Origin of the sequence: Streptomyces sp. NPDC050388 (genome assembly GCF_040655635.1) — a bacterium.
GTDB lineage: Bacteria > Actinomycetota > Actinomycetes > Streptomycetales > Streptomycetaceae > Streptomyces.
Window position 1 is genome coordinate 1 of sequence record NZ_JBFAKH010000004.1, and the last position, 57,671, is coordinate 57,671.

The following is a 57,671-nucleotide window of genomic DNA, read 5'->3' on the forward strand; positions in this document are numbered from 1 at the left end:
ACCGTGATCTTCTCGTCGTGCCGCTCACGTCCACTGGGCCGTCGCGCCGTCGTCCTTGCGCGCTTGCGCGGGGCCGCCTCGGCCAACGGGGGCTACGTTTCACGTGAAACGTAGCCCCCTTTCCGCGCTCTCAGCCCTGCTGCTCGACCCACCACTCCTTGAGGGCCGCCACCGCCGCATCATGGCCCATCGGACCGTTCTCCAGGCGAAGCTCCAGCATGTGCTTGTACGCCTGACCGACCGCCGGTCCGGGCTTGACGCCGAGGATTTCCATGATCTGGTTGCCGTCGAGGTCCGGGCGAATGGAATCCAGCTCCTCCTGCTCCTGGAGCTTGGCAATGCGCTCCTCCAGGCCGTCGTACGCACGGGACAGCGCGGCCGCCCTGCGGCGGTTACGCGTCGTACAGTCCGAGCGGGTCAGCTTGTGCAGCCGATCCAGGAGTGGCCCCGCGTCCCGGACGTAGCGACGGACGGCGGAGTCCGTCCATTCTCCCGTGCCGTAGCCGTGGAAACGCAGATGAAGCTCGACCAGGCGCGAAACGTCCTTCACCAGTTCGTTGGAGTACTTGAGGGCCGTCATGCGCTTCTTCGTCATCTTCGCGCCCACCACCTCGTGGTGGTGGAACGAGACCCGGCCGTCGCCCTCGAAACGGCGCGTGCGCGGCTTGCCGATGTCATGCAGCAGAGCCGCAAGGCGCAGTGTCAGGTCGGGGCCGGTGTCCTCCAACGCCATCGCCTGCTCCAGGACGATCAGCGTGTGCTCATAGACGTCCTTGTGCCGGTGGTGCTCATCACTCTCCAGACGCAGGGCCGGCAGTTCAGGCAGCACGTGGTCGGCGAGCCCGGTGTCGACGAGCAGTGTCAGTCCCTTGCGGGGGTGAGCGGACAGGACCAGCTTGTTCAGCTCCTCCCGGACTCGTTCGGCTGAGACGATATCGATGCGTCCGGCCATCTCCCGCAGAGCCGTGACCACCTCGGGAGCCACCTCGAAATCGAGCTGAGCGGCAAAGCGCGCGGCTCGCATCATCCGCAGCGGATCGTCCGAGAAGGACGCCTCAGGGGTGCCCGGTGTGCGCAGCACACGGGCCGCGAGGTCCTCCAGGCCGCCGTGCGGGTCGATGAACTCCTTCGCGGGAAGTGCGAGGGCCATCGCGTTCACCGTGAAGTCACGGCGGACGAGGTCCTCCTCGATGGAGTCTCCGTACGCCACCTCCGGCTTGCGTGACGTGCGGTCGTAGGCCTCCGAGCGGTAGGTCGTCACCTCGATCTGGAAGCTTCGGTCAACGTCTCCGACGCGGACATCCTTCTGGGCTCCGACGGTGCCGAAGGCGATCCCCACCTCCCAGACGGCGTCCGCCCACGGGCGGACGATCTTCAGAACGTCCTGCGGGCGGGCGTCGGTCGTGAAATCGAGGTCATTGCCGAGCCGGCCGAGCAGAGCGTCCCGGACCGAACCGCCGACCAGGGCGAGTGAGAACCCGGCCTCCTGGAAGCGGCGGGCGAGGTCGTCGGCGACAGGGGCGACCCGCAGCAGTTCGTTGACCGCTTGGTCCTGCACCTGGCTCAGGGCACTGGTTTGTTCGTTGGCGTTCGGCACAACAGAAAAGGGTACGTGGCTCGGGCGGCCGGGGGCTCCCCCTGGGGCAGGCGCAGTCACCTCCGGCGAGACCCGCACAAGGCCTGCGCCCGAGGCACGGGACGTGCTCCCCTTATACAGCCACATAGAGGGCAGGGCGGCGCTCCCCCCGATCTTGTGGACCGGTCCGCGGCACTCACCCCCGCCGCTCCTCGTTACCATGCGTGGACGTACATTCCGACGACCACTGACGACGACAAGGGACGGGCGAGCGCGTGGCCGAGGCGGCAGACTTCCAGGGGACGAGTGCCTCACCTGCCCGCCGCTGGCTGCGGCGCACCGGAACCCTGTTCGCCGGAGTACCCCTGCTGGCCGGCCTGCTCCAGTTGCCCGCCGCGTCTCCGGCGGACGCCACCGCGCAGAACACCCGGCAGGCTCCCTCCGGTGCGGGCTCGGTCTCCGTCTCCGTGAACTCGCTCACCCCGAGCGCCCCCACCGAGGGAGACACCGTCACCGTGTCCGGCACGGTGACCAACAAGGGCGGTAAAGCGGTCACCGACGCCCACGTCGGTCTGCGTGTGGGCCCCCTGCTGAACACCCGCTCCGGGATCGAGACCGTCGCCAGGAACAGTGACGACATCCAGGGCACCGTCGGTCCGGAGATCGACGACAAGTACTCCCAGGAGTTCGAACGCCTCACTCCGGGCGTCTCGCAGCCCTTCAGCATCTCCGTGCCGGCGGACGAGCTGAGCCTCGGAAAGAACGGCGTCTACCAGCTGACGGTGGCCCTCTCCGGGCAGACCTCCGCCCAGCCGTGGGAACAGACCCTCGGCGTCCGGCGCACGTTCCTGCCGTGGCAGCCCGAGGAAGCCGACAAAAAGACGAGAACGACGTTTCTGTGGCCGCTGATCTCCACGGTCCACACGACGGCGGAGACCGGTTCGGACGAACAGCAGACCCCGGTCCTCCGCGACGACGACCTGGCCAAGGAGATCTCCCCGGGCGGCCGTCTGGACCGGATGGTGGCACTGGGCAAGGACCTCGATGTCACCTGGGTGATCGATCCGGACCTGCTGGCGTCCGTCGACGCGATGACCGAGAGCTACGAAGTCCGAAGTGAGGGTGACACCACCACGGCAGGCCGTCATCAGGCTGTCGCCAAAAGATGGCTCGCCCAGGTGCAGAGCGCGGTGGCGGACAACGAGGTCGTCGCGTTGCCCTTCGGCGATCCGGATCTCGCCTCCCTCGCCCACAACGGCACGCCGGTCACCGGCTCCCTGAGTCATCTCAAGGAGGCCACGGATGTCGTCGTCAACACGGTGGAGCCGATACTCCACGTGAAACCGACCACCGACTTCGCCTGGCCCGTCAACGGCGCGGTGGACCCCTCCATCGTCAAGGTCGCCACGTCCGCCGGTGCCGACAAGGTGATCGCCCGCAGCGACAGTTTCCGGGAGACCGGGAACCTGCCGTACACGCCTTCGGCCGCACGCCCCATCGGGGGCGGCACCACGGCGGTGGTCGCAGACGCCCGGTTGTCCACCCTGTTCCAGGGCGATATGACCAAGGCCTCCACGTCCACGTCCACGGTGCAGCGGTTCCTCGCACAGAGCCTGACGCTCAGCCTCCAGACCGGTCGGCAGCGCAGCGTCGTCGTGGCCCCGCAGCGCACCCCCTCCGCGAGCCAGGCCCGGACGATGGCCGAGGTGCTGAAGGCCGTCCAGGACGGGAACTGGTCGGAGTCCCAGGACCTCACCGCCGCCGCGAAGGCGAAGCCGGACCCCGCCGCCACCACCGAGGTTCCCTCGGCCTCCTCGTATCCCTCCTCGCTGCGCAAGCAGGAGTTGCCGCAATCGGCGTTCGAGCAGATCGCGAGAACACAGGACAAGCTCGACAAGTTCCAGGTGATCCTCTCCGACCCGTCCCGGGTGGTGACTCCGTTCGGCCGGGCCCTTAACCGGGGGATGTCCGTTTCATGGCGCGGCCGGATCGCCGAGGCGGCCACCTACCGCAGCGGGGTCGAGGCGTACCTCGACGGACTCCTCGACCAGGTGAAGCTGATCGAGAAGTCGGAGACGAAACTGTCCGGCCGCAGTGCCACGATCCCCGTGACCGTCCAGAACAACCTGGTACAGGGCGTCGAGCACCTGACGCTGCGGCTCACCTCGACCAACCCGACCCGCCTCGAGATCGATGGGGCCGCCTACGAGGAGCAGCCGGTCACCGTCTCGGGCGGTCACAGCCAGTCGGTGAAGTTCACCACATCCGCCAACGCCAACGGCCGGGCAACGGTGATCGCCCAGCTGTACACGCAGGACGGCCAGAAGTACGGCGAGCCGGTCACCTTCGACGTCAAGGTCACCGAGATCACCGCCACGGTGATGCTGGTCATCGGCGGCGGTGTCCTGTTGCTCGTCCTTGCCGGCTTCAGGATGTACACCCAGCGCAAGCGTGCCGCGGCCCGCGAGGCCCAGGAGGGGCACACGCTGGACGGGGGCACCGAAGGTCCGCAGAACCCGGACGCCCCCGCGGTACGTCTCACCAAGGAGCCGGAGGACGGTTCGGAAACGGACGCCCCGGAGCAGCCGAGTGACCCGGCGTCGGACACCGCACCGGAAAGCGCAGACCCGTCCGACACGGGTGAGAGAGTGGACCGTTGAGGATGTCGTGGCCGGGTGGGCCAGGGACGATGAGGTGGGGTAACCATGAACGCGCCGTACGACGGTGACCGCGGTCATGCCGCGGGCAACTCGGGCCATCCCGAGTCGGACCCGCCCGAGGGTCCGCCGCCCGGGCACGACCAGGCTCCGCAGCCGTCCGCTGATACGTATCTCCAGGACGCCTACGACCAGGACCCTTACCGCGCGCAGGACATCGCCGCCCAGGACCCGGTCGCGGAGGCCCTGTACGACCGTGCGGCGCACCCCCCGCCCCCGCAGGGCGCGTACCCCCCTCAGCAGCCGCTGTACGGGCAGCCTCCCCGGTCGCCCCACGCACCCGATCCACGGGTATGGGCCCAGGCCCCGGCGCCGGAACCGGACGGTCCGACCCAGTACCTCCCGTACGGGGATGATCCGCGCACGACGCAGTTCGTGGGTGTGGACGACCTGGTCGGCCAGGCCGGAGGCCAGCGCCGTGAGCCGGACGCCTTCGCCCACCTGCTCCGCGATCAGCAGCAGGACGGCTACGCCGAACAGCACGGCGGTGGGCATCCCGGCCACCAGCCGGTGGCCGACCGACAGTCCCCCGGGTCGATTCCGGTACCCGGCCCGGCCTCCGCGGCAGTCGGCCACTACGCGGGAGCCACACCACCGCCTGCCGCCGAGTCGCCCGCGCCAGAACCGGCTCCCGTGCCGCCCGCGAAAAAAAGCGGCCGGGCCGGGGGGCTGCTGAAGTCCAGTGCCGTGATGGCGGCGGGCACGATGGTGTCCCGCCTCACGGGATTCATCCGCTCCGCCTTGATCGTCTCGGCGCTCGGCCTGGGTCTTCTCGGTGACTCGTTCCAGGTCGCGTACCAGTTGCCGACCATGATCTACATCCTCACCGTCGGCGGCGGCCTCAACTCCGTCTTCGTCCCGCAGCTCGTCCGTGCCATGAAGGAGGACGACGACGGCGGCGACGCGTACGCCAACCGGCTGCTGACCCTCGTGATGGTGGCCCTGGTCGTGCTCACCTCCGTGGCATGGCTCGCCGCGCCGCTCCTCGTGCGTGCGCTGTCCAACCCGGTCGCCTCCGACCCCGCGGCCAACGAGGTCGCCATCACCTTCACGCGCTACTTCCTGCCCTCGATCTTCTTCATGGGCGTGCACGTGGTGATGGGGCAGATCCTCAACGCGCGCGAGAGGTTCGGCGCGATGATGTGGACCCCGGTCCTCAACAACATCGTCATCATCGTGACGCTCGGTACGTTCATCTACGTCTACGGCACCGCCGCCGACTCCCAGATGACGGTCACCAGTATCCCGCCGGAAGGTCGGCGCCTCCTCGGCATCGGTGTCCTGCTCGGCCTCGTCGTTCAGGCCCTGGCCATGATCCCGTACCTGCGTGAGACCGGGTTCCGCATCCGTCTGCGCTTCGACTGGAAGGGCCACGGACTGGGCAAGGCGGCGATGCTCGCCAAGTGGACCATCCTGTTCGTGCTCGCCAACCAGGCGGGCGCTCTGGTCGTGACCCAGTTGTCCACGGCGGCCGGCCTGAACTCCGACGTCCAAGGCACCGGCTTCGCCGCCTACGCCAACGCCCAGCTGATCTGGGGCCTTCCGCAAGCCATCATCACCGTCTCCTTGATGGCCGCTCTACTGCCCCGCATCTCCCGCTCGGCGGCGGAGGAGGACAGCGGCGCCGTCCGGGACGACATCTCCCAGGGCCTGCGCACCACAGCCGTCGCGATCGTGCCGATCGCCTTCGGCTTCATCTCGCTCGGCATCCCGATGTGCACGCTGATCTTCGGCTCCTCGGGTATCAGCGAAGCGACCAACATGGGTTACATGCTGATGGCCTTCGGCCTCGGTCTGATCCCCTACTCCGTGCAGTACGTCGTCCTGCGTGCCTTCTACGCCTACGAGGACACCCGGACCCCCTTCTACAACACGGTCATCGTGGCCGCGGTCAACGCGATCGCCTCGGCCGTCTGCTTCTTCGTTCTCCCGGCCCGCTGGGCCGTGGTCGGCATGGCCGCCGCGTACGGCCTTGCCTACGTGACCGGCGTCGGTGTCGCCTGGCGTCGGCTGCGCAAGCGGCTGGGCGGGGATCTGGACGGCGCCCGGGTACTGCGGACGTACGCCCGACTGTGCATCGCCTCGGTTCCGGCCGCACTGCTCAGCGGTGCGGTCTGCTACGGCATCGGGCACAGCCTCGGTCAGGGCGCCGGAGCTTCGTTCGTCGCACTGCTGGCCGGTGGGGCCGTCCTGCTCGGCGTCTTTTTCGTCGCCGCCCGCCGGATGCGCATCGTGGAGGTCAACTCGCTGGTCGGTATGGTCCGCGGACGCCTGGGGCGCTGAGTCACGGGTAACCGCACAACCATCGTCAGCCCTTGTGTGTCGTGCATAGCGGCGGACTGTGGGCACAATTGGTTTTGGCGTCGGACGGCGCGCGAGGGCGGTCGCCGACGCGCAATGGATGGGGAGGCAGGGAACGACGGTGGCGGAACGGAGCACAGCTGCCGTCGACGTGGCAGACAACAGCGGCAAGCAGCCGCTGACCGCGCAGGCGGACCAGTCCACGGCCGACGGGGTGGTCAAGAACCGGGAGCAGGACACGGACAGCGACGCGGCACAGGAGAACACCGGGACCGACGGTTCCGGGACGACGTCGCCACTCGAGCTGCACAGCGGTCACAAGCTCGCCAGACGCTACCGTCTCGAAGAGTGCGTCACCCGTCTGGACGGATTCAGCAGTTGGCGTGCCGTGGACGAGAAGCTCCGCCGCGCCGTCGGTGTGCACATTCTGCCCGCGGACCACTCCCGTGCCCGCTCCGTCCTGGCCTCGGCCCGCGCCTCCGCCCTGCTGGGCGACCCTCGCTTCGTACAGGTCCTGGACGCCGTCGAGGAGAACGACGTCGTCTACGTCGTACACGAATGGCTCCCCGACGCCACCGAGTTGACCACGCTCCTGGCGGCCGGCCCGCTCGAGGTGTACGACGCCTACCAGATGGCCAGTCAGATCTCCTCCGCCATGGCCGCGGCCCACCGCGAAGGACTCGCCCATCTGCGGCTGAACCCCAATGCGGTCCTGCGCACCTCGACGGGCCAGTGGCGCATTCGGGGTCTCGCCGTGAACGCGGCGCTGCGCGGCATCGAATCCGACACCCCGCAGCGCACCGACACCGAATCCATCGGCGCCCTGCTGTACGCGGCGCTCACCCAGCGCTGGCCGTACGAGAGCGACGCATACGGCCTGTCAGGGCTGCCGAAGGACATCGGTCTGATCCCGCCCGACCAGGTGCGGGCCGGCGTCCACCGCGGCCTGTCCGAGCTCGCCATGCGCGCACTGGCCAACGACGGCGCCACCGCCTCCCGCCATGAGTCCCCGTGCACCACGCCGGAGGAACTGGTGAAGGCAATCGGCGAGATGCCCCGCATCCGCCCGCCGGAGCCTGCCTTCACCACCCCGCCGGACTACCAGCGCACGACGTACCAGCAGGGCTCCTACGGACGTCCGGCGCCCCATCCGGGCATCACCCAGCCGGTGCCGGCCCCGCCGCCCCCGCTGCAGAGCCGCACGGGCAAGGCGCTGAAGTGGGCCGTGTCAGCACTGCTGATCGCAGCGCTCGGTCTGGGCAGCTGGCAGCTCGCCGACGCCCTCATCGGCCAGGGCGGCAGCGCGGACGACACCAACAAGACCCAGACGACGGACGAGGACGACAAGAGCAGCAGTGCACCCAAGCCGGCTCACCCCATAGCCATCACGAGTGCTAACGACTTCGACCCCCTGGGTGACGGTTCCGAAAAGCCGTCTGATGTGGCGAAGGTCTATGACGACGCTCCCGGTACGTACTGGCAGACCGACTTCTACCTGAGTTCGGACTTCGGCCGACTCAAGCCCGGGGTCGGCGTCGTCCTGGACCTCGGCAAGGTCCAGGAAGTCGGCAAGGTCACCGTTTCCTTCATGGGGAACACTTCAGTCGAGCTCCGTGCGGCTTCCAGCAACGCAGGAGGGCAACCGACGTCCTTGGACGGATTTGCCAAGGTCGCCCAAGGGTCTGGCAGCAGCGTCACCCTCAAGCCCGAAGAGACGCTCAAGTCCCAGTACTTGCTGGTCTGGCTGACCGAGCTGCCGATACAGCCGGACGACGGGAAATGGCGCGGCAGGGTCGTGGACGTCAAGGTCAGCAGCTGAACTCAGTGGACCGCGCGGTCCGCGGTTACCGAAAACCGCGGACCGCCACTATTCAATCGCCTTCGGCGAACAGTTTCCGAGCGGATTCCACCTTGGCCGTCTGCAGACTCAGAAACCTGTCCCGAACCGCCTTGTTGCCGTTGATCATGCGCGTCTGCATATCGGACTCCACGGCGTTCCAACGCGTGCCCAGGTCAACCTTCCTCTTGCAGGCGATATCACGCTGAGCGACCGCCCTTTCGTGACTCGCAATGCGACCTTCGGCAAATTCTGCGCTGCCCATAGCATCCAGCGGAGAGTCACACACGTACCCCTTGGCCTGCATGCAGGCGGATCACTCCACGAATATTTTCTTCACTCGTGGGTCATTGAGGGATTCTTTGAAACCGTCGAAGTCGATGGTTCGAGCGGCCGCCACGCCCTCGGTATGGTCGTATGGCGTCCTGACAATCCGGTTGGCTTCGCTCCTGCACCCGCCCTGGGGGATTGACTCGCCGTTGTCGGCCCTGGCTGACCGGGGCAGGGCCTTGCCCTGCCCGTTCCCGCCCCCCAGTGCGGCGATCTCGGCGTCCGTAAGTTGATCTTGATTTGCAAGAAATAAAAGAACTCTCGCTTACCGGCCACGGCATGTCTTCGTCGGCACTTTTGGGTGGATCTGCTCGCCATGCGCAATTAGCGCAGTGCAGGGCGGACCTCTCCCTACCCCGTTACATTCCGACCCACTGTGTGCCATTCTGTCGGTCAGGATCACGAGTTGGGTAGCAGTGTCACGGCTGCCTCCCCAAGGACGCGGGGAATTTGTGTGGACAATGAGTCGCGCCGAGCTGATCGCTCAGACGCCGAACTCCTGGCTTCCCATGTCGCGGGAGACAAGGACGCCTTCGGTGAACTCGTGCAGCGTCATCGCGACCGACTCTGGGCGGTGGCCCTGCGGACACTGGGGGATCGTGAGGAGGCCGCTGACGCGGTTCAGGACGCTCTTGTCTCCGCCTATCGGGCCGCCCACACCTTCCGAGGACAGTCGGCCGTCACGACATGGCTGCACCGGATCACGGTGAACGCGTGCTTGGACCGTGCGCGCAAGGCTGCATCCCGGAAGACCTCCCCTGTCGACGACACGGAGCGCCTGGAGCAGCTGCTGGAGCCCCACGAGTCCGCCTCGGCTCCTGCGGAACGCAACGATCTGCACCGCCAGCTCATAGCGGCCATGGGAACTCTCCCACCCGATCAGCGGGCGGCTCTCGTACTGGTGGACATGCAGGGCTACCCCGTCGCGGAGGCCGCCCGCATCCTCGATGTGCCCACCGGCACGGTGAAGAGCCGCTGCGCCCGAGGCAGAGCCAGACTCCTGCCCCTTCTGCAACATCTACGGCCGGACGGGCGCGGTGACAGCAAGAAGCGGGATGAGGAACGGAACCGGCCGCAGGGGGCATCCGTCCCATCCGCAGCGGGACCGCGTCGAGCGGATCCGCCGGATACCGGACCGAGTGACCCAGCGGCAGTGAAGGGCGGAGGTGGGAAAGCGTGACATCGACGACAGGCATGACGGAGCACCCGGACGTCGCGGAGATCTCCGACCTCACCGAGGGGCTCCTGCCGCCCACTCGAACCGCCGCTGTGCGCCGGCACCTGGACGAGTGCGACCTCTGCGCAGACGTCCATGCGTCGCTGGAGGAGATCCTGGAACTGCTTGGCACGATGCCGGGGCCACCGCGTATGCCTGCCGAGGTGGCAAGCCGTATCGACGCCGCGCTCGCCGCGGAAGCGCTGCTGCATGCCAGGGCACCGGACTCCGAGAACGTCGCAGAGCCGGCCGGTGTCTCCCCTTCCCCTTCCGATGAGGACCGCGCGCATGTTTCACGTGAAACATCGACGCCGACGGACCGCCCCACAGGGCGTCCTCGCCCTTCCACGACCGGTCCAGGTCGCAAGGGCCGTATGCAACGTGGCCGCCGTAGGGCCGCTGCACTGGGGACCGTGTTCACCGTTGCGGCTCTGGGGCTCGGCACGCTGTTCGTGATGTCCCAGAACGACGAAACGGGCCCGGGTGGCGTTCAGCAGACGACCTCGGACACATTCTCCGAGGGTGAGCTGGGGAAGCAGGTCTCCGTTCTCCTCGCGCAGAACCAGCGGAAGGGCGATTCCTCTCGCACGCCGCAAACCTTGGAGATGGAGTCGGAGGCCGGAGCCGTCAGTCCCAGGGTCCTCCAGCACCCCACGGTCCCGGCATGCATCCGCGAGGGAATCGGCCGCAATGACGCCGCACTCGCCACAGAGCAGGGCATCTACAAGGGGCGAAAAGCCCTCCTGGTAGTACTTCCCAACCCCTCCGACGACACCCGTGTGACCGCCTACATCGTCGATGCCACCTGCGTCGGCAACCCATCCTCGGCCACCACGGCGAAGGTTCTGTTGAAGAACTCCTACACCCGCGGCTGACAGTCGACGCTTCGTCTCCGTCCTGAGTGGTATCTCGTACGGTGTGCACCTGCCCGCGCCCACCCGAGAACCGCGTCCGTCAGCTCCATCGGTGTGCTCAGGCACAGCGGGAATGCTCGCCCCTTAGGATCCGTTGGGTGAGGTGAGAGTTCCGACAGAAGCTCCCACCGGTCGGATGACACAGACCAGAGACGAGGAAACAAGCCGTGAGCGACGTCCGTAACGTGATCATCATCGGTTCGGGGCCGGCCGGCTACACGGCAGCCCTCTACACCGCCCGTGCGTCGCTGAAGCCCCTGGTGTTCGAGGGTGCCGTCACCGCCGGTGGTGCGCTGATGAACACCACCGATGTCGAGAACTTCCCCGGCTTCCAGGACGGCATCATGGGCCCCGAGCTCATGGACAACATGCGCGCCCAGGCAGAGCGCTTCGGGGCGGAGCTCATTCCGGACGACGTGGTCGCCGTCGACCTGACCGGAGAGATCAAGACTGTCACGGACACCGCAGGAACGGTCCACAAGGCGAAGGCGGTCATCGTCGCCACCGGCTCACAGCATCGCAAGCTCGGCCTGCCGAACGAGGATGCCTTCACCGGCCGTGGTGTCTCCTGGTGTGCCACGTGTGATGGCTTCTTCTTCAAGGACCAGGACATCGCCGTCATCGGCGGCGGCGACACCGCGATGGAGGAGGCCACCTTCCTCTCACGGTTCGCCAAGTCCGTCACGGTCGTCCACCGCCGCGACACCCTGAGGGCCTCGAAGGCGATGCAGGAGCGTGCCATCGCCGACCCGAAGATCTCGTTCGTCTGGGACAGCGAGGTTGCAGAGGTCCAGGGTGACCAGAAGCTCTCGGGTCTGAAGCTGCGGAACGTCAAGACCGGCGAACTCTCGGACCTGGCGGTGACCGGCCTGTTCATCGCGATCGGGCACGATCCTCGCACGGAGCTCTTCAAGAGCCAGCTGGAGCTGGACGAAGAGGGCTACCTGAAGGTCGATGCGCCTTCGACGCGTACAAACCTCACCGGAGTGTTCGGTGCCGGTGACGTGGTCGACCACACCTACCGCCAGGCGATCACCGCGGCCGGTACGGGCTGTGCCGCCGCCCTCGACGCCGAGAGGTTCCTTGCTGCTCTCGCGGACGGGGAGCAGGCCGAGCCCGAGAAGACCTCTGTCTGACCTCCACCCTCACCACGTACCAACCAGTTAAGGAGCCCGCCGTGGCCGGCACCCTGAAGAATGTGACTGACGACTCCTTCGACCAGGACGTCCTCAAGAGTGACAAGCCCGTCCTGGTGGACTTCTGGGCCGCCTGGTGCGGTCCGTGCCGCCAGATCGCCCCTTCCCTCGAAGCGATTGCCGCGGAGTACGGGGACAAGATCGAGGTCGTCAAGCTGAACATCGACGAGAACCCGGGTACGGCCGCCAAGTACGGCGTCATGTCCATCCCGACCCTGAACGTCTACCAGGGTGGCGAGGTCGCCAAGACCATCGTCGGTGCCAAGCCGAAGGCCGCCATCGTCCGCGACCTCGAGGACTTCATCAGCGAATGAGCGTCGACCGCCTCGTCAGCGGCACGTGTTTCACGTGAAACATGAATGGGCCGACCCATCTGGGTCGGCCCATTCGCATGACGCACACCAGCACGTGGCACATCAGAGGGGGCGCAACACCGGCTCCTTCTGGACGGCTCCGAGCAACCGGTCCAACGCCATCTCGACATCGTCCTTCCACGACAGTGTTGTCCTCAGCTCCAGTCTGAGCCGGGGGTACGCGGGATGTTGACGAACCGTCTTGAACCCCACCGCCAAGAGGTGATCAGCGGGCAGAACACAGGCTGGCTCTTTCCAACGCGCGTCGCCGAAGGCTTCGATCGCCTTGACCCCGCGACGCAGTAGGTCCTTCGCCACCGTCTGCACCATCACCCTCCCCAAGCCTTGCCCCTGGTAGCCCGGCACGATAAACCCGGTCATCAGCTGCACGGCATCAGACGACACAGGGCTCGTGGGAAACGCCATGGCACGCGGCACATAAGCAGGCGGGGCGTAGAGAACGAAACCCACGGGGAGGTCATCGACATAGACGACCCTTCCGCACGACCCCCAGTCCAGCAGCACAGCCGAGATCCACGACTCCTTCTCGACCGCTGCCGTTCCCGCTGTTACTGCTGCCTCACCACTGACGGGGTCGAGCTCCCAGAAGACACACGAGCGACAGCTCCGGGGAAGGTCTTGAAGGTTGTCCAGCGTGAGCGGTACGAGCCGACGCCCCATGAAGCCTGTCCCTCGCTTCCTCCGCCTGCTGCCTCACAGGCGGCTGCCAAAGCGTGCCGCTCCTTGAGCAGGCTGCCGATGAACCCTCCGAAGACGGCAATCGCCAGCCCCGCTCCTACCCGTCCGGTGCGGCTCATCATTCGCATGGCCCTGCCTTGCGCTCAAAGATTCAGGTACTGGCGGCGGACACACCCTGTCTCACCGCATCGTATCCATGAAGCGATTCCGTTGATACCGCCAGAAAGCAAAGGGCGGATCGTTTCCGGGACGTACCGGACACGATCCGCCCACGGGCGACTGTTCGACTGGCCGAGCCGAAGCTTCAGGAATCTTCCACGGAGTCGTCGTCCACAAGACTCTTCTGCAGAACCGGCCCCTCATCAGGAGCAAGGGTGCCAAGAATGCGCTCGAGGTCCTCCATGGAAGCGAACTCGACGGTGATCTTCCCCTTCTTCTGGCCCAGGTCGACCTTCACCCGCGTCTCGAAACGATCCGAAAGACGGGTGGCCAGATCGGACAGCGCCGGAGACACCAGGGCACCCGCCCTCGGCCCCTTGGAGCGCGGCGACTTCTGCGGCCCGGACCCCATCAGGGTCACGATCTCCTCGACAGCCCGCACCGAGAGCCCCTCGGCCACGATCCGATGGGCCAGCCGGTCCTGCTCCTCGGAGTCCTCCACGGAGAGCAAGGCCCGCGCGTGCCCGGCGGAGAGCACTCCGGCAGCCACCCGGCTCTGAACCCTCGGCGAGAGCTTCAGCAGACGCAGGGTGTTGGAAACCTGCGGGCGGGAACGACCGATGCGGTCAGCCAGCTGATCATGCGTGCAGTTGAAGTCCTTCAGCAGCTGGTCGTAGGCGGCTGCCTCTTCCAGCGGATTCAGCTGGGCCCGGTGCAGATTCTCCAGAAGGGCGTCCAGGAGGAGCTTCTCGTCCTCCGTGGCCCGCACGATCGCCGGGATGGCTTCGAGCCCCGCGATACGGCACGCCCGCCAGCGGCGCTCACCCATGATGAGCTCGTAGTGCGCGGGCCCGACCTGCCGTACGACGACAGGCTGGAGAAGACCGACCTCCTTGATGGACGTGACAAGTTCTGCCAGCGCATCCTCGTCGAAGACTCCGCGCGGCTGACGCGGATTCGGCTTGATGGATTCGAGGGGAATCTCCGCGAAGTGCGCTCCCAGGGGAGGCGTGGGCATCTCCACCGCGCCATGCGTCGACGACTCCTCTGTTTCACGTGGAACAGAAGGAAGTCCGGCCAGTTTGGCCACGGCCACCCCGCGCTCGTTCGACAGCACTGGAGGCGCGGCGGAAGCTGCGCCTCCCGTCACGGTCGGGGAGACCGTCTTCTCTGCCGGGGCAGCAGGGATAAGTGCGCCAAGACCACGGCCCAGCCCCCTCCGTCGCTCACTCACTGGACGCCCTCCACCATGCTCGGATCGTTCTGCTGTGCACCGATGTGTGCGTTCGACGCGTCATAGCTGACGCCAACGCCCCTCAGCGCGATCTCGCGTGCCGCCTCAAGGTAGGAGAGGGCACCGCTCGATCCAGGATCGTAGGTCAGCACCGTCTGCCCATAACTCGGCGCCTCCGAGATGCGCACAGAGCGAGGAATACTTGTCCGCAGCACCTCGTCGCCGAAGTGACTACGCACCTCGTCCGCAACCTGGGACGCAAGGCGCGTCCGGCCGTCGTACATGGTGAGCAGGATCGTCGATACGTGCAGGGAGGGGTTGAGGTGGCCCCGCACCAGATCGACGTTGCGGAGCAGCTGTCCCAGGCCCTCCAGGGCGTAGTACTCGCACTGGATCGGGATCAGGACCTCCTGTCCCGCCACCATCGCGTTGACCGTCAGCAGGCCGAGGGACGGAGGGCAGTCGATGAGGACGTAGTCCAGCGGCTGCTCGTAGGCATGAATGGCACGCTGCAGCCGGCTCTCCCGTGCCACCAGCGACACCAGCTCGATCTCCGCGCCGGCGAGATCGATCGTGGCGGGTGCGCAGAAGAGACCCTCTACATCGGGGACCGGCTGGACAACCTCCGCCAGCGGCCTGCTCTCGACCAACACGTCATAGATGGAGGGAACTTCGGCGTGGTGGTCGATCCCCAGAGCTGTAGAAGCATTGCCCTGAGGGTCGAGGTCGATCACCAAGACCCGAGCGCCATGGAGCGCAAGCGACGCGGCGAGGTTGACGGTCGTCGTCGTCTTGCCCACGCCACCCTTCTGGTTGGCGACCACGATGAAGCGTGTCTGCTCGGGCCGTGGCAGGCCCTCGCCTGCGCGACCCAGTGCATCCACCGCCAGCTGGGCAGCACGACCGATGGGAGCGTCGTCCATAGGAGGCGGTGTTTCACGTGAAACATCCGCCCCCATCGATTCGGCACGGGGACCGGGGACCGGGTCGGTCATCGGTCCCGCGATGTTGGCGTCGGACCGCAAGGTGGATTCACTCTCCTCGACTTCAGGCTCGCAATGAACAGAGCCTCCCATGTCTTCGGGGTCGTGAACCAGTGAGGCCTGACGTTCTGTGGAGAAATCCACTTCTGTGGACAACTCCACACCCCCTGAGGGAGGCGAAGCCTCGTTGGGAGCAGGCCCCTCTCCGAGTGAACCGAGAGGCTTACGATCGCGGGGTTCGGCCGCGGCGCGACCGCGACTGATGATGCCGTGCAGCAGGGAGCGACGTTTCACGTGAAACACGATGCACAGCAGCCGGGGCTGCACCGCCGCGACACTCCGGCCTACGGAGGTTCGACAGCTTGTGTGGAGTACGTCTGCCCCTTCAGGGGGTAGGCCTGCCCGCCAGATGTCCTACTGCCCGGCAGACCACGCCCCTATCCGCGTCGGCGCCGTGCACGCCCGGCACGAGCGGCCTTCGCGCGCTTCGCCGCGAAGCGCACACCGCCGGGACTTTCCCCCACCTCGACCCGCACCACCGTGGACATCGGATCCACCACACCCTCGCCCACATGCACGACCGATGTCGCCACGGCGCCGAGCTTGCTCAGCGCCGAGGTCGCATTCTTCAGCTCCTCCTCGGCGGCATCACCCTTGAGCGCGAGCATCTCTCCGTACGGCCGAAGGAGGGGGATGCCCCACGTGGCGAGGCGGTCAAGGGGCGCCACGGCCCGTGCGGTCACCACGTGCACCGGAGACATCCTGCCCATGACCTCCTCGGCCCGGCCACGCACGACCGTCACATGGTCCAGTCCCAGCAGTTCCACGACTTCGGTCAGGAAGGTGGTACGCCGCAGCAGTGGCTCCAGCAGTGTGATCTTGAGGTCCTCGCGGACCAGCGCCAAGGGAATGCCCGGCAGACCGGCACCCGAACCGACATCGCACACCGTGACGCCTTCGGGCACGACTTCCGAGAGCACCGCACAGTTCAGCAGATGCCGCTCCCACAGGCGCGGCACCTCCCGCGGGCCGATCAGACCACGCTGAACGCCCGCCTCAGCGAGCAGCTCCGCGTAACGCACCGCGTCCGCGAAGCGCTCGCCGAACACCTCGCGAGCCTGCTCGGGCGCGGGGGGAAGCTCCGCTGCCTCCGTCACGGGGGACCGTCCTTCCGTAGCGTGCCGACACCGGGCGCCGACACCACAGAACTATCAGGCTGACAAAATTCGGCCCCGCCTGCGCAACAGACGGGGCCGGTGGAACGTGGAACCGTTCAGGCGGGAAGCACGACGACGAAGCGCTGCGGCTCCTCGCCCTCGGACTCACTGTTCAGGCCGGCGGCCTTGACCGCGTCGTGCACGACCTTGCGCTCGAACGGCGTCATCGGGTCGAGCTTCACGGGCTCACCGCTGCTCTTGGCCTCGGCGGCGGCCTTCGCCCCCAGCTCGGACAACTCGGCCCGCTTCTTGGCGCGGTACCCCGCGATGTCGAGCATGAGCCGACTGCGGTCCCCGGTCTCCCGGTGCACGGCCAGACGCGTGAGCTCTTGGAGCGCTTCCAGCACCTCACCGTCCCGACCGACCAGCTTCTGCAGGTCACGGCCGGCCGAGTCGCTGATGATCGAGACGGAGGCACGGTCGGCCTCGACGTCCATGTCGATGTCACCGTCGAGGTCGGCGATGTCGAGCAGACCCTCCAGGTAGTCCGCTGCGATCTCACCTTCCTGCTCCAGGCGGGTCAGGGTGTCTGCGCCCTCGGCAGCGGTGGAGGTGGTGCCTTCCGTCACGGGATGGACTCCTTCTTACTTCTTGGACGGGGACTTGGGCCGCTGCGGGCCCTTGCGCTGTCCGGACTGGGCCCTGCTGCGGGTGCTTCCGCCGGACTTCGCGTTGTCCTTCTTGGCAGCGGCGGCGGGCTTGACGTCGTCCTGAGGCGTTTCGGGCTTGGACAGCGAGGTGGGCTCACCAGCCGCTTTCGCCGCACCGCCCTGCCGCTGGGACTTGGTCTGCCGCTTGGGCTGCTGACGCTTCGCGGTCTGGATCGTGGCCGTGGAGCCGTCCTCGGCCTGTGCGGCGGCCGTGGCATCGCCCTTGATCACCGCGCCATCGGTCTGGGCCACGAGGCCCGCCTTGCTCAGACCGTTGATGAACTTGCGCTCGTATTCGTTGCGGTCCCGGCCCTTGGCCATGATGGCCTTGACGATGGCACGCTCACGGCGGTTGCGGGTCTTGCCGTGGTGGGTGACGTGCTTGGCAAGGCGCTCCAGGTAAGCGGCCTGCGCCTTCGAACCCGGCGTCGGGTTGTTGTGGATGACGTACATCTGCTGGCCCATGGTCCACACGTTGGTGGTCAGCCAGTAGACGAGGACACCGACCGGGAAGTTGATGCCGAAGACGGCGAAGATGACGGGGAAGACGTACATCAGCATCTTCTGCTGCTGCATGAACGGCGTCTTCACCGTGGTGTCGACGTTCTTCGTCATCAGCTGGCGCTGCGTGTAGAACTGCGACAGCGACATCAAGACGATCATCAGGGCCGTGACGATCCGCACATCGGTCAGCGAGGCGTTGAGGGCTTCGACCTTGTCCGCGCTGTCCGTGAACTTCGCCGCGAGCGGGGCACCGAAGATGTGCGCCTTCTGCGCACTCTCCAGCAGACGCTCGTTGATCACACCGATGGTGTCGTTGGACGCGATGCTGTTGAGCACGTGGTACAGAGCGAAGAAGAACGGGGACTGCGCCAGGATGGGAAGGCACGAGGAGAGCGGGTTGGTGCCCGCGTCCTTGTACAGCTTCATCATCTCTTCGGACTGACGCTGCTTGTCGTTCTTGTAGCGCTCCTGGATCTTCTTCATCTCCGGCTGGAGCGTCTGCATCGCGCGCGTCGCCTTGATCTGCTTCACAAAGAGCGGGATCAGGCAGATACGGATCAGGATCACCAGGGACACGATGGACAGGCCCCAGGCCCACCCGGTGTCGGGGCCGAAGATGGCCCCGTACACGGAGTGGAACTGGACGATGACCCAGGAGACAGGTGTCGTGATGAAGCTGAAGAGGCTGGCAATCGTGTCCACTAATCATGCTCCTTGGGCATGGGGCGAGGTCTCTGCGGCCGGACTCGAAGAGCTCGTCGGACTTACGGAAGAAGTCTGTCCTTCGGTGGCCGGTTCGGCGGAGGCAGGCCCGCCCTTGCGTGCACGCCAGGCGTCACGCAACATTTCGTGCCACCGCGGGCGCTTGCGCGGCGGGACATGGTCCACGCCACCCAGCGACCACGGATTGCACCGCAGGATGCGCCAGGCCGTGAGTGCTGTGCCCTTGATGGCACCGTGCCGGTCGATGGCCGTGTAGCCGTAGTGGGAGCACGACGGGTAGTACTTGCACACGGGCCCCAGCAGCGGACTGATCGTCCACTGATAGAGCTTGATCAGAGCCAGCAGCGGGTACTTCATCGCGTGCCCCCTCCCAGCAGCCGCTGCAGAGCGGCATCCAGGTCTTGGGCCAGTTGTGCATGGTCGGCGTCGCCCGCTCCGGGCAGCGCTCGTACGACTACCAGGCTACCGGGGGGCAACAGGGCCACTCGATCGCGCATCAGGTGGCGAAGTCTGCGCTTCACCTTGTTCCGCACGACCGCTCCACCCACAGCCTTGCTCACGACGAAACCCGCACGTGTCGGGGGAGCGCTCTCCCCAGGCACATGCGGGTCCGTGACACCGCTGCGAAGGTGTACGACGAGGTGCCTGCGTCCGGCCCGGCGTCCTCGTCGTACCGCGGTCGCGAAGTCCTCGCGCCGCCTCAGCCGGTTGTCGGTGGGCAGCACGACGTCATGACCTGATCGGGATCAGGCGGACAGACGGGCGCGACCCTTGCCACGGCGGGACGCGAGAATCGCGCGGCCGGCACGGGTGCGCATACGCAGCCGGAAGCCGTGGGTCTTCGCGCGACGACGGTTGTTCGGCTGGAAGGTGCGCTTGCTCACTCGGGGGCTCCAGAAAGATGTCGTTGATTGCGGGGTGCCGTCCTGGCTGTCACCGTGCGCCCACGAGTAGCTCGCGTTACGCCCGAGTGCACCGCTGACCGATCATCTTGCGTGATCTGTGCCCATCGGAGGCAGGCGGCAGCAGCCATCGACAACTCGACCTCGTCACGGTACGCGCGGCTGCCTCCTTCGGTCAAACCAGCAGCCACGGGGAGACACTTGTCCACAGGCTGGGGACAACGACTTGAACAGCACCGGCCGCCCTGACTACCGTGACGGAACTCCGATTCGTTCCTTTGTCCCTCGACCACCCCCTTTACAACCCCGACCCGTCCCCGAATCACACGTTCGAGGGACCTGTGAGAGAGCGTGCCCTGTGGCTGACGTACCTGCCGATCTTGCCGCAGTGTGGCCACGCGTACTGGAAGAGCTGCTCGGAGAGGGCCGGGGCCAGGGAGTCGAGGGGAAGGACGAACACTGGATCCGGCGCTGCCAGCCGCTGGCGCTGGTCGCCGACACCGCGCTGCTCGCCGTGCCGAACGAGTTCGCCAAGGGCGTGCTCGAGGGCCGCCTCGCGCCGATCGTCAGCGAAAGCCTGAGCCGCGAGTGCGGGCGCCCCATCCGCATCGCCATCACCGTCGACGACTCCGCGGGGGAGCCCCCGGCCCCGCCGACTGCCCGCCCCCAGCCGCGCTACGAGGAGCCCGAGCTCCCTCCCGCCCGGCAGGACCGACCGGACCGACCGGAGCACGAGCAGTACGAGGGCTACGGCCGGCGCCGCGCCGACCAGGACCCCGGACCGCCCGGCGACCAGCTGCCCACCGCCCGCCCCGCCTACCCCTCGGAGTACCAGCGCCCGGAGCCCAGCTCCTGGCCGCGACCGGGTCAGGACGAGTACGGCTGGCAGCAGCAGCGCCTCGGTTTCCCCGACCGCGACCCGTACGCCTCGCCCTCGCAGAACGCCTACGGCTCCCCGGACGGCTACGGCGGCGCGCCCTCGCAGGACTACCGTCCGCAGCCGATGGAACGCCCCTCCTACGAGCAGCAGCGCTCCGACTACGAGACGTCACGCGCGGAGTACGACCGCAGTAACTACGACCGGGGCGGCTACGACCGCGGCAACTACGACCAGCGCGACACCGCCCGCCGCGAGCTCCCCGAGCCCCCGTCCGGCTCGGGGCACGTCCACCGCGGTGGCCCCGTCGGCCCGAACCTGCCCACGAGCGGGGCGCCCGGCCCACTGGCCGCACAGCCCGCGCCGGCGACCGGCCCCGGTGAGCCGACCGCGCGGCTGAACCCGAAGTACCTCTTCGACACGTTCGTCATCGGCGCCTCCAACCGCTTCGCGCACGCGGCGGCGGTGGCGGTCGCCGAGGCGCCCGCGAAGGCGTACAACCCCCTGTTCATCTACGGGGAGTCCGGGCTCGGCAAGACCCACCTGCTGCACGCGATCGGACACTACGCGCGCAGCCTCTACCCCGGCACGCGGGTGCGGTACGTGAGCTCGGAGGAGTTCACCAACGAGTTCATCAACTCCATCCGCGACGGCAAGGGCGACAGCTTCCGCAAGCGGTACCGGGAGATGGACATCCTGCTCGTCGACGACATCCAGTTCCTCGCGGACAAGGAGTCGACGCAGGAGGAGTTCTTCCACACCTTCAACACGCTGCACAACGCCAACAAGCAGATCGTGCTCTCCAGTGACCGGCCGCCCAAGCAGCTGGTGACGCTGGAGGACCGGCTGCGGAACCGTTTCGAGTGGGGTCTGATCACCGACGTCCAGCCTCCGGAGCTGGAGACACGTATCGCGATCCTGCGCAAGAAGGCGGTGCAGGAGCAGCTCAACGCCCCGCCCGAGGTGCTGGAGTTCATCGCCTCCCGGATCTCGCGGAACATCCGCGAGCTGGAGGGCGCGCTGATCCGGGTGACGGCGTTCGCCTCGCTCAACCGGCAGCCGGTGGACCTCGGGCTGACGGAGATCGTCCTGAAGGATCTGATCCCCGGCGGCGACGACTCCGCGCCGGAGATCACCTCGACGGCCATCATGAGCGCGACCGCCGACTACTTCGGGCTCACGGTCGAGGACCTGTGCGGCACCTCCCGCGGCCGCGCCCTGGTGACCGCACGGCAGATCGCGATGTACCTGTGCCGTGAACTGACGGACCTGTCGCTGCCGAAGATCGGCGCGCTGTTCGGCGGCCGCGACCACACGACGGTGATGCACGCGGACCGGAAGATCCGCAACCTGATGGCGGAGCGACGCTCCATCTACAACCAGGTCACCGAGCTCACCAACCGCATCAAGGCCGGCTGAGCGCCCGCAGGCCCCCGCAGAGGGCGTTCCCGGAGCACATCCGGGAACGCCCTTCTTCGTGCGCCCGCCGACCGGCCTTCGTGCACCTGCCGACCGGTGAGGGCCGACCCTCGCGGCCCCGGGGTCCCGTCCACTGTTCGATTTCGGCACCGGGTTACGGCTGTCCTCCACAGATGTGGCAACTTTCTCCCGTCCACATCCTGGGGACTGTGAAGTTGTCCCGAAACTGTCCACAGCCCTGCTTGCTGGGGCAGCATCGAGCCAGGTCAACTGGCTGTGGATCCGTGGACAAGCGATATCCACAGGCTGTGGACAAGGCAGCGCCCCACAGCCTGTGCACAAAGTTTTCCACCAGCAACCCACAGGCTGAGGCCAGTTGTCCCCAATGATCAGGCGCTTCTCCACACGCCTGTCCACTGTTCGGCAACGTCACGCGCCTCCTCACCGGGTCGAGTGAAAGGCGTCACAGCAAGGTGTCGAGGCCGCCTGTGGGAAAAACCGGCAAACCTGGGGACGGAGCTGGGGAGAACTCGCCCCTCCCTGTGCACGGAGTGTGCAGAACTTTTTGTTCTCCACAGAAACCCCGAGTTGTCCACCGCCTCCACCCACAGGCCCGGTGGACAAAATCCTGGCTCTGAGCTGGGAAAACAAGGTTATCCACGGTATCCACAGGCCCTACTACTACTCCCAACTAGAGAGAGGGAGGAATTCGTTTCGAAGAGGGTCCTGTGCACAACTCGCCGGTTCGACGCCGACTGCCGCTCGTCACGACTTGACCCCGAGGGGCACCTACTGTCAGTGCGGTGCGTCAGACTGGTCTCCGGTGTCCTTCCCTCACAGAGGCCGATGACACCGAGGCAGACGACGAAGGCGAAGCAGGGCGTGAGAACGCCGGCAACAGCAGGAGGCGGCTTACGGTGAAGATCCGGGTGGAACGCGACGTACTCGCGGAGGCAGTGGCCTGGGCTGCGCGCAGCCTCCCGGCCCGTCCGCCGGCGCCGGTCCTCGCCGGCTTGCTGCTGAAGGCCGAGGAGGGGCAGCTGAGCCTGTCCAGCTTCGACTACGAGGTCTCCGCACGGGTCTCGGTGGAGGCGGAGGTCGAGGAGGAGGGCACCGTCCTCGTCTCGGGCCGTCTGCTCGCCGACATCTCCCGCGCGCTCCCCAACCGGCCTGTGGAGATCTCCACAGACGGTGTACGGGCGACGGTGGTGTGCGGTTCCTCGCGGTTCACACTCCACACCCTGCCGGTGGAGGAGTACCCGGCCCTGCCCCAGATGCCGAACGCGACGGGCACCGTCCCCGGTGAGGTCTTCGCGTCCGCCGTGCAGCAGGTAGCCATCGCGGCCGGCCGGGACGACACCCTGCCCGTCCTGACCGGTGTCCGCATCGAGATCGAGGGCGACACGGTGACGCTGGCCTCCACCGACCGCTACCGCTTCGCGGTCCGCGAGTTCCTGTGGAAGCCGGAGGACCCGGAGGCCTCAGCGGTCGCCCTGGTGCCCGCGAAGACGCTCCTGGACACCGCCAAGGCGCTGACCAGCGGCGACCAGGTGATCCTTGCGCTGTCCGGCTCGGGCGCGGGCGAGGGGCTGATCGGCTTCGAAGGAGCGGGCCGCCGCACCACCACGCGGCTGCTGGAGGGCGACCTCCCGAAGTACCGCACGCTGTTCCCGACCGAGTTCAACAGCGTCGCCGTCATCGAGACCGCCCCCTTCGTGGAGGCCGTCAAGCGCGTGGCCCTGGTCGCCGAGCGCAACACCCCGGTGCGGCTCAGCTTCGAGCAGGGTGTGCTCATCCTGGAGGCCGGCTCCAGCGACGACGCACAGGCTGTGGAAAGGGTCGACGCCCAGTTGGAGGGCGATGACATCTCGATCGCCTTCAACCCGACGTTCCTGCTGGACGGCTTGAGCGCCATCGACTCCCCGGTGGCGCAGCTGTCGTTCACCACGTCCACCAAGCCCGCGCTGCTCAGCGGCAGGCCTGCGGTGGACGCGGAGGCGGACGACGCCTACAAGTACCTGATCATGCCGGTGCGGCTCAGCGGCTGACCCGCACCACCTGGCCGCGGCTGCCCCCGGCAGTCCACAGTTGTGCACAGTCCTTCCGGGCCCGGTGGACACCGGATCGTGGATACCGGTCAGAGCCGGACCCGGAAGTGGCCGTGAGCGAAGCCGCAGGTGAGGGCGTGCGCATGAGCGCGTATGCCCACAGATGTGCGTGAGCGCCCGGGTTTAGGGTCGTGTCGGTACGTAAGTGCCGCGGCACGCCCGTGCCGCCATGCCACGTCGCAACCTAAGGAACACAACTGATGGAGCTCGGTCTCGTCGGCCTCGGCAAGATGGGCGGCAACATGCGTGAGCGGATCCGCCGCGCGGGCCACACCGTCGTCGGATACGACCGCAACCCGGACCTCGCCGATGTCCACAGCCTGGAAGAACTTGTGGGCAAGCTCGAGGGCCCGCGTGTGGTCTGGGTGATGGTCCCGGCCGGCCAGGCGACGCAGACGACCATCGATGAGCTCGCCGAGCTGCTCCAGCCCGGCGATGTCGTCGTGGACGGCGGCAACTCCCGCTGGACGGACGACGAGAAGCACGCCGAGGAACTGGCGGCCAAGGGCATAGGCTTCGTCGACTGCGGTGTCTCCGGCGGCGTCTGGGGTCTGGAGAACGGCTACGCGCTGATGTACGGCGGCGACAAGGAGAACGTCGCCAAGGTGCAGCCGGTCTTCGACGCCCTCAAGCCGGAGGGCGACTTCGGCTCGGTGCACGCGGGCAAGGTCGGCGCGGGCCACTTCGCCAAGATGGTCCACAACGGCATCGAGTACGCGATGATGCAGGCCTATGCCGAGGGCTGGGAGCTCCTGGAGAAGGTCGACTCGGTGACCGACGTCCGGGAGGTCTTCCGTTCCTGGCAGGAAGGCACCGTCATCCGCTCCTGGCTCCTCGATCTCGCGGTGAACGCGCTTCACGAGGACGAGCACCTGGACAACCTCCGGGGTTATGCACAGGACTCCGGTGAGGGACGCTGGACTGTGGAGGCCGCGATCGACCACGCGGTCCCGCTGCCGGCGATCACCGCGTCGTTGTTCGCGCGGTTCGCCTCCCGTCAGGAGGACTCGCCGCAGATGAAGATGATCGCGGCGCTGCGCAACCAGTTCGGCGGTCACGCGGTCGAGAAGAAGTAGTCCGAGGAGCTGGTCCGAAGAAGTAAGCCACAGACCGCAGAGCGGCCAGGAGTGGCCACAGCACAGCCGTAGGAACAGTCACGGGGCCATCCCTGGCTGTCCGTCCGCAGGACCGTGGGACGGTCCACAACGTCGGGGAGGTCGGCGCACGACCATGCACGTCACGCATCTGTCGCTGGCCGATTTTCGTTCCTACCCCCGGGTCGAGGTCCCGCTCGACCCGGGGGTGACGGCCTTCGTCGGCCCCAACGGGCAGGGCAAGACGAATCTCGTCGAGGCGGTCGGCTATCTCGCCACACTCGGCAGCCACCGTGTCTCCTCCGACGCCCCGCTGGTTCGTATGGGCGCCGATCGCGCGATCATCCGGGCCCAGGTCCGGCAGGGCGAGCGGCAGCAGCTCGTCGAGCTCGAGCTGAACCCGGGCCGTGCCAATCGCGCCCGTATCAACAGATCCTCGCAGGTCAGGCCCCGGGACGTGCTGGGGATCGTCCGCACCGTGCTGTTCGCACCCGAGGATCTCGCCCTGGTGAAGGGCGATCCCGGCGAGCGGCGCCGCTTCCTGGACGATCTGATCACAGCCCGTTCCCCGCGCATGGCGGGTGTCCGTTCCGATTACGACCGGGTCCTCAAGCAGCGCAACACGCTGCTGAAGACGGCCGCGCTGGCCCGCCGGCACGGCGGGCGCACCATGGATCTGTCCACCCTCGACGTCTGGGACCAGCATCTCGCCCGTGCGGGTGCCGAACTGCTGGCCCAGCGTCTGGATCTGATCGCCGCGATCCAGCCACTCGCCGACAAGGCGTACGAACAGCTCGCGCCGGGCGGCGGGCCCCTCGCCCTGGAGTACAAGCCGTCGGCGCCCGGTGAGGCGCACACACGCGAGGACCTGTTCGAGCAGTTGTCGGCGGCGCTGGCCGAGGCGCGCAAGCAGGAGGTCGACCGGGGCGTCACCCTGGTCGGCCCGCACCGGGACGATCTGCTGCTCAAGCTCGGTCAACTGCCGGCCAAGGGCTACGCCTCCCACGGCGAGTCCTGGTCCTACGCCCTGGCACTGCGCCTGGCCTCCTACGACCTGCTGCGTGCCGAGGGCAACGAGCCGGTGCTGGTGCTCGACGACGTCTTCGCCGAGCTGGACGCACGCCGCCGCGAGCGCCTCGCCGAGCTCGTCGCGCCAGGGGAGCAGGTCCTGGTGACCGCGGCCGTCGACGACGACGTTCCCCATGCGCTGTCGGGGACGCGGTTCGTCGTGGCCGAGGGAACGGTGCGGCGGGTATGAGCGAGCCCGGCCGGCCCGACGGCCCCCCTGCGGGGATGCCCGGGGCGGCTCCTGAGCCCTCGGGCGTCGACCTGGCACGCGTGGCGTTGCGCGCGGCCAGGGAGGCGGCACGCGCGCGTGGGGATGTGGCGCAGCAGAAGAAGCAGGCACGGCGCGGGGGCCTGCGCTCCGGCGCGCGCGGCGACCGGCGCGATCCCATGGCGCTCGGTGCGGCGATCAACCGGCTGCTCACCGAGCGTGGCTGGGAGGCCCCGGCCGCGGTGGGCGGTGTGATGGGGCGCTGGCCCGAGATCGTCGGTGAGGACGTGGCCAAGCACTGTGAACCGGAGCGCTACGACGAGGACGAGCGAGTGCTGTTGGTGCGCTGCGACTCCACGGCCTGGGCGACGAACCTGCGGCTGCTCGCCCCGACCCTGGTCGCCCGGCTGAACGAGGACCTGGGCCACGGCACGGTGAAGCTGATCAAGGTCAATGGACCGGGTGGCCCCGCCCGCCGCTACGGCCCCCTGCGTGCTCCCGGGAGCACCGGTCCCGGGGACACGTACGGGTGACCCGGAGCCCTGTTCCGGGCCGTCCACAGCAAGGTGATCGACATCACATCGAGGCTTTTCGGGGGTGCGTTCGGTCCGCCGATGCCCCTTTCGTCGTACGGCCGGACGGGGTGCGGAACCGTCACCTGACTCATAAGTAGCCAAGGGTTGGCGGTCGGAAGCGCTGGGTGCCCTCGTGAGCCCCTTGGAGCCCCCATCCGCATACCGGGAGTCGGACGAGACCGGTTGAGGGCGGCACATGCGGACTCAGGCACCGGCAAACCCCCATCAATGTCCGAGCTACCGGTAGACTGGAGGCAATCCCGCCCCGACCGTGGGGACCGCCCGGGAAGAGCTGAGCAACGCTGATCAAGGCTTACCAACGCAACATGCCGCAGCCGCTCCGGCAACCCGCCGCCGAGCCTGGCTCGTGGTGTGCCAGAAAGGGCGCTTCGTGGCCGATTCCGGCAACCCCAACGAGAACATCCCGTCCACCGACACCGGCGTGAACAGCGAGGCGACCGCCCTCGACAGCGAGGTCACCGCCTCGTACGACGCCAGTGCCATCACCGTCCTCGAGGGCCTGGACGCGGTCCGCAAGCGACCCGGTATGTACATCGGTTCGACCGGTGAACGAGGCCTGCACCACTTGGTGCAGGAGGTCGTCGACAACTCCGTCGACGAGGCGCTGGCCGGGCACGCGGACACGATCGATGTGACGATCCTGGCCGACGGCGGCGTCCGGGTCGTCGACAACGGACGAGGCATTCCGGTGGACATCGTCCCCTCGGAGAACAAGCCCGCCGTGGAGGTCGTGCTGACCGTGCTGCACGCGGGCGGCAAGTTCGGCGGCGGCGGCTACGCGGTCTCCGGCGGTCTGCACGGTGTCGGTGTGTCCGTGGTGAACGCCCTGTCGAGCAGGATCTCCGTCGAGATCAAGCGGGACGGCCACCGCTGGACGCAGGACTACAAGATGGGCGTCCCCACGGCCCCGCTGGTCCGGCACGAGGAGGTGGAGGAGACCGGGACGACGGTCACCTTCTGGGCCGACCCGGACATCTTCGAGACCACCGACTACTCCTTCGAGACGCTCTCCCGGCGTTTCCAGGAGATGGCGTTCCTCAACAAGGGCCTGCGGATCAACCTCGCCGACGAGCGCGAGTCGGCGAAGGCCACCGCCGGGGCGGACGAGGCGGGTGAGGACGAGAAGCACGAGGTCAGGAGCGTCTCGTACCACTACGAGGGCGGCATCGTCGACTTCGTGAAGTACCTCAACTCCCGCAAGGGAGATCCGGTGCACCCCACCGTGATCGATCTCGAGGCCGAGGACAGGGACAAGCAGCTGTCCCTCGAGCTCGCCATGCAGTGGAACGGCGGCTACACCGAGGGCGTGTACTCCTTCGCCAACATCATCCACACCCACGAGGGCGGTACGCACGAAGAGGGCTTCCGCGCGGCGCTCACCAACCTGGTGAACAAGTACGCGCGCGAGAAGAAGCTGCTGCGCGAGAAGGACGACAACCTCACGGGTGACGACATCCGCGAGGGGCTGACCGCGATCATCTCGGTCAAGCTGAGCGAGCCCCAGTTCGAGGGCCAGACCAAGACCAAGCTGGGCAACACCGAGGTGAAGACCTTCGTCCAGAAGGTCGTCTACGAGCACCTCAACGACTGGCTGGACCGCAACCCCAACGAGGCCGCGGACATCGTCCGCAAGGGCATCGCGGCGGCCACCGCGCGCGTGGCGGCCCGCAAGGCCCGCGACCTGACCCGCCGCAAGGGCCTGCTGGAGTCGGCGTCCCTGCCGGGCAAGCTCTCCGACTGCCAGTCGAACGACCCCACCAAGTGCGAGATCTTCATCGTCGAGGGTGACTCCGCCGGCGGTTCGGCCAAGTCCGGCCGGAACCCGCAGTACCAGGCGATCCTCCCGATCCGGGGCAAGATCCTCAACGTCGAGAAGGCGCGCATCGACCGGATCCTGCAGAACCAGGAGATCCAGGCGATGATCTCCGCGTTCGGCACCGGTGTGCACGAGGACTTCGACATCGAGAAGCTCCGCTATCACAAGATCATCCTGATGGCGGACGCCGACGTCGACGGCCAGCACATCAACACCCTGCTGCTGACGTTCCTGTTCCGGTTCATGCGGCCGCTGGTCGAGGCGGGGCACGTGTACCTCTCCCGTCCCCCGCTCTACAAGATCAAGTGGGGCCGGGAGGACTTCGAGTACGCGTACTCCGACCGCGAGCGCGACGCACTGATCGAGATGGGCCGCCAGGCCGGCAAGCGCATCCGCGAGGACTCCGTCCAGCGCTTCAAGGGCCTCGGCGAGATGAACGCCGAGGAACTGCGCGTCACCACGATGGACCAGGAGCACCGCGTCCTCGGCCAGGTCACCCTCGACGACGCCGCCCAGGCCGACGACCTGTTCTCGGTCCTCATGGGCGAGGACGTCGAGGCCCGTCGCGCGTTCATCCAGCGCAACGCCAAGGACGTCCGCTTCCTCGACATCTGAGTCGGTCTCAGCTGACCGCACCAGGAAGGACCTTCACCAGCAATGACCGACGAGAACACTCCCGTCACGCCTGAAGAGGACGGCCAGATCGGCCTCCGTGTCGAGCCCGTCGGGCTCGAGACGGAGATGCAGCGCTCGTACCTCGACTACGCGATGTCCGTCATCGTCTCGCGTGCGCTGCCCGACGTCCGTGACGGCCTCAAGCCCGTCCACCGTCGTGTGCTGTACGCCATGTACGACGGTGGCTACCGCCCCGAGCGCGGCTTCTACAAGTGCGCGCGCGTCGTCGGCGACGTCATGGGCAACTACCACCCGCACGGCGACTCCTCGATCTACGACGCGCTGGTCCGCCTCGCGCAGCCGTGGTCGATGCGGATGCCGCTGGTGGACTCCAACGGCAACTTCGGCTCCCCGGGCAACGACCCCGCGGCGGCCATGCGGTACACCGAGTGCAAGATGGCGCAGCTGTCGATGGAGATGGTCCGCGACATCGACGAGGAGACCGTCGATTTCAAGGACAACTACGACGGCCGCTCGCAGGAGCCGACCGTCCTGCCCGCACGCTTCCCGAACCTGCTGATCAACGGATCGGCCGGCATCGCGGTCGGTATGGCGACCAACATCCCGCCGCACAACCTGCGTGAGGTCGCGGCCGGAGCCCAGTGGTACCTGGAGAACCACGAGGCCTCGAACGAGGAGCTGCTCGACGCGCTCATCGAGCGCATCAAGGGCCCCGACTTCCCGACCGGCGCCCTGGTGGTGGGCCGCAAGGGCATCGAGGAGGCGTACCGGACGGGTCGCGGCTCGATCACCATGCGCGCGGTGGTCGAAGTCGAGGAGATCCAGAACCGCCAGTGCCTGGTGGTCACGGAGCTGCCCTACCAGACCAACCCCGACAACCTCGCGCAGAAGATCGCCGACCTGGTGAAGGACGGCAAGATCGGCGGCATCGCGGACGTCCGTGACGAGACGTCGTCCCGTACCGGCCAGCGCCTGGTCATCGTGCTCAAGCGGGACGCGGTCGCCAAGGTCGTCCTGAACAACCTCTACAAGCACACCGAGCTGCAGACCAACTTCGGCGCCAACATGCTGGCGCTGGTCGACGGTGTCCCGCGCACGCTCTCCCTGGACGCGTTCATCCGCCACTGGGTGAACCACCAGATCGAGGTCATCGTCCGCCGTACGCGGTTCCGGCTGCGCAAGGCCGAGGAGCGCGCGCACATCCTGCGCGGCCTGCTGAAGGCCCTGGACGCCATCGACGAGGTCATCGCGCTGATCCGGCGCAGCGACACCGTGGAGATCGCGCGCGGGGGCCTGATGGACCTCCTGGAGATCGACGAGATCCAGGCCAACGCGATCCTGGAGATGCAGCTCCGCCGGCTGGCCGCCCTGGAGCGTCAGAAGATCGTCCAGGAGCACGACGAACTCCAGGCGAAGATCAACGAGTACAACGAGATCCTCGCCTCCCCGATCCGTCAGCGGGGCATCGTCAGCGCGGAGCTGACCGCGCTCGTCGAGAAGTACGGTGACGACCGCAAGACCAAGCTGGTGCCCTACGAGGGCGACATGTCCATCGAGGACCTGATCGCCGAGGAGGACATCGTCGTCACGGTCACGCGCGGCGGCTACATCAAGCGAACCAAGACCGACGACTACCGGGCCCAGAAGCGCGGCGGCAAGGGCGTACGCGGAGCGAAGCTCAAGGAAGACGACATCGTCAACCACTTCTTCGTGTCCACCACGCACCACTGGCTGCTGTTCTTCACCAACAAGGGCCGGGTCTACCGGGCGAAGGCGTACGAGCTGCCCGACGCCGGCCGGGACGCACGCGGCCAGCACGTGGCCAACCTGCTGGCCTTCCAGCCGGACGAGTCGATCGCCGAGATCCTCGCGATCCGCGACTACGAGGCGGCGCCCTACCTGGTTCTGGCCACCAAGGCGGGCCTGGTCAAGAAGACGTCGCTGAAGGATTACGATTCACCCCGCTCGGGTGGTGTGATCGCGATCAACTTGCGGGAGCAGGAGGACGGTTCCGACGATGAACTGATCGGGGCTGAACTCGTCTCGGCAGATGATGATCTACTACTGATCAGCAAGAAGGCACAGTCGATCAGGTTCACCGCGACGGACGAGACTTTGCGGCCCATGGGCCGTGCGACCTCGGGCGTGAAGGGCATGAGTTTCCGCGAAGGGGACGAGCTGCTCTCGATGAATGTTGTTCGACCCGGTACGTTCGTGTTCACTGCCACAGACGGCGGGTACGCGAAGCGGACCGCTGTCGACGAGTACCGCGTCCAGGGTCGCGGCGGCCTCGGCATCAAGGCCGCCAAGATCGTCGAGGATCGTGGGACCCTCGTCGGCGCGCTGGTGGTCGAGGAGACCGACGAGATCCTCGCCATCACGCTGTCGGGCGGTGTGATTCGCACGCGGGTCAGCGGAGTCAGGGAGACGGGCCGTGACACCATGGGCGTCCAACTGATCAATCTGGGCAAGCGCGATGCCGTGGTCGGCATCGCGCGTAACGCCGAGGCGGGACGCGAGGCGGAGGAAGTCGACGGCGACGTGGCCGTGGACGAGACCGACGAAGGTGCCGTGACCACCGGCACGGACGAGGGTGAGGTGCCCTCGGCCGAGTAGCACGAGGAGTGAGTCAGCGTGAGCGGAGCCACGGGCACCGGGCCGACCGGTACCAGCACGGGCACGGACGGCGGTGGCCGTGGCTCTGCCACGCGGGCGACAGATCCGCACACGACCAACCTGAAAGCGATCAAGTCGCCCGGCAAGGACTCGCCTTCGTCCGACAGACATGGATCCCAGGGGGGGACTGTGACGGACACCCGAGGTCATCAGCAGAGCACGCCCGGACAGGGCGCCGCTGCTCATACGACCTCACCGCTGCCGGGGGAACGGCAGCCGCAGCAGGCGGGGCCTTACCACCCGCCGCAGGCCTACCAGGCGCAGGCCGGTACGGCAGAGGGTCCGGGCGGCGCGGTACGCCGCCCGCGCACCGGGGCGCGCACCACACCGCGCGTGCGCAAGGCTCGCCTGCGGGTGGCCAAGGCCGACCCCTGGTCGGTGATGAAGGTCAGCTTCCTGCTCTCCATCGCCCTGGGCATCTGCACGATCGTCGCGTCCGCGGTGCTGTGGATGGTCATGGACGCGATGGGCGTCTTCTCGACGGTCGGCGGCACGATCTCCGAGGCGACGGGCTCCAACGAGTCGAACGGCTTCGACCTCCAGTCGTTCCTGTCGCTGCCCAACGTGCTGTTGTTCACGACGATCATCGCGGTCATCGACGTCGTCCTGGCAACGGCTCTGGCGACCCTCGGCGCGTTCATCTACAACCTCTCCGCGGGCTTCGTGGGCGGTGTCGAGCTCACGCTGGCCGAGGACGAGTGAGCGGCGCCCGGCGGCTTCCCGGCCTGCTCTGACGGTCCCCCGGCAACCGATTTTGGGACTGCCCGGGTCGTGCGCTAATCTTCAGGAGTCAGCGCGCGGAACACATACCGCAGAGCGCGGCGGGGCTATAGCTCAGTTGGTTAGAGCGCATCCCTGATAAGGATGAGGCCACAGGTTCAAATCCTGTTAGCCCCACATCGCCATGAGACCCTCGGCCAGTGCGGCCGGGGGTCTTTTGCGTCCGTCTCGGCCTGCCTCGTCTCGGCCTGCCGGCCCTCACCTCGTCCCACCCGGTCTGCCCCATGCCCTTGCACGGGGTGCGAGTGATGGTGTGGGAGGAGTGGGGCTCCGCTCCCTCCGGGCCCGTTCGCCGGTGGGGCGGGGTGCGGTGGCGGCCGGGCCTGACGCGCTCGGTGGTGAGGGCATGGGGAAGGCCCGGTTGCCCGTTGCCGGGCAACCGGGCCTTTCGTGTGCCGCCGGGGCTGTACGCGAGTTCGCCGGGACTTCGGGGGAGCCGGAGACGGCACGGGTGGGGTGTGGTGAGGCAGCGGGCCTCCAAGGGGCCCAGCGGCTCAGCGCTGGAGCGGGAGGTGGCCGGTGCGGGGCGCCGCGGGGGATGTGGTGTCGTCGGAGCAGGGGGTGGAGGCCGGGTCAGGGGCCGGGTTCGCGAGCGGGCGGTGGCGGCACCTGGGGGATCCTCCGTGGGCCTCCGCGCGGATGCGCTGTTTCATCGTGGGGGGCAGGGCCCTCGTATGGGACCAGGGCCGGACGGACGCGGCCGGCGTCGTCACGTCCGGGGCGCTCTTGCTGTTGCGGGTCGTCTCGGTCTGGGATACAGCCGCGGCGGAGGCGGTCGTGGTGATGAGTCCGAGCGCCGTGCACAGCGCGAGGAAGGCGGTGACGATGGCGGTCCACAGCTTCATGACCTTGTTCCGGGCCATGGCCCCTCACTTTCGGGTCGGGCGATTTGCGTACTTTGCTCATCATGTGTATGCGGGCCGCGAAGTGGTGGACCAACGTCCGTGGCGCGTCGATGTTCAGATGAACACCACCCGGATGGTCGCAAGAGGGGCGAAAAGCGAAAGAATCCGGAGGGAGGCAGTCAAATTAACCGACTGTGCGGAGGTGGTCACCCTCTGGTCCGGTCGGCGTGCTCAGCTCCTACTGCACAGTAAAGATGGGGAGTTGCGCGGCCGGCACAGGTCACTGATCGGTATCGGTCGGTGTGTATAGTCGGGCGCCAGAGGTCCCCTACGTCAAGAAAGACGAGGTCGCGCGGTGAAGAAGCTTCTCCTGGTCGCACTGGCCGCCATCGGCGGGCTCCTCGTGTACCGCCAGATCCAGGCGGATCGCGCCGAGCAGGACCTGTGGACGGAGGCGACTGACTCCGTGCCCACGGGTTCGTGAGTACCGACATACGACGCTGAACAGACCCCGGCCGCGCTCGCGGTCGGGGTTTTGTGTGTCGTGGGGCCTTGCCGACGGGCCTTGTCCGCGGGGCAGGATGGGGCGCGGTGCGACGTCCGGGCGACGACGAGGGGTGGCGCGTGAGGGGACGGCGGTGTATGGCGTGGGGGCGGCACGCCCGGACGGGGCGTGGTCGGGCGCCGGCTGCCCTGCGCGCGGGCGTGGTGACGCTCGCGTCGGTGATGCTGTTGGGGGCCCCGGGTGTGTCTGCGCGGCCGGGGGCGGCTGCCGCCGGGGCCCCCGAGGCGGTTTCCCGGGCTTCCGGAAACGCCGGGGCCACCGAGGCCCTCCGCGCTGCTTCCGGGGCTCCTAAAGCCTCTGAGGAGTATGCCTTCACCGGGGGCGCACAACGGATCGACGGGGCGGGGAGCACCGCCGACGCCGTACGGCTGGAAGCCGGCCGGACCTACCGGAGCACTCTTCCGGCGAGCGGCAGGATCCACTACCGCCTGGAACTCGACGCCGGCTCGAACGTCTACGTCTCCGCCACCGCCGTCCCCCCGGGCCGTGGCAGCGCCGCCGTCATCGACGGCGTCAAGGTGTCCGTGCAGGACACGGACGGCCGCTCCTGTGACGTGGACACCACGACGTTCGGCGCCGCCGCCAGCCCGCACCCGGTCGCCGCGTCGGCCGTGCGCGAGATCTCCCCCGGGAAAACCCTCTGCCAGGACGCCGGTACGTACTACGTGACCGTCGAACGCGCCGATCCGGACGGAAAGGGCGCCTCCCCCGACGCCTGGGAGCTGGAACTCACCATCGCGTCGGAACCGCGGCTGGAACGAACCGAAGGGACGACCGCGCCCGAGGAGTGGAACTCCGCCTCGCCCCAGCCCGTCACCGGAGAGGCCCGACGGCGCGCGGGCGGTGTCGGTTTCGCCGAGGCCACCCCGCTCGGTGAGGGAGTCTGGCGGGACGACATCCGGCCCGGCCGGACGCTCTTCTACAAGGTTCCCGTCGACTGGGGCCAGCAGTTCCACGCCACCGCCGAACTGGGCAGTTCGAGCTCGGACGGCACCGGGTTCGTCCCCGCCGCCCTGGACCTGGACCTCTACAACCCCGTACGCGGGCATGTCGCGGACGTGGGCATCGGCTACGACGGCAGACAGAAGTCGGGCAGCCTCCCCTCACTCCCCCACGTCGCGTACGCCAATCGCCATGCCACCGGCGCCCAGGTCGGCGCGATGCGCTTCGCAGGCTCCTACTACCTCGTCGCACACCTCACGGCGGAGGTGGCGGACGACTTCGGTGACGGACCCGTCCCGCTGAAGCTGCGGGTGCGGGTCATCAGCGGTGCGGCACAGGACGGGCCGGAGTACGCGGGGGAGTCCGTTCCGGCGGACATCTTCGCGGTCACCGCACAGGACCGTGAGGCGGCGGCTCGGGGTCGGTCCACGGGGGACGGCACCGCGATGACGGCGCTCGCGGTGGGCGGTATCGGAACCGGCAGCGCACTGCTGGTGGGACTCGCCGTGTGGACGGTGGCCGCTCGACGAAGAACCGTTTCCCAGGACGATCCGGGCGTCAGACCCGCGTGAGGGCCCAGAACCCCACGGCATAGCAGGCCAGCGCCAGGAGCAGGAGAGGGACGGCGACCCGTGCGGGAGGACCGGGGCGGCGCCGTCGCCGACCGGTCGCCCCGCGCCGTGAAGCGGCCTTGCCCGAAGGCGGAACCTGCGGGACGCGGGCGGTGTACTCAGCAGTGGAGGCATCGGCGCGATGCGACGCGGGGCCGGGATACGCCGACGGGGGGAACGACGGCGGGAACAGGGGGAAGCGCAGTGGGTGAGCGCCGTCGGGCGGGGACATGGGACCGGCATGGGCCACCTGCTGTGCGACGTGAGGAGGCGGGGACGGTGTCCGGCCCTGGGACTGTGCCCGGGCGTACACCTGTCCCGGTACCCGTCCCTGCCCCTGACCCGGTGGGGTGTGCGCGTGGGGCGGTCGAGCGGGTGCGGGGGAGGACGTGACCGTGGCCTGGGGCGGTGGCAGGTGAAAGCTGCCGGTGTCCGACATCGAGGGCTGTTGCGGCGGGGCGGACGGTGCCGGGCCGGTGCCGACGACACCGGTCGCGGTGGGCCGGCTCGCGGGAACCGGGCGGCCGGCCCCGCCCCCATGGGGGGAGGCGCCGCCGTGACCCGGGTCGGAACGGGAGGGGGAGTCGCCACGCCCGGAGGTTCCGAGCGGAGCGCCTGCCGCTCCGGCTCCGGACGGGCGGCCCGCCTCCCCGCCCTCCGGGTGCTGTCCCGCCCCTCCCGGACGGCTCGGGGCCGAGCGCACGCCCGAAGCCGCCTTCAGCGGGCCTTCGGGACCGAAACCCGGGGGAAGCGGGCCGAGTTGGTCGAAGATCTCGATCAACTCGTCGTCGGGGCCGGGCACCGGGAGGAGCTCCCTGGCCGCGGCCAGGGCCTTGCGCGCCCCCGTGGCCGTACGGAACCGTGCCTGCGGGTCCGGCTGCAACAGGGTGGCCACGACCTGCCACAGCGGGTCGGGGATGCCCTGGGGAGCCCCGGGCGTGCCGTGCTCGGTGAAGTACTGGATGAGCGCCTTGGCGTCCGGTTTGGCGCCCTCCAGCAGATACAGCGCGACCAGACCCACCGCGAACAGGTCCGCGGGGAAGTCCGGTTCGGAGCCCAGCAGCTGCTCCGGCGCGAGATAGCCGGGCGTGCCCACCACCAGGTCGGTCTCGGTCAGGCGCGGTTCACCGAGCCGCATGGCGATACCGAAGTCGGACACCCGCAGACGCGGTCTGCCCGTGCCGGTGGCTTCCAGGAGCAGGTTGGCGGGCTTGATGTCGCGGTGCACGACGCCTTCCGTGTGCACCGCGGTGAGCCCCGCCAGCAGCTGGTCGAGCAGGGTACCGACGAACGCCGGCGGCAGGGGTCCGTAGTCACCGATGAGGTGAACCAGTGAGCCGCCGGCGACCAGGTCCATGGTGAACAGGACCTGGTCGTCGTCGGCGGCCCAGCTGCTGGGGGCGAGCACATGGGGGTGATCGATCCGCAGGGCCTGCTCGCGCACGAAACGGAGCAGGGAGTGGGCGTCGCTCTGCAGCAGGACCTTGGCCGCCACGTAGCGGCGACGGCGGTGGTCCCAGGCACGCCAGACGGCACCGACACCCCCGCGCCCGATCGGGTCGACCAGCTCGTACCGGCCGGCAAAGACCTCACCCATGGCTGTGCGTCGCTCCTCCCCCAGCGGGATCTCCCCTTGCCCTGCCCCTTTGCTTACCCCTTCTGCCCCTGCCCCGACTGCGGCCGGGGGATCAGTTCTGGTGGGACTGGTAGTGCGCGACCGCGTCGGAGGTGCGGCCGGCGCCGTAGACCCGGAGGAACTCTGCCAGCTCGGGGTGGGTCGGGGCGAGGGCGTCGGCGGCGTCGATGATGTCGCCGGCAGCAGCCACCGAACGCAGCAGTGACTGGATCTCCCGCACCACCCGCTTGACCGTGGGTGCGCCCGAACTGCTCGTCGTCTGTGTGGTGTTGCTGAGCACCGAACCCCCCTGCGACTTCTTGATCTCCTCCATGCGCTCGGTCGCCTCGGCCGCGCTGACACTGCCGTCCGCAACCTGGCCCGCCAGGTCCTGCAGCAGCTGCACCCGCTGGACCACCGCGGGATTGCCGATCTTCGCCCGCTGACCGCTCATCAGCTGCGACAGCATCGGTGCGGACAGCCCCAGTACCCCAGCGAGACGAGCCTGGTTGAGGCCGAGGTCGTCTATGAGCTTACGGAAGAGCGTCCCCAGCGGCTCCCCGTACCAGTTCCGCTGCAGTTCCCGCGCTCTTGCGGTCGCTTCCTGCTGTGCGGCGTCCATTGCGTCTCCCCATCGCTTCCCCAAGAACCGTGGTTCGCTGTAGCGAACCACGCCGAGCATCTTACGGAGAGTGGTTGGTCACGGGGACCCCCAATCTTTTTGCGGAACCCCCCGGGGGACCCGGTACTCTTGTTTCCGGCGCCCACCCGGATGTGCTTGTTCCTGGTGGACGCTTCACACACGGGGCCTTAGCTCAGTTGGTAGAGCGCTGTCTTTGCATGGCAGATGTCAGGGGTTCGACTCCCCTAGGCTCCACAAGGAAACCCTTCCCACCTGCGGAAAACAGGTGGGAGGGGTTCTTTCTCGGTAACTCCAGGAGCTCGGCGCCACGGCGCCACGGCTCCAGGGAGCCTTCGAGGCCCTGGCTTCAGGGCCGGGCCCCGGGCCCACCGGACTGTTTCACGTGAAACAGCCCGGTGCGGCGGAAGACGCTGAAGTCTCCCGCCCCACCAGGCTGTTGGTACCGCAGGCGATGGATGTCGCAGACCGACGGCATCGAGATCTTTCGATGCCGCATCTTTCGATGCCGCCCGAGCGTCAGGACTGCTCGTCGCGCTTGGCGGCCTCCTCCTCGGCCTCCTTCGCCCGGACCTCGGGATCGAGGCTGGAGCCGCGGCTGCCGTCCACGGACGACAGCGCGCCCGGCTCCCCGACATCGGTCGCGGCCGGCGGTTCCACCAGCCAGTCCGGGTTGGCCTGCTTGTCCCACCACTTCCAGGCGGCGAATGCACCGCCGGCGACGGCCCCCAGGACCACGAGCACCTTCGCGGCCCGGCCGGCCTTCGCGCGCCGCCGCTGTTTGCGGACGAGTTTCTGGATCTGTTTGGCCGAGACCTGACCGCGCAGTGCGGCCAGTACCGCCGCGCTGCGGGCCGCGGCCTCGTCCCGCGCCGGACCGGCGGCGGCCTTGGCCTGCTCGATCCTCGGCCGGGAGTAGTCCGCCGCCTGCTGGGCAGCCTTGCGGGTCCGGACGGCGGCCTCGTGAGCAGCCAGATCGACCTTCGGCGGCACATGGCTCCGGGCCTGCTCCAGATACGGCTGCACATGGGCGCCGTACTGGACACGGGCCTGCCCCGCGGCCTGGGTCACCTTGGGCGCCAGCCGTACGCGCGCCTCCTGTGCGTAGTGCGCGGCCTTCACCTTGGCCGTGTCGGCGTAGGGCGCCACCACTTCCGCGGCATGCAGCACGCTGTCCTTCGCCGAATCAGTCGCGGCGCGCACGCTATCGATGCGGGTCACGGTTCCTCCTCCTCGGTGGCGTACGTTTTTCGACTGTCCACCCATTTACGGATCATGCCTTCCGCCTCGCTGCCGGGCATGTGCGGAGGGGCATACGGGTGCCGATGGCACTGATCGAGTGCAATAGCGGATGAATACGGGGGAACGGGAGCTTGTCGTCGACAATGCCACGGATCGTTCCCGGGTGCCCCCGTCACGGAAGGACTCACCCGGTTTTCTGCAAGTGGTTCGGCTCTGCTGCCCTCCTGTGGACGGACGGCGGGCGACTGGACGCCCCGTCCGTGCGAGGATCGGTGAGTTACGGAAAGACAACGGAAGGCACATCGTGGCTGATCAGCTCTACGCCACCCTGAAGACCAACAACGGCGACATCGAGGTCCGGCTCTTCCCGAACCAGGCGCCGATCACCGTCAAGAACTTCGTCGAGCTCGCCAAGGGCGAGCGGGAGTGGACCCACCCGGAGACGGGCGCCAAGTCCACGGACAAGCTCTACGACGGCACGGTCTTCCACCGGGTGATCAGTGGCTTCATGATCCAGGGCGGTGACCCGCTGGGCAACGGCACCGGCGGTCCCGGCTACCAGTTCGAGGACGAGTTCCACCCGGACCTGCGCTTCGACAAGCCCTACCTGCTGGCCATGGCCAACGCGGGTCCGGGCACCAACGGCTCACAGTTCTTCATCACCGTCTCCCCGACGGCGTGGCTGAACCGCAAGCACACCATCTTCGGCGAGGTCACCGACGCCGCGAGCCAGAAGGTGATCGACACCATCGCGGCCACGCAGACCAACCCCCGGACCGACCGTCCGGTCAACGACGTCGTCATCGAGTCGGTCGAGATCCGCGAGGGCTGAGAACGCCGTAAGGGCCGAGTGCGGCCCCGCCCCCAGGAGTGCGAAAGCCCCAGAGGGAACCAATCGCCCCGCTCATCCGTAAGGATGGGCGGGGCGGGGCCTTTTCCACACGACCTAGGGGATCCCATGGACGACCAGGCTGCAGGCAGCCCGCAGGACGCCCGCAGTGTCCCGGTCTGCTATCGCCACCCGGACCGCGAGACCGGCGTTCGCTGTACCCGCTGCGCACGCCCGATCTGCCCCGAGTGCATGGTCAGCGCCTCGGTCGGTTTCCAGTGCCCCGAATGCGTCCGTGGGGGAGGCCCGGGCACTGGGCACGCGCCCGCCGCCTCGATGCCCCGCACGATCGCCGGCGGCACCGTCGCCGGTGACCCCCGGCTGATCACCAAGATCCTGCTCGGGATCAACATCGCGGTGTTCATCGCGGTGCATGTCTGGCCGTCACTGCTGGGCCACCTCGTGCTGATCGGGACCTGGCCGCCGCTCGGCCCCGCCGAGGGCGTCGCCGAGGGCGAGTGGTACCGCCTGGTCACCTCGATGTTCACTCACGAGGCGATCTGGCACATCCTCTTCAACATGCTCGCTCTGTGGTGGCTCGGCGGTCCGCTGGAGCAGGCCCTCGGCCGGACCCGTTACCTCGCGCTGTACCTGATTTCGGGCCTGGCGGGCGGTGCGCTGACCTATCTGCTGGTCCCGGGGACCACGGCCTCGCTCGGTGCCTCCGGTGCCATTTTCGGGCTGTTCGGCGCGATGGCCGTTCTGGTGCGCCGGCTCAATTACGACATACGGCCGATCATCGTCCTGCTGGTGATCAACCTGGCCTTCACCTTCAGCCCGGGCTTCAACATCGCCTGGCAGGCCCATATCGGAGGGCTCGTCGCCGGTGTGGCGATCGGGTACGCCATGGTCCACGCCTCGCGCGAGCGGCGGGCTCTGATCCAGTATGGAACCTGTGCACTGGTCCTTGCCGTGATCGTGTTGATGACCCTGCTGAGGACGGCCCAGCTCGCTTGAGCACCGGTTGTCCACAGTCTGTGCCGGATCTTGTGCACAGTGTGCAGGAACATCTGTGCCTGCTGTCGCTGATCAGTGTTTCTGCAGGTCAGCGACGCGCGAACGCGCTTTCGGTTGCTGGTGCTTCTGTCACACCGGCGTCAATCTCCGACAGGTTATCCACAGATCGTCGTTTCTTTTCCCCATGCTGTGGACATGCCTGTGGATAACTCGGTGGACAACCCTGCCCGGAGCTGGCGGACAACTCTGCCCTGGACCGCCGGGCGGTCCAGGGCAGGGTTGGGGCAGTGCTGGGGCAGGGCCGTACCGCTCAGCGCTACTTCCACTGAGTCGAGACGCCGAAGCCGGCGGCGATGAATCCGAAGCCCACCACGATGTTCCAGTTGCCCAGCGCGTCGACGGGCAGCTTGCCGTCGGTGACGTAGAACACGACGATCCAGGCCAGGCCGATCAGGAACAGGGCCAGCATCACCGGTGCGACCCAGGAGCTGCTGGTCAGTTTGAGATCGGTCGTCTGCTTCGCCGGCGGGGGCGTGTAGTCGGCCTTCTTGCGGATACGTGACTTCGGCACGAGGGTCTCTCCTGTCGATGCGCTGCGTGGCCGCGCAGGGAACTGGGTCGTGCTCGGGGCGGTTGCAAGGGGACTCCGAGCGCTCCCCCGGGCGTCAGTTAGCGTAGTGCTTCCGTGGCGCCGAAGGAGATAAGGGTACGTTGAGCAATTCTGCCGACTCCCCAGGGACGGAAGCCAGCCCTGTCCGCCGACGCGGCTTCCGGCCCGTCCGGATGCTCACCGCGGGCGTGTTCGCCCTCGCGGGTCTCCTCTTCTTCACCAGCTTCAACACGGCGAAGGGCACCAACATCCGCACGGACGACTCCCTGCTGAAACTGTCCGACCTCATTCATGAGCGCAGCCACAAGAACGGCGAGTTGGAGGAGTCCAACGGGGCGCTCCGGGGGGACATCGAGTCCCTCGCCGAGCGTGACGACGGCAGGACCGAGGCGGAGGACGACCAGCTCGCCGACCTGGAGCACCGCGCGGGCACGCAGAAACTCAAGGGCGAGGCCATCACGGTCACGCTCGACGACGCCCCGCCGAACGCCACCGCCAAGCTTCCCGGATATCCCGAGCCGCAGCCCGACTACCTGGTCATCCATCAGCAGGACCTCCAGGCCGTGGTGAACGCGATGTGGCAGGGCGGCGCCGAGGGCATCAAGGTCATGGACCAGCGGCTGATCTCCACCAGTGCGGTGCGCTGTGTGGGCAACACCCTGATCCTCCAGGGCCGCGTCTACTCGCCGCCGTACAAGATCACGGCGGTCGGCGATCCGGAGAAGCTGAAGAACGCGCTCGCGGCCTCCCCGTCGATCCAGAACTACATGGTGTACGTCAACGTCTACGGGCTCGGCTGGAAGGTCGAGGACGAGGGGGCGGTGACCCTGCCCGGCTACTCGGGCACAGTGGACCTGCACTACGCGAAGCCGGTGCGGTAGGGCCCACGGGGCGGGCCCCGGGCCGGACGGACTACGGGAGCGGGGACGCGGGCCGCCGGTGGGCCCCGTCCGTACGAAACCGTTCCCTCGGACATCGAGGTGATCGACCCTGCGCCACGTACTTCCGGATACACGCGTCCCGGCCGCTGTCCGACGCTGACGACGTGCGAACCGGAACGGGGGCACGGTCATCGGCCGACCGTCCGGGCGCATCCGGACTCCACGCAGCCTGTGGAGGCCGGGAAACCGGAGGCGTTGCGCCGTTAGTCTGGTGACGAACGGCGTGGGTCCGGTGCCGTGGTGCGACGGAAGGGACGGCATGTACAGCTGGATCTGGCGGCATCTGCCGGGGAACGGATGGGCGAAGGCGCTCATCTCACTCGTGCTGATCATCGCCGTGGTCTATGTCCTCTTCCAGTACGTCTTCCCCTGGGCCGAGCCGCTGCTGCCCTTCAACGATGTGACGGTGGACAACCAGTGAGCGCGCGCATTCTCGTCGTCGACAACTACGACAGCTTCGTCTTCAACCTGGTCCAGTACCTGTACCAGCTGGGCGCCGAGTGCGAGATCCTGCGCAACGACGAGGTGTCGACGGCGCACGCGCAGGACGACTTCGACGGCGTGCTGCTGTCCCCGGGGCCCGGGACCCCTGAACAGGCCGGTGTCTGCGTGGACATGGTGCGGCACTGCGCGTCGGCCGGAGTGCCCGTCTTCGGCGTCTGCCTCGGTATGCAGGCCATGCAGGTGGCCTACGGCGGTGTGGTGGACCGCGCACCCGAGCTGCTGCACGGGAAGACCTCGCCGGTCGAGCACGGGGGCAAGGGCGTTTTCGCGGGCCTGCCCTCGCCGTTCACGGCGACGCGCTACCACTCCCTGGCGGCCGAGCCGGCCACCGTACCGGCGGAGCTGGAGGTGACGGCCCGGACACCGGACGGCATCGTGATGGGTCTGCGCCACCGTGAACTGCTCGTCGAGGGCGTGCAGTTCCATCCCGAGTCGGTGCTCACCGAGCACGGGCACCGGATGCTCGCCAACTGGCTGGTGGAGTGCGGGGACGACGGGGCGGTGGCGAGATCGGCGGGGCTGGCCCCGGTGGTGGGCAGGTCGTCGGCGTGACCGCGCTGCGCCCCGAGCGCGAGTCCGGTGCCGGATACGGGCAGTCCTTCACGGACGGTTCCTCGTACGGCGCCGGCGGCGAGCAGGGGACCCCGTACGGGCAGCAGCCGTACGGGGGGCCCGGCGCGTACGGGGCGCCCGGCACGTTCGAGGACGGCGGCTGGTACGACACCACTCAGCAGGGCGCCTACTCCTACGGCGGTGCGGGCGCGGTCGGGGGCGGTGCTGCCGGGGCCGACGACAGTACCGCGTATCTGCCGCCCGTCGACGAGGAGACGGTGGCGCTGCGGATCCCCGATCCGCCGGAGCGCACGGAGTACGACGCGGGCACGGGGCCCGCGACGCACGGTTCGCGCGGGGAGTCCTCGGCGGCTTCCGCGGCTCCCGGAGGCCGGGCGGCGCGCAGGAAGGCCGCCAAGAAGCGTCAGGGACGCCGTGGCGGCGCGAATCGGCCCGCCGAGGCCCCGGGCGCGTCCCACGGCCACGACGCGCCACAGGCGCCGCTCTCGCGTGTGGAGGCGCGGCGGCGGGCACGGGAGCGGAAGCCGAGTGCCGCCGTCGTCGCGAGCCGGGGGATTGGCGAGGTGTTCATCACCTGCGGTGTGCTGATGCTGCTGTTCGTCACCTACCAGCTGTGGTGGACGAATGTGCGCGCGCAGGCACAGGCCGGCCAGGAGGCCAGTGACCTCCAGAGCGACTGGGCCAACGGCAAGCGCAGTCCGGGAGCGTTCGAACCGGGCAAGGGTTTCGCGCTGCTGCACATTCCGCGGCTGGACGTGGTCGTGCCGATCGCCGAGGGGATCGACAGCAAGAAGGTGCTCGACCGGGGCATGGTGGGCCACTACGCGGAGGGCGCGCTGAAGACGGCGATGCCCGACGAGAAGGAGGGCAACTTCGGGGTCGCGGGGCACCGCAACACGCACGGGGAGCCGTTCCGGTACATCAACCGGCTGGAGCAGGGCGACCCGATCGTGGTGGAGACGCAGGACACGTACTTCGTCTACAAGATGGAGTCGATCCTGCCGGTGACCTCGCCGAGCAACATCAGCGTGCTCGAACCGATCCCGAAGGGATCGGGCTTCAAGGAACCCGGCCGCTACATCACGCTGACCACCTGCACGCCGGAGTTCACCAGCAAGTACCGCATGATCGTCTGGGGCAAGATGGACGAGGAACGGCCGCGCAGCAAGGGCAAGCCGGATGCGCTCGTCAGTTAAGGGCAGAGGAAACGTGGCAGCGACCGCCGACGACACCGAAGAGCACACCGCCATGCCCGCGTCACCGTCGCCTCCGGCGCGCCGCCGCACGGGGCCGGTCGCGATCGCGGTGAGCGCGCTCGGAGAACTTCTCATCACCGTGGGCCTGCTGCTCGGCCTGTTCGTCGTCTACTCGCTGTGGTGGACGAACGTGCTCGCCGATCGCGCGGCGGACAAGCAGGCGGACAAGGTACGGGACAACTGGGCCCAGGGGCCCGGCGACGGCACCGGCGGTGGCCCCGCCTCCTACGACAGCAAGGACGGGATCGGCTTCCTGCACGTGCCCGCGATGGGCAACGACATCCTGGTCGAGAAGGGCACCACGATGGAGGTGCTCAACGACGGCGTCGCCGGCTACTACACCGACCCGGTGAAGGCGACCCTGCCGACGTCCGGCAAGAAGGGCAACTTCTCGCTGGCCGCGCACCGGGACGGCCACGGGGCCAAGTTCCACGACATCCACAAGATCAAGGAAGGCGACCCGATCGTCTTCGAGACGAAGGACACCTGGTACGTCTACAAGACCTACGCGATCCTTCCCGAGACCTCGAAGTACAACATCGAGGTCCTCTCCAAGGTCCCCGAGGAGTCCGGCCGCAAGAAGGCCGGCCACTACATCACCCTGACGACCTGCACCCCGGTGTACACCAGCACGTACCGCTACATCGTCTGGGGCGAACTGGTCCGCACGGAGAAGGTCGACAAGGACCGGACCCCGCCGGAGGAACTGCGCTGACCGAGGTTCTGCAGGACTTCGGTCCCCTAACATGACGAAGGCCCGAAGCCGCAACTCGCCTTTGCGGCTTCGGACCTTCGTCTCTCGGACCTAGCGCAGTGCCTTCAGCCGTGCTCCGGCGCTCCACGCCTCCAGTTCCTCACGGTTCACGGTGAGGACTCCGCTCAGGTCGGCGATCGCTTGTGCTTCCGGGCTGAAACGGGAAGTGGTGACGAACAGGGCGACGTCGAAGCGTTCGACGGCTCGCGCGGCTCCGGCGAACCTCTGCATGTCCGAGCTCGGCACGGCTCGGTGACCCGCTCGGTTCTTGCACTGGACGGCGACGGTGCGGCCGTCGGCCGTGCGTGCGGTGATGTCGATGCCCCGGTCGGTGTGGGGCTGTCGTACGACGACGTTCCTGCAGTCGTCCCGGCGCAGCAGGTCGGCCACGTGGCGTTCGAGTGCCTGCCAGGTCATGCCCGCGATGGAGTCTTCGCCCCGGGCTGTCGGAGTCCGTCCTTCCAGGCTGCTGATCTGTCGGTGGTGCCGGCACAACACACGCTCGACGTTCTCGATGTCTGCACGGAGTTCGATGAGTTCGCGGCGGTGCTCACCGGATGTGGCGATCAAGGCGTTGAACATCGGCACGACCGTCTTGCCGAGGATGTGGGTGATGCGCCGGTCGATGCGGGCGTCGAGAGAGGTGAAGTCTGCGGGAGCAGGGTTTTCCACAGGCTGTGTGCGGGCCAGGTGCTCCACATCGAGCAGGTACACACGCACCTGACGTGCGACTTCGCTGTCCCGGAGGAGCATGGCGACATTGAGGACGGCGCGGCGGGACCAGATGGCGAGAGCGGAACGAGGCTGTGGGTGGCCATAGGAACTCAGGTTGAGTTCCTTGAAGTTCTGCAGCTCTGAGCCACGCAGCACCCGCATCCCGTTGGACTGGAGCTCTTGGCGGTGGCGGCTGAGCAGGTTGTTGACGACCGTATCGGCCACCTCGAAGTACACCGCCACCATCGCCGTCGTCACATGCATACCGTCCGGCAGCAGCGACAGGGCCTTGACCCTGTCGAGCACGTCCGTGCGGTCCAGCACGCTGCTGCGCAGCGACGGCGATTCCAGCAGGACTGATTCCTTGATCATCGTCTGTCCCTTCGGATCTCGTGATCGGGGCAGAACTCAGCGCGCCACCCCACCCGTTCAACGACCCGTGGCATGCGAAGGCACGAGCGGGGTGGGGACGTGCGTTCAAGGACCGGGTTCCGCTGTGGGTGGGTGAGAGGGGGCTCCGGGGGGCCTGTGGATAACCGGCCAACGGGAGTGACACGTTGTCACTCCCGGATTGCCGCAGGTCAGCGCGTTCAGGACATCACAGAGGGAGGCTCGGGAGCGGGACTGGATCCCACTGGCCCCCTTGGAGGAGGTCAGTTCTGTACATGCCTGTACGCGGGTACGTCAGAGCCCCGGCGCCCTCCGAGAGGGGGCCGGGGCTCCGGGCGTGTTCGGGGCGTTCCGGGAGGTGTCAGTCGTCCCTGTTGCCGCCGGTGAGGCCGCCGAAGAAGCCACCGGGGCCGCCGCCGTTGTTGCCGCCCTGGTCCGGGGTGAACAGGGTGACCGTCGTTCCCTTGTCGACCGGGTTGCCCGGGCCGGGGTCGGCGCGGAAGACGAGGGAGTTGGGATCCTGCGAGCCCTTGATCTCGACCACCAGCCCGATGTCCTGGAGCGCCTTCTGGGCGTCCTTGAGCGGCTGGCCGACGATGTTGGGGACGGCGACCTTCTCGGCCTCCTTGGCCTTGCCGATGACGATCTGCACCGGGGAGTTCTTGTCGACCTGCTGGCCCTTCTGCGGCGTGGTCTCGATGACCTTGCCGACCTGGTTCGGGTCGTCGACCTCCCGCTCGGTGCAGCTGCTCGGCACCAGCTCATTGTCGGTCACCTGCGCCCTGGCCTCGTCGCACGTCCTGCCGAGGACGTCCGGGACGGTCGACCTGGCGACCGCCTTGGCGACGGTGAGGGTGATGGTGGTGCCCTTCTCCACCTCTTCGCCGAGAGGCGGGTCCTGCTGGAGGACGGTGCCCGGGTTCTCCTGGGCCTCCTTCTCCTCCGTCTCCACGACGAACTCGTACTTGTCGCCCTCGAGCTCGGCCTTGGCGTCGTCGATGCTGTCGCCGACGACACTCGGCACCACCACCTTGGGCGCCCCGGTGGACACCACCAGGTTGACGGTGGAATCCTTCTTGACTTCTGTGTTCGGTTCGGGGTCCTGGTCGCAGATCTTGCCCTTGGTCTGGTTCTCGCAGGGCTTGGAGGTGAACTCGAGGAGCAGGTCGGAGTTGGTGGCCAGCTTCTCGGCTTCGGTCTCTGTCTTGCCGAGGAAGTTCGGGACCCGGACGTCGTCGTTGCCCACGCCGCCGTTGCCGCTGAAGATCGAGCGGCCGAGCAGGATCGCGCCGATCAGGACCAGGACGCCCGCCGCGACCAGCAATATCGTCGAGGTGTTGTTCTTCTGCTGCTGGCGGCGCCTGTTGGGGCGGTCGTCGTAGCCGTAGCCGCCGTCGTCCGGGTTCATGGGCGGCAGCATCGAGGTGGCGGCGCCGGCGTCCGTGCGCAGAGCCGTCGTCGCCTGGCCGTCGGGGTAGCCGCCGTAGCCGACCGAGCCCATCGCCGCGGTGGCGGCGACCGGCTGGCCGTCGAGGTAGGCCTCGATGTCGGCGCGCATCTCGTCGGCCGACTGGTAGCGGTAGTCGGGGTCCTTGACGAGCGCCTTCAGCGTGATCGCGTCTATCTCGGGCGTGACCTCGGGGTCGAAGACGCTCGGTGCCTGCGGTTCCTCGCGGACGTGCTGGTAGGCGACCGCGACGGGGGAGTCGCCGACGAACGGGGGACGGACGGTCAGCAGTTCGTAGAGCAGGCAGCCGGTGGAGTAGAGGTCGGAGCGGGCGTCGACCTGCTCGCCTTTGGCCTGCTCGGGCGAGAGGTACTGTGCGGTGCCGATGACCGCGGAGGTCTGGGTCATCGTCATGCCGGAGTCGCCCATCGCGCGGGCGATGCCGAAGTCCATGACCTTGACCTGGCCGTTGCGTGTCAGCATGACGTTCGCCGGCTTGATGTCGCGGTGGACGATGCCGGCCCGGTGCGAGTACTCCAGCGCCTGGAGGATGCCGATGGTCATCTCCAGCGTCCGCTCCGGCAGCAGCTTGCGACCGCTGTGCAGGAGTTCCCGGAGGGTGGAGCCGTCGACGTACTCCATGACGATGTACGGGATGGACACCCCGTCGATGTAGTCCTCGCCCGTGTCGTAGACCGCGACGATCGCGGGATGGTTGAGCGAGGCGGCCGACTGGGCCTCCCGGCGGAACCGGGCCTGGAAGGACGGGTCGCGCGCGAGGTCGGCGCGTAGCGTCTTCACAGCAACGGTGCGGCCGAGGCGGGTGTCATGCGCGAGGTAGACCTCCGCCATGCCACCGCGGCCGAGCACGTGGCCCAGTTCGTACCGGCCGCCGAGGCGACGCGGCTCTTCCATAGCTAACTACCAGCCCTCTCCGTCGGTCCCGGTCGGCACGTTCGTGCGGCCGGAGGCTGCCGTCCGGGCCCTACCGTACCCGGCTCGCTTTGTGTGACCTGGCCAAGTTCCGCAGCCGATACAGGACCGGTACCGCAACGTGCACCGATGTGAAGCGGACGTGACCGGGGTCACTGCTTGCCCTTGAGGACCGCCTCCATCACGCTCTTCGCGATCGGGGCCGCGAGGCCACCTCCGGAGATGTCGCCGCGCACGGCGTCGTCGTCCTCGATGATCACGGCCACGGCCACCGGCGAGCTGCCGTCCTCGCCCTTGGCGTAGGAGATGAACCACGCGTAGGGGTTCTCGCTGTTGTCCACGCCGTGCTGGGCGGTACCCGTCTTGCCGCCGACGGTGACGCCCTCGATCTTCGCGTTGCCGCCGGTGCCCTCGGAGACGACGGTCTCCATCATCGACTGGAGTATCTGGGCGTTCTCCGCCGACATCGGCTCGCTCAGCTTCTCCGGGTCCGTCTTCTCGATGGTGTCGAGGCTCGGGGCCTGGAGTTCGTCGACCATGTACGGCTTCATCAGGGTGCCGTTGTTGGCGATGGCGGCGGTGACCATGGCCATCTGCAGCGGGGTGGCGGCGGTGTTGAACTGGCCGATGGAGGAGAGCGCGGTCTGCGACGGCTCCATGTCGTCGGAGAAGACCGAGGCGCTGGAGCGGACCGGGACGAACTGTTCCTCGGTGAAGCCGAACTTCTTGGCGTACTCGAGCATCGTGTCGTTGCCGAGGTCCGAGCCGATCTTGCCGAAGACGGTGTTGCAGGAGACCCGGAGCGCTTCGCGCAGGGTGGCGTCCTCGCAGGGGATGTCGCCGTCGTTCGGCAGCTCGGTCGTGGTGCCCGGCATGGTCCAGGGCAGCGGGGTGTCGGTCTTCTCGTCCGCGCTCTTGTACAGCCCCTCCTCCAGGGCGGCGGCGGCGGTGAGGACCTTGAAGGTGGAGCCGGGCGGGTAGACCTCGCGCAGTGCCCGGTTCAGCATCGGGTCGTCGGGGTTGTTCTTCTTCTGCAGCTTCTGCCACGCCTCGGCGTCGGAGTTGCCGTCGCCGGCGATCGTGGACGGGTCGTACGACGGGAAGGAGGCCAGCGCCAGGATCTTGCCGGTGGACGGTTCGAGGGCGACGACCGAACCCTTGCCGCCCTGCTTCTTCAGGCCCTGGTAAGCGGCCTTCTGCGCGTCGGCGTTGAGGGTGGTGACGACGTTGCCGCCCTCCTTGTTCTTGCCCGTCAGCATGTCGAGCGTGTTGCGGAAGAACAGGCGGTCGTCGTTTCCGGTGAGGATGCCGTCCTCGATGGACTCCAGCTGGTTGGCGCCGAAGGCCTGCGAGACGAAGCCGGTGACCGGCGCCCACATGGCGCCGTTCTTGTAGGTGCGCTTGTACTTGAAGTCGCCCTTGGTGGTGGTGTGCCCGGTGATCGGCTCGCCGCCGACGATGATGTCGCCGCGCGGGGACGCGTACCGCTCGATGGCGACCCGGCGGTTGTGCTCGTCGGTCCTCAGCTCGTCCGCCTTGACGTACTGCAGCCAGTTGTCGCGGATGAGGAGGGTGAGGATGAGGAGGCCGCAGAAGATCGCGATTCGGCGCAGGGGCTTGTTCACGGGCGGACCACCTGGGTCATCTCGACGTCGGGGTTGGTGGCGGGTGCGGGGGCCGGGCGCCTGGCGGTGTCGCTGATTCTGAGCAGGATGCCGATCAGTGCCCAGTTGGCGATGACGGACGAACCGCCGTACGCCAGGAAGGGCATCGTCATACCGGTCAGCGGAATCAGGCCCATGACGCCGCCGGCGACGACGAAGACCTGGAGTGCGAAGGCACCGGACAGGCCGATGGCGAGCAGCTTGCCGAACGGGTCGCGGGCGGCGAGGGCGGTGCGTACGCCGCGTTCCACGATCAGTGCGTAGAGCAGCAGCAGCGCCATGATGCCGGCCAGGCCCAGTTCCTCGCCGAAGGTGGCGAGGATGAAGTCGGAGTTGGCGGCGAACCGGATGAGGTCGGAGTGGCCCTGGCCCCAGCCGGTGCCGAGGGTGCCGCCGGAGCCGAAGGCCCACAGGGCCTGCATGGCCTGCTCGGAGTGGCCTCCCTGGCCCGCCCGGCTGAGGGTGTACTCCTTCATCGGGTCGAGCCAGGCCTGGACACGCTGCTGGACGTGTGGTTCGAAGCTGGCCACGCCGACGGCGCCGGCGCCGGACATCAGCAGGCCGAAGACGATCCAGCTGGTCCGCTCGGTGGCGACGTACAGCATGATCACGAACATGCCGAAGAACAGGAGCGAGGTGCCGAGGTCGGTCTCGAAGACCAGGATGAGGATCGAGATCGCCCAGACGACGAGGATCGGGCCGAGGTCGCGTCCGCGGGGCAGGTAGAGGCCCATGAAGCGGCGGCTGGCCAGGGCGAGCGCGTCGCGCTTCACCATCAGGTAGCCGGCGAAGAAGATCGCCAGGACGATCTTGGCGAACTCACCGGGCTGGATGGTGAAGCTGCCGATCTTGATCCAGATCTTCGCGCCGTAGATGTTCTGGCCGAGGCCGGGCACCAGCGGCAGCAGGAGCAGGACCAGTGCGCCGAGCATGGAGATGTAGGTGTAGCGCTGCAGGACGCGGTGGTCCTTGAGGAAGATCAGCACCGCGACGAACAGTGCGATGCCCAGGGCGGTGTAGATCAGCTGCCTGGGGGCGGCGGTGCCCGCCTGGTGGATCTGCTGCAGTAGTTCCGACTGGTCCAACCGCCAGATGGCGACGAGCCCGAGTCCGTTGAGCAGGGTGGCCAGCGGCAGCATCAGCGGGTCCGCGTACGGCGCGAACTTCCGTACGACGATGTGGCCGATGCCCGCCAGCAGGCCGAGGCCGAGGCCGTAGCTCAGCAGGCCGGTCGGGACCTCGTTGTTGAGGGCCAGCCCGACGTTGGCGTAGGCGAAGACCGGGATGACGACGGCGAACGCCAGCAGCGCGAGCTCGGTGTTGCGCCGGCTCGGCGCCCCGATCGCGCCGATCGTGGACGTGTGCTGCGCCGATGGGTTGGTAGTACTGCTCATCGTGTGACAGGGCCTCTCACGGCTTGCCTACTGCTTACCGCACAGCGAGACGACCTTCTGCTCTTCCTCCGAGAGGCTGGGGCCGGGGCTGGGAGTAGGTGCGGTCGTGGACTGGGGCGTGGACTTCTGCGGGGCCTCGGTCGAACCCGAGGGGTTCGGCGTCGGCGTGTTGGACGTGAAGGAGGCGGGTGTGGTTCCCGTGGTGCCTCCGGCCTCGCCCTCGCCGGTCTTCGCGTTGCTCTCGCTCTCTGCGGCGCGCCGCTCGGCCTCCTTCCTGCATGCGGAGGCCTGTACCGCGAGTTCGTCGATCTTCGACCGGGCGCCGTGCAGGTCGCCCTCGGCGATGGTCGCCTCGACCAGCTTCCGCTGGTAGGGCGGTAGGTACTTGAGTTCGATCTCGGGGTGGTCCTTCTCGACCCGCGACAGCGAGACCCAGGCCAGGTCCTGGCTGATGCCCTGGTAGAGCGCGACGTGCTCGCCGTTGGTGCCGACGTAGTACTGGGTCTGCGTCCAGCGCCAGCCGCCGTACACGCCGCCGCCGAGGACGGCGAGGGTGAGCAGGCTGTAGAAGGAGCGCTTGATCCACTTTCGGCTCTTGCGGGGCTTGACGAAGTCGTTCTCGTCGTAGCCGAAGCCGTCGGTCTGGATGAAGCCGGTGACGTCCCCGCTGCCGGGCGGACCGAACTCGCCCCCGCCGCCGCCCTGGCCGCGTCGGCGGCCGAGACCGGCGGCGCGGCCGGCCGGGGTCTGCATGGCGCTGCCGTCGTTCGGCTGGTTCTGGTTCTCGGCGACGGCGCCGACCACGACCGGGGTGTCGGAGAGCTGGCCGGCCAGGGTGTCACCGGTGTCGAGGTCGAGGACGTCGGCGACGATCACGGTGATGTTGTCCGGGCCGCCGCCGCGCAGCGCCAGCTCGATCAGGGTCTGCACGGTGTCCTCGGGGCCCTGGTAGCCCGCCAGGGCCTCTTCCAGGGTCTGGTGGGAGACCACACCGGACAGGCCGTCGGAGCAGATCAGGTACCGGTCGCCGGCCCGGACCTCGCGGATGGAGAGGTCGGGTTCGACGTGTTCGCCGCTGCCGAGGGCCCGCATGAGCAGGGACCGCTGGGGGTGGGTGGTCGCCTCCTCCTCGGTGATCCGGCCCTCGTCCACCAGCCGCTGCACCCAGGTGTGGTCCTGGGTGATCTGGGTGAGGACGCCGTCGCGCAGGAGGTAGGCCCGGGAGTCGCCGACGTGCACCATGCCGAGGCGCTGGCCGGTCCACAGCAGGGCGGTCAGGGTGGTGCCCATGCCCTCGAGCTGGGGGTCCTCCTCGACCATCATGCGCAGCTGGTCGTTGGCGCGCTGCACTGCCGCACCGAGGGAGGTGAGCAGGTCGGAGCCGGGAACGTCGTCGTCGAGCGCGACGATGGTGGAGATGGCCTCGGAGGAGGCGACCTCGCCGGCCGCGGCGCCGCCCATGCCGTCGGCGATGGCGAGCAGGCGGGGACCCGCGTAACCGGAGTCCTCGTTGCCCTCCCGGATCATCCCCTTGTGTGATCCGGCGGCGAAGCGCAGGGACAGGCTCATGCGCACCTCGCCCGTCGGCTCCGGGTACAGCCGGTCGTGTCGAGCCACACTGCCCACCCTCCGGTCGGGAGCGCGCCGGGGTCCTGGGTCGGGACCCCCGCCGTGTGCTCGCTCCGCTCGCGTTCTGTCATTGGTGTAGCACTACTTCCGCAGCTCGATGACGGTCTTGCCGATGCGGATCGGCGCACCCGGTCCAATCGGTGTGGGTGTCGTCAGCCGGGACCGGTCCAGGTACGTGCCGTTCGTGGAGCCCAGGTCCTCGACGATCCACTGGCCGTCGCGGTCCGGGTAGATCCTGGCATGGCGGCTGGAGGCGTAGTCGTCGTCCAGCACGATCGTGCTGTCGTGCGCCCGGCCCAGTGTGATGGTCTGGCCCTGGAGCGCGACGGTGGTGCCGGTGAGGGTGCCCTCGGTCACGACCAGCTTGGTGGGGGCGTTGCGGCCGCGGCGGCCGCCCCCGGACTGCTGACGCTGCGGCGGCGGTGCCTGCCGGGCGCTCTGTTGCGGCCGGGTGGCCTCCCGGCGTGCTCCGCGCTGGGTGACCCGCGTACCGAAGAGGTCACTGCGGATGACCTGCACGGCCACGATCACGAACAGCCACAGTACGGCCAGGAAACCCAGCCGCATGACCGTGAGGGTCAGCTCTGACATTGCCCCCGCTTCACCCTTCGGCTTGCCGGTAAATGATGGTGGTGCTGCCCACGACGATCCGCGAGCCGTCGCGGAGCGTAGCGTGGGTGGTGTGCTGTCCGTCCACCACGATGCCGTTGGTGGACCCGAGATCCTGGATCGTCGAGGGCGTTCCGGTCCGGATCTCGCAGTGCCGGCGGGAGACGCCGGGGTCGTCGATCCGCACGTCGGCCTCGGTGCTGCGGCCCAGTACCAGCGTCGCGTTGGAGATCTGGTGGCGGTTGCCGTTGATCTCCACCCAGTAGCGGGTGCGGCCGGCGGACGGAGGTGCGGCGGGGGGCCGCTGGCCGCCCGCCGCCGGCGGGTAGCCGTAGCCGCCGGGCGGCGCGGCCGGCATGGGCGGGGCTCCCGCGGGAGCGGCCGGCGGGTACCCGTAGCCGCCGGGGCGGCCGGCGGGCGGGTACCCGTAGCCGCCGGGACGGCCGGCGGGCGGGGAGCCCGTGCCGGGGCCCGCGGGGCCGGGGCCGGTGGGCCCCGCCTGGCTGCTGGAGGAGGCGAGCGTGCGGCTGCGCACCCGGTACAGGCCGGTGTCGAGGTCCTCCGCCTTCTCCAGGTGCACCTTGATGGGGCCCATGAAGGTGTAGCGCTGCTGCTTGGCGTAGTCGCGCACCATGCCGGCGAGTTCGTCACCGAGCTGTCCGGAGTACGGGCTGAGCCGCTCGTAGTCGGGGGTGCTCAGTTCGACGATGAAGTCATTGGGGACGACGGTGCGGTCACGGTTCCAGATGGTCGCGTTGTTGTCGCACTCCCGCTGGAGTGCTCCCGCGATCTCCACGGGCTGCACCTCGGACTTGAACACCTTGGCGAAGGTGCCGTTGACCAGGCCTTCGAGCCGCTGCTCGAATTTCTTCAGGACTCCCATGGGGCACCTCCTCCGTCGTCGCCGTCCTGTGTACTGCCCTGTCCACTGCGTCTACTGCCCGGTGCGCCGATCCGCGCACCGTCCACCTGGTACTGCTTACTGATCGTATCCACGCCCCGGTCGATCGGCTGGTTCCCCCTGCCTGCCCGACCGACCGGTGTCGACGCCGGACGGAGTTCCCTCGGAGTTCCCTCCGGGGGCCCCTTCGAACTCCTTCGGCCGTGCTCGTGCGAGCCGCCCTGCCATGGATCGTAGAGGGGCTGTGGACCAGTGTCCCGCATGCGGCTGTGCACTCCGTCCGGCGCCTGGGGAGACGGGGGCTACCGGTACGAGGTTGATACGTGAAGTGGTTCTTGTGGAGGGGATGGGAGCAGATCCATGCGCATCCATGCCCATCCATGCCCATTGAGACCCGTCCATGCGTGCGTGTCCGGGACGTGGCACCGTTTCTGTTCGAGGTGTGACGTCACCGTGCGGCGATGCCGCTCAGGCGGGTGGGGTCCGGGGCGGCGGAAAGGGATGTGAATCCACCCCGATCAGCGTGCTAATGTTCTGGTGTCGGAAGGCGCCGAACCACTACGGGGAGGGGCCGAGGACACACCCAATGCGCGGGTGGCGGAATAGGCAGACGCGCTGGATTCAGGTTCCAGTGCCCGCAAGGGCGTGGGGGTTCAACTCCCCCCTCGCGCACGTCGAGAAAACGACGAAACGGGTCGCTGCGAGTGACGAAAGTCACGGCAGGGGCCCGTTTCTCGTTTGCTGAGGGTCGTGAGGCGACGCACAGCCTGGCTGAAGCACGTAAGGGCCCCGGTCGTGAGGTATCTCACGACCGGGGCCCTGCTTCGTTTGCCCGTGGTTCGTCGATGTTCGCCCTGCTCGCGATCGCGTCCTCGCCCTTCACGGCTTGCAGGCTCGCGCCGGGAAGCCGTCCAGACCGGTCTGCCGGTTCGACGGAGCAAGGTGCGCTGAACCGGCCGTTTCGAGCGCCCACCAGATACGGCTGGATTTTTTCGATCCACTTCGTGGACGTGCCGGTGGTCCGGCCCGCCCTGATTCCGTCGGACGCGCCGGTCTTGCCGAGGTGCACCGCACCGCCCTCCCGGTCGGCCCGCCCGGCCGGGGAGGTCACCAACAGCACGGTCCGAGGATCGCCCGGTGCCGGATCGGACACGAGACGCGGGTACTTCGACGAACCCGCGCTTCGTCCCTCTCCGTGCAGCTCTGCCGTGTTCCTGGCGCGAGAGGTGGGAGCCGGCTCGCCCGGCCGATGGGGAGCTCTCTGCGAGACGAGTGGTTTCGCCGTCATCGCGCTGACATCGCTACGAGACCCCGACACGGTCCGATGACGCCGCTCCAGGAGACGAGATGCTCCCGGCGCCCCGGCTCAAGGAATCGCTGAGGGACGGTACACAGGAGCTGGGAGACCGGTCCGGTGCGCCGCAGCAGCGGCTGGCCCCGCCATCACCGGTGCACGGATCCCCGCCCGGTGCGCAGCTGTTGCGCAGGCCACCCCCTCCAGGCGTCCGGCGCGATCCCGGGTGCCCGCGCCTCGTGTCCTTTTCTCTGGGGTCCGGCCGCGGTGGCGCGGTGATCACGGCAATTCAACGGACGTGAGCGCCGCATCCCCCGGCTCCCGCACCGCGGGCCCGCGCGCCGTCCAACCCGACTGCAGACGGTGGACACGGCGGCGTACGCCTGAGGGTCGACCGAGTGTCGAGCAGGTCCTGAAGCAGGCGCCTCGGGTCCGCCCGGTTCGCATGCCGAGAAATTTACCTCTCGTCAAGCAACCGTTCACCCGATCTGCATGTCGAACACACGTATTGCCCATCTCTCGGTCGGCTTTTGAGCCGCCTCCTGGAAGGGACATCGAGCAACCATGCTCCAACCGCTTCGTGCCGCACTGCGCATACGTACAGGGGGCGGATTTGCGCTGGCGCTTCTGCTCGGGGCGAGCTATGCGGCGTTACCGTTGTTCGCTCTGCTCCCCCATCTGTGGGGGTTCGTCGCCGCGTCAGCCGTCAGCTACGTCATGGACGCGTGGCTGCACCGCGTCGAGCCCGCTTTCATCCGCCGGCTGGCCGCGCTCAGGGTCGACCGGGTCATGCGATTCCTGGCCCGTGACGTGCTGCTTCTCATGCTGGCGGTACGCATGGAGGCGCCCGAGCCCGTGCTGGCCGCCGGACTGTTCGTCCTGGGTGCCCAGTTCGGGATACTCGTTTTCTACACCGCGCTGCACCGCATCATCCGCCGGGAGCGGACGCTCCCGGTCGCCGTG

49 protein-coding genes, 3 tRNA genes and 1 pseudogene (1 of these 53 running past the window's edge) are annotated in these 57,671 nt (G+C 68.1%); 29 read left to right on the forward strand and 24 right to left on the reverse strand.

Translation table 11 applies throughout. The annotated features are described in order from the left end of the window. Positions 1–130: 130 nt before the first annotated feature. Positions 131–1,597 (reverse strand): CCA tRNA nucleotidyltransferase, encoded by a 1,467-nt coding sequence (locus tag AB0I73_RS03335; RefSeq protein ID WP_363033285.1) that lies wholly within the window; start codon positions 1,595–1,597, stop codon positions 131–133. A gap of 254 nt (positions 1,598–1,851) precedes the next feature. Here AB0I73_RS03335 and AB0I73_RS03340 point away from each other — a divergent pair, with 254 nt between their 5' ends. The 3 genes from AB0I73_RS03340 to AB0I73_RS03350 all read left to right on the forward strand — a co-directional run bounded on the left by AB0I73_RS03340 (position 1,852) and on the right by AB0I73_RS03350 (position 8,413). Continuing rightward, positions 1,852–4,236 carry a DUF6049 family protein gene (locus AB0I73_RS03340; RefSeq protein WP_363033287.1) on the forward strand — a complete coding sequence of 795 codons (2,385 nt, stop codon included), beginning with the start codon at positions 1,852–1,854 and terminating at the stop codon, positions 4,234–4,236. A 45-nt stretch (positions 4,237–4,281) separates the two neighbouring features. Next, positions 4,282–6,576 carry a murein biosynthesis integral membrane protein MurJ gene (murJ, locus tag AB0I73_RS03345; protein WP_363033289.1) on the forward strand — a complete coding sequence of 765 codons (2,295 nt, stop codon included), beginning with the start codon at positions 4,282–4,284 and terminating at the stop codon, positions 6,574–6,576. Between the two features lie 139 nt (positions 6,577–6,715). Beyond that, positions 6,716–8,413, forward strand: coding sequence for a protein kinase family protein (locus AB0I73_RS03350; protein WP_363033291.1), 1,698 nt, complete (start codon positions 6,716–6,718; stop codon positions 8,411–8,413). Positions 8,414–8,465: 52 nt separating this feature from the next. On the opposite strand, the gene AB0I73_RS03355 is transcribed toward AB0I73_RS03350, so the two are convergent. Further along, the gene (locus AB0I73_RS03355) at positions 8,466–8,696 is read right to left on the reverse strand and encodes a hypothetical protein (RefSeq protein ID WP_363033293.1); all 231 of its coding nucleotides are present in this window, start codon (positions 8,694–8,696) and stop codon (positions 8,466–8,468) included. Positions 8,697–9,215: 519 nt separating this feature from the next. On the opposite strand from AB0I73_RS03355, the gene sigM reads away from it, so the two are divergent. From sigM to trxA, 4 genes are all read left to right on the forward strand, one after another. Beyond that, entirely contained in the window at positions 9,216–9,941 is a 726-nt protein-coding gene (gene sigM, locus AB0I73_RS03360) for an RNA polymerase sigma factor SigM (RefSeq protein WP_363033556.1), read from the forward strand. Beyond that, positions 9,938–10,852, forward strand: a complete 915-nt coding sequence (locus AB0I73_RS03365) for a hypothetical protein (RefSeq protein ID WP_363033295.1) — start codon at positions 9,938–9,940, stop codon at positions 10,850–10,852. Before sigM ends, AB0I73_RS03365 begins: the two co-directional genes overlap by 4 nt. A gap of 206 nt (positions 10,853–11,058) precedes the next feature. Beyond that, complete coding sequence (gene trxB / locus AB0I73_RS03370) at positions 11,059–12,027, forward strand: thioredoxin-disulfide reductase (protein ID WP_363033297.1); 969 nt, start codon at positions 11,059–11,061, stop codon at positions 12,025–12,027. Between the two features lie 41 nt (positions 12,028–12,068). Then, positions 12,069–12,401: a thioredoxin gene (gene trxA / locus AB0I73_RS03375; RefSeq protein WP_109376577.1), complete on the forward strand. Its 333-nt coding sequence runs from the start codon at positions 12,069–12,071 to the stop codon at positions 12,399–12,401. Positions 12,402–12,503: 102 nt separating this feature from the next. On the opposite strand, the gene AB0I73_RS03380 is transcribed toward trxA, so the two are convergent. From AB0I73_RS03380 to rpmH, 9 genes are all read right to left on the reverse strand, one after another. Next, positions 12,504–13,121, reverse strand: a complete 618-nt coding sequence (locus tag AB0I73_RS03380) for a GNAT family N-acetyltransferase (protein WP_109376578.1) — start codon at positions 13,119–13,121, stop codon at positions 12,504–12,506. Positions 13,122–13,443: 322 nt separating this feature from the next. Further along, positions 13,444–14,532 carry a ParB/RepB/Spo0J family partition protein gene (locus tag AB0I73_RS03385; RefSeq protein WP_363033299.1) on the reverse strand — a complete coding sequence of 363 codons (1,089 nt, stop codon included), beginning with the start codon at positions 14,530–14,532 and terminating at the stop codon, positions 13,444–13,446. Continuing rightward, positions 14,529–15,608, reverse strand: coding sequence for a ParA family protein (locus AB0I73_RS03390; protein ID WP_363033558.1), 1,080 nt, complete (start codon positions 15,606–15,608; stop codon positions 14,529–14,531). Before AB0I73_RS03390 ends, AB0I73_RS03385 begins: the two co-directional genes overlap by 4 nt. A 344-nt stretch (positions 15,609–15,952) precedes the next feature. Then, a complete protein-coding gene (rsmG, locus tag AB0I73_RS03395; RefSeq protein WP_109376580.1) occupies positions 15,953–16,672 on the reverse strand; it encodes a 16S rRNA (guanine(527)-N(7))-methyltransferase RsmG in 720 nt (239 codons plus the stop codon). Positions 16,673–16,788: 116 nt separating this feature from the next. Further along, on the reverse strand, positions 16,789–17,301 hold the full coding sequence (locus tag AB0I73_RS03400; RefSeq protein ID WP_109376581.1) for a R3H domain-containing nucleic acid-binding protein: 513 nt from the start codon (positions 17,299–17,301) through the stop codon (positions 16,789–16,791). Between the two features lie 15 nt (positions 17,302–17,316). Then, complete coding sequence (yidC, locus tag AB0I73_RS03405; protein WP_363033302.1) at positions 17,317–18,588, reverse strand: membrane protein insertase YidC; 1,272 nt, start codon at positions 18,586–18,588, stop codon at positions 17,317–17,319. 3 nt (positions 18,589–18,591) lie between these two features. Next, positions 18,592–18,966 (reverse strand): membrane protein insertion efficiency factor YidD, encoded by a 375-nt coding sequence (gene yidD, locus AB0I73_RS03410; protein WP_363033304.1) that lies wholly within the window; start codon positions 18,964–18,966, stop codon positions 18,592–18,594. Then, a complete protein-coding gene (gene rnpA / locus AB0I73_RS03415; RefSeq protein WP_109376584.1) occupies positions 18,963–19,334 on the reverse strand; it encodes a ribonuclease P protein component in 372 nt (123 codons plus the stop codon). The genes yidD and rnpA overlap by 4 nt, the downstream gene beginning before the upstream one ends. Positions 19,335–19,355: 21 nt before the next feature. Further along, a complete protein-coding gene (rpmH, locus tag AB0I73_RS03420) occupies positions 19,356–19,493 on the reverse strand; it encodes a 50S ribosomal protein L34 (protein WP_003949374.1) in 138 nt (45 codons plus the stop codon). A gap of 376 nt (positions 19,494–19,869) precedes the next feature. Between rpmH and dnaA the strand changes: the two genes are divergently transcribed. The 9 genes from dnaA to AB0I73_RS03465 all read left to right on the forward strand — a co-directional run bounded on the left by dnaA (position 19,870) and on the right by AB0I73_RS03465 (position 32,906). Next, entirely contained in the window at positions 19,870–21,807 is a 1,938-nt protein-coding gene (gene dnaA, locus AB0I73_RS03425) for a chromosomal replication initiator protein DnaA (protein WP_363033306.1), read from the forward strand. A 917-nt stretch (positions 21,808–22,724) separates the two neighbouring features. Further along, entirely contained in the window at positions 22,725–23,855 is a 1,131-nt protein-coding gene (dnaN, locus tag AB0I73_RS03430) for a DNA polymerase III subunit beta (RefSeq protein ID WP_109376586.1), read from the forward strand. Positions 23,856–24,115: 260 nt separating this feature from the next. Further along, positions 24,116–24,991, forward strand: a complete 876-nt coding sequence (gene gnd / locus AB0I73_RS03435; protein WP_363033309.1) for a phosphogluconate dehydrogenase (NAD(+)-dependent, decarboxylating) — start codon at positions 24,116–24,118, stop codon at positions 24,989–24,991. Between the two features lie 154 nt (positions 24,992–25,145). Continuing rightward, positions 25,146–26,267, forward strand: coding sequence for a DNA replication/repair protein RecF (gene recF, locus AB0I73_RS03440; RefSeq protein ID WP_363033311.1), 1,122 nt, complete (start codon positions 25,146–25,148; stop codon positions 26,265–26,267). After that, positions 26,264–26,818: a DciA family protein gene (locus AB0I73_RS03445; RefSeq protein WP_363033313.1), complete on the forward strand. Its 555-nt coding sequence runs from the start codon at positions 26,264–26,266 to the stop codon at positions 26,816–26,818. Before recF ends, AB0I73_RS03445 begins: the two co-directional genes overlap by 4 nt. 433 nt (positions 26,819–27,251) lie before the next feature. Next, positions 27,252–29,312, forward strand: a complete 2,061-nt coding sequence (gyrB, locus tag AB0I73_RS03450; RefSeq protein ID WP_363033315.1) for a DNA topoisomerase (ATP-hydrolyzing) subunit B — start codon at positions 27,252–27,254, stop codon at positions 29,310–29,312. 42 nt (positions 29,313–29,354) lie between these two features. Beyond that, complete coding sequence (gene gyrA / locus AB0I73_RS03455; RefSeq protein ID WP_363033317.1) at positions 29,355–31,949, forward strand: DNA gyrase subunit A; 2,595 nt, start codon at positions 29,355–29,357, stop codon at positions 31,947–31,949. 18 nt (positions 31,950–31,967) lie between these two features. After that, on the forward strand, positions 31,968–32,711 hold the full coding sequence (locus tag AB0I73_RS03460) for a DUF3566 domain-containing protein (protein ID WP_363033319.1): 744 nt from the start codon (positions 31,968–31,970) through the stop codon (positions 32,709–32,711). 121 nt (positions 32,712–32,832) lie between these two features. Next, positions 32,833–32,906: transfer RNA gene (locus AB0I73_RS03465), tRNA-Ile, on the forward strand. A gap of 377 nt (positions 32,907–33,283) precedes the next feature. Here AB0I73_RS03465 and AB0I73_RS03470 read toward each other — a convergent pair. After that, positions 33,284–33,652: a DUF6344 domain-containing protein gene (locus AB0I73_RS03470; protein ID WP_363033321.1), complete on the reverse strand. Its 369-nt coding sequence runs from the start codon at positions 33,650–33,652 to the stop codon at positions 33,284–33,286. A 337-nt stretch (positions 33,653–33,989) separates the two neighbouring features. On the opposite strand from AB0I73_RS03470, the gene AB0I73_RS03475 reads away from it, so the two are divergent. Together AB0I73_RS03475 and AB0I73_RS03480 are read left to right on the forward strand one after the other, a co-directional pair. After that, a complete protein-coding gene (locus AB0I73_RS03475) occupies positions 33,990–34,118 on the forward strand; it encodes a DLW-39 family protein (RefSeq protein ID WP_003999697.1) in 129 nt (42 codons plus the stop codon). Positions 34,119–34,381: 263 nt separating this feature from the next. Continuing rightward, positions 34,382–35,713, forward strand: coding sequence for a hypothetical protein (locus tag AB0I73_RS03480; RefSeq protein ID WP_363033323.1), 1,332 nt, complete (start codon positions 34,382–34,384; stop codon positions 35,711–35,713). On the opposite strand, the gene AB0I73_RS03485 is transcribed toward AB0I73_RS03480, so the two are convergent. Beyond that, complete coding sequence (locus AB0I73_RS03485; protein WP_363033325.1) at positions 35,700–37,349, reverse strand: protein kinase; 1,650 nt, start codon at positions 37,347–37,349, stop codon at positions 35,700–35,702. The genes AB0I73_RS03480 and AB0I73_RS03485 overlap by 14 nt on opposite strands. 91 nt (positions 37,350–37,440) lie before the next feature. Beyond that, positions 37,441–37,989 (reverse strand): DNA-binding protein, encoded by a 549-nt coding sequence (locus AB0I73_RS03490; protein WP_363033327.1) that lies wholly within the window; start codon positions 37,987–37,989, stop codon positions 37,441–37,443. Positions 37,990–38,171: 182 nt separating this feature from the next. On the opposite strand from AB0I73_RS03490, the gene AB0I73_RS03495 reads away from it, so the two are divergent. Then, positions 38,172–38,244, forward strand: a tRNA-Ala gene (locus tag AB0I73_RS03495). Positions 38,245–38,526: 282 nt separating this feature from the next. Here the strand turns inward: AB0I73_RS03495 and AB0I73_RS03500 are convergent. Next, the gene (locus AB0I73_RS03500; protein WP_363033329.1) at positions 38,527–39,228 is read right to left on the reverse strand and encodes a DUF5324 family protein; all 702 of its coding nucleotides are present in this window, start codon (positions 39,226–39,228) and stop codon (positions 38,527–38,529) included. A 325-nt stretch (positions 39,229–39,553) separates the two neighbouring features. Between AB0I73_RS03500 and AB0I73_RS03505 the strand changes: the two genes are divergently transcribed. Both AB0I73_RS03505 and AB0I73_RS03510 read left to right on the forward strand, forming a co-directional pair. Further along, positions 39,554–40,081 carry a peptidylprolyl isomerase gene (locus AB0I73_RS03505; protein ID WP_109376611.1) on the forward strand — a complete coding sequence of 176 codons (528 nt, stop codon included), beginning with the start codon at positions 39,554–39,556 and terminating at the stop codon, positions 40,079–40,081. A 126-nt stretch (positions 40,082–40,207) separates the two neighbouring features. Next, positions 40,208–41,095 carry a rhomboid family intramembrane serine protease gene (locus AB0I73_RS03510; RefSeq protein ID WP_363033331.1) on the forward strand — a complete coding sequence of 296 codons (888 nt, stop codon included), beginning with the start codon at positions 40,208–40,210 and terminating at the stop codon, positions 41,093–41,095. Between the two features lie 316 nt (positions 41,096–41,411). Here the strand turns inward: AB0I73_RS03510 and crgA are convergent, their stop codons facing one another. After that, positions 41,412–41,666 (reverse strand): cell division protein CrgA, encoded by a 255-nt coding sequence (gene crgA / locus AB0I73_RS03515; RefSeq protein ID WP_109376613.1) that lies wholly within the window; start codon positions 41,664–41,666, stop codon positions 41,412–41,414. Positions 41,667–41,806: 140 nt separating this feature from the next. Between crgA and AB0I73_RS03520 the strand changes: the two genes are divergently transcribed. The 6 genes and pseudogenes from AB0I73_RS03520 to AB0I73_RS03545 all read left to right on the forward strand — a co-directional run bounded on the left by AB0I73_RS03520 (position 41,807) and on the right by AB0I73_RS03545 (position 45,694). After that, entirely contained in the window at positions 41,807–42,586 is a 780-nt protein-coding gene (locus AB0I73_RS03520; RefSeq protein ID WP_363033333.1) for a DUF881 domain-containing protein, read from the forward strand. Between the two features lie 69 nt (positions 42,587–42,655). Next, a pseudogene (locus AB0I73_RS03525) lies at positions 42,656–42,853 on the forward strand (class E sortase); the annotation flags it as partial. Positions 42,854–42,905: 52 nt separating this feature from the next. Next, positions 42,906–43,067 (forward strand): hypothetical protein, encoded by a 162-nt coding sequence (locus AB0I73_RS03530; RefSeq protein WP_109376615.1) that lies wholly within the window; start codon positions 42,906–42,908, stop codon positions 43,065–43,067. Next, positions 43,064–43,702, forward strand: coding sequence for an aminodeoxychorismate/anthranilate synthase component II (locus AB0I73_RS03535; RefSeq protein ID WP_363033335.1), 639 nt, complete (start codon positions 43,064–43,066; stop codon positions 43,700–43,702). The genes AB0I73_RS03530 and AB0I73_RS03535 overlap by 4 nt, the downstream gene beginning before the upstream one ends. Then, positions 43,699–44,919 carry a class E sortase gene (locus AB0I73_RS03540; RefSeq protein WP_363033337.1) on the forward strand — a complete coding sequence of 407 codons (1,221 nt, stop codon included), beginning with the start codon at positions 43,699–43,701 and terminating at the stop codon, positions 44,917–44,919. Before AB0I73_RS03535 ends, AB0I73_RS03540 begins: the two co-directional genes overlap by 4 nt. A gap of 13 nt (positions 44,920–44,932) precedes the next feature. Further along, positions 44,933–45,694 (forward strand): class E sortase, encoded by a 762-nt coding sequence (locus AB0I73_RS03545; RefSeq protein WP_363033339.1) that lies wholly within the window; start codon positions 44,933–44,935, stop codon positions 45,692–45,694. Positions 45,695–45,784: 90 nt separating this feature from the next. Here AB0I73_RS03545 and AB0I73_RS03550 read toward each other — a convergent pair whose 3' ends face one another. From AB0I73_RS03550 to AB0I73_RS03580, 7 genes are all read right to left on the reverse strand, one after another. Continuing rightward, positions 45,785–46,819 carry a restriction endonuclease gene (locus AB0I73_RS03550; RefSeq protein WP_363033341.1) on the reverse strand — a complete coding sequence of 345 codons (1,035 nt, stop codon included), beginning with the start codon at positions 46,817–46,819 and terminating at the stop codon, positions 45,785–45,787. A gap of 379 nt (positions 46,820–47,198) precedes the next feature. Further along, the gene (gene pknB, locus AB0I73_RS03555) at positions 47,199–49,199 is read right to left on the reverse strand and encodes a Stk1 family PASTA domain-containing Ser/Thr kinase (protein ID WP_363033343.1); all 2,001 of its coding nucleotides are present in this window, start codon (positions 49,197–49,199) and stop codon (positions 47,199–47,201) included. A 170-nt stretch (positions 49,200–49,369) separates the two neighbouring features. Further along, positions 49,370–50,842, reverse strand: coding sequence for a penicillin-binding protein 2 (locus tag AB0I73_RS03560; RefSeq protein WP_363033345.1), 1,473 nt, complete (start codon positions 50,840–50,842; stop codon positions 49,370–49,372). Beyond that, positions 50,839–52,275, reverse strand: a complete 1,437-nt coding sequence (locus tag AB0I73_RS03565; RefSeq protein WP_363033347.1) for an FtsW/RodA/SpoVE family cell cycle protein — start codon at positions 52,273–52,275, stop codon at positions 50,839–50,841. The genes AB0I73_RS03560 and AB0I73_RS03565 overlap by 4 nt, the downstream gene beginning before the upstream one ends. A gap of 27 nt (positions 52,276–52,302) precedes the next feature. After that, positions 52,303–53,844: a Stp1/IreP family PP2C-type Ser/Thr phosphatase gene (locus AB0I73_RS03570; protein WP_363033560.1), complete on the reverse strand. Its 1,542-nt coding sequence runs from the start codon at positions 53,842–53,844 to the stop codon at positions 52,303–52,305. A 141-nt stretch (positions 53,845–53,985) separates the two neighbouring features. Further along, positions 53,986–54,495 carry an FHA domain-containing protein gene (locus tag AB0I73_RS03575; protein ID WP_109376622.1) on the reverse strand — a complete coding sequence of 170 codons (510 nt, stop codon included), beginning with the start codon at positions 54,493–54,495 and terminating at the stop codon, positions 53,986–53,988. 10 nt (positions 54,496–54,505) lie between these two features. Further along, positions 54,506–55,396: a DUF3662 and FHA domain-containing protein gene (locus AB0I73_RS03580; RefSeq protein WP_363033349.1), complete on the reverse strand. Its 891-nt coding sequence runs from the start codon at positions 55,394–55,396 to the stop codon at positions 54,506–54,508. Positions 55,397–56,002: 606 nt separating this feature from the next. On the opposite strand from AB0I73_RS03580, the gene AB0I73_RS03585 reads away from it, so the two are divergent. Beyond that, positions 56,003–56,086 (forward strand) — tRNA-Leu (locus tag AB0I73_RS03585). Between the two features lie 133 nt (positions 56,087–56,219). On the opposite strand, the gene AB0I73_RS03590 is transcribed toward AB0I73_RS03585, so the two are convergent. Then, positions 56,220–56,534 (reverse strand): hypothetical protein, encoded by a 315-nt coding sequence (locus AB0I73_RS03590; protein ID WP_363033351.1) that lies wholly within the window; start codon positions 56,532–56,534, stop codon positions 56,220–56,222. A gap of 738 nt (positions 56,535–57,272) precedes the next feature. On the opposite strand from AB0I73_RS03590, the gene AB0I73_RS03595 reads away from it, so the two are divergent. Then, positions 57,273–57,671: the start of a hypothetical protein gene (locus AB0I73_RS03595; RefSeq protein ID WP_363033353.1), read on the forward strand. 1,653 nt of this gene lie beyond the right edge of the window; only the first 399 of its 2,052 coding nucleotides appear in the window; the start codon lies at positions 57,273–57,275; its stop codon lies beyond the right edge, outside the window.

Bases quoted from the DNA above. Each gene is read 5' to 3' on its own strand.
- murJ (WP_363033289.1), top strand. From the start codon at position 4,282: ATGAACGCGCCGTACGACGGTGACCGCGGTCATGCCGCGGGCAACTCG.
- AB0I73_RS03355 (WP_363033293.1), bottom strand. From the start codon at position 8,696: ATGGGCAGCGCAGAATTTGCCGAAGGTCGCATTGCGAGTCACGAAAGG.
- AB0I73_RS03380 (WP_109376578.1), bottom strand. From the start codon at position 13,121: ATGGGGCGTCGGCTCGTACCGCTCACGCTGGACAACCTTCAAGACCTT.
- AB0I73_RS03390 (WP_363033558.1), bottom strand. From the start codon at position 15,608: ATGGGAGGCTCTGTTCATTGCGAGCCTGAAGTCGAGGAGAGTGAATCC.
- yidD (WP_363033304.1), bottom strand. From the start codon at position 18,966: ATGAAGTACCCGCTGCTGGCTCTGATCAAGCTCTATCAGTGGACGATC.
- gnd (WP_363033309.1), top strand. From the start codon at position 24,116: ATGGAGCTCGGTCTCGTCGGCCTCGGCAAGATGGGCGGCAACATGCGT.
- recF (WP_363033311.1), top strand. From the start codon at position 25,146: ATGCACGTCACGCATCTGTCGCTGGCCGATTTTCGTTCCTACCCCCGG.
- AB0I73_RS03445 (WP_363033313.1), top strand. From the start codon at position 26,264: ATGAGCGAGCCCGGCCGGCCCGACGGCCCCCCTGCGGGGATGCCCGGG.
- gyrA (WP_363033317.1), top strand. From the start codon at position 29,355: ATGACCGACGAGAACACTCCCGTCACGCCTGAAGAGGACGGCCAGATC.
- AB0I73_RS03470 (WP_363033321.1), bottom strand. From the start codon at position 33,652: ATGGCCCGGAACAAGGTCATGAAGCTGTGGACCGCCATCGTCACCGCC.
- AB0I73_RS03485 (WP_363033325.1), bottom strand. From the start codon at position 37,349: ATGGGTGAGGTCTTTGCCGGCCGGTACGAGCTGGTCGACCCGATCGGG.
- AB0I73_RS03490 (WP_363033327.1), bottom strand. From the start codon at position 37,989: ATGGACGCCGCACAGCAGGAAGCGACCGCAAGAGCGCGGGAACTGCAG.
- AB0I73_RS03510 (WP_363033331.1), top strand. From the start codon at position 40,208: ATGGACGACCAGGCTGCAGGCAGCCCGCAGGACGCCCGCAGTGTCCCG.
- AB0I73_RS03530 (WP_109376615.1), top strand. From the start codon at position 42,906: ATGTACAGCTGGATCTGGCGGCATCTGCCGGGGAACGGATGGGCGAAG.
- AB0I73_RS03550 (WP_363033341.1), bottom strand. From the start codon at position 46,819: ATGATCAAGGAATCAGTCCTGCTGGAATCGCCGTCGCTGCGCAGCAGC.
- pknB (WP_363033343.1), bottom strand. From the start codon at position 49,199: ATGGAAGAGCCGCGTCGCCTCGGCGGCCGGTACGAACTGGGCCACGTG.
- AB0I73_RS03565 (WP_363033347.1), bottom strand. From the start codon at position 52,275: ATGAGCAGTACTACCAACCCATCGGCGCAGCACACGTCCACGATCGGC.
- AB0I73_RS03570 (WP_363033560.1), bottom strand. From the start codon at position 53,844: ATGAGCCTGTCCCTGCGCTTCGCCGCCGGATCACACAAGGGGATGATC.
- AB0I73_RS03575 (WP_109376622.1), bottom strand. From the start codon at position 54,495: ATGTCAGAGCTGACCCTCACGGTCATGCGGCTGGGTTTCCTGGCCGTA.
- AB0I73_RS03580 (WP_363033349.1), bottom strand. From the start codon at position 55,396: ATGGGAGTCCTGAAGAAATTCGAGCAGCGGCTCGAAGGCCTGGTCAAC.